Raw genomic sequence first — 57,671 nt, 5'->3', positions numbered from 1 at the left:
GAGTAGTAGCGCTAATTTCTTCATGACATTCCATTTATAATTATCAAGCTTCCATACCACGATGCCCACGCCATCATGATACAATCATCGAGCAAAAACCGAGCACGGTCATTTTACACAATTTCACATAAAAGTAATCAATCGACTACATAAAGTCGAGACGGAGTTAACAGTGAATCCTTCACTCAACTATCGCAACACACACTTTATCACCAGTGCCCCAGATATCAGGCACTTGCCGCCAGATACTGGTATAGAGGTCGCGTTTGCCGGTCGCTCTAATGCTGGTAAATCTAGCTCAATTAATCGACTTTGTGATCATAAAAGCTTGGTTAAGGTGAGTAAAACGCCGGGTCGCACACAATTGATCAACTTGTTTAAAGTAGATGAGGGATGTCACATCGTCGACTTGCCGGGCTATGGTTTCGCGCAAGTGCCGTTAGAAATGAAGAAAAAATGGCAGCAATCTCTAGGTGAATATCTACAAAAACGCGAACAACTAAAAGGGTTGGTTGTGTTGATGGATATTCGTCACCCACTGAAAGACCTCGACCAGCAAATGATCTTCTGGGCCGTTGATTCAAACCTGCCAGTGCTCGCACTACTCACCAAGTGTGACAAGCTGAAAAGCGGTGCGCGCAAAGCAGAACTCACTAAAGTCAGAGCAGCGGCCGTCGATTTTGGTGGCGACGTAGAAGTCGAGCTTTACTCATCACTAAAAGGGATTGGTGTCGACAAACTACGTAAAAAGCTCGATAGCTGGTATTTCCCAGTATTTGACACTGGCGTCGACGACGCGATCGAAGCCGAAGATGCTGTTATCTCTGAAGATATTTCAGCAGAAAAAAGCACAGGTGAGTCAGCGCCTGAGTAACCAACTTGTTTGTCTATGAAAAAATAAAACCCCACCATGAGGTGGGGTAACGGGAGAGAAATAGGAGGTTTTTTCTTATTTATTATATTTTGAGTGTCATCCAACATCTGACTATCCGCAAGTTGCCCCTGCAAACAAACCTGCCCACTTCGCCCTTAAAACCATACACCATCTCTTAGTTTGCGAATAAACGTATGATTTCTTTACGCCATTGTCCTGATCTTGAAACTTATTTTTAATCGATAAATATCAATGAAGCCAAAGGACTTTTCGCTGATATCCGTTTTGGAAGTAAATTACAGTTTGAATGAATAAAAAAAGACCGACCTGAGTGATCAGATCGGTCATACATAACGTGAGGGTCATCAGGGAAAGGAAAATGCCGATCACCCCAATCACATCAAGAACAAGAAGCGGATATCATTATAGCTTCACAATGCTCAAATTAAAGTAATTACTCTAATATAAAGAAAAAAATCCCATAAACCGTAATGAAAATTACAGTAAACAACTGTTAAATATGAATTTTACTGAGAGATGATTAGATTAAAGAAATGAGGTCTTACACAATAAAAAATGCCCCGGTCGACATACATCAACCGGGGCTGCTGAATCAGCCAAATCCAATAACGTGAAACAAAAGGTCTGAAAGATAGAACATCTTACCTCTGTACCCTACGCCGTTAACTGTATATCAATTGGTCGTTTAAGAAAACCCTTTACGTAGTTTTTTTTCATCAAATTATAAAAAATAGTGCCAGTTGTGTTCATTTTGTTTCATTACATCAATAAAAAAGCCTGCTTTTGCAGGCTTTTTTCGCTATAGAATTTAAGTTGTTATGTGATCTGGCCGAACACAAACGCATTGAATTAGTGGGCTTGATCCCAGTTTTCGCCGCTACCAGAGTCAGCAACCAAAGGAACATCAAGTAAAGCTGCTGATTCCATTAACTTACAAACCTGTTGCTCTACATCAGACAGGTGTTCGGTATCTACTTCCAACACCAATTCATCGTGTACTTGCATGATCAAAGCGACACGCCCTTCCGGTTGTTGTCCAATCCAGCTATCAACCAAAATCATTGCGCGTTTGATAATATCAGCCGCGGTGCCTTGCATTGGCGCATTGATCGCTGCGCGTTCAGCGCCCTTACGACGCATACCATTGCTAGAGTTAATTTCAGGCAAATGCAGACGACGGCCAAAGATGGTTTCAACATAACCTTGCTCTGCGGCTTGTAAACGCGTGGCTTCCATATATTGGAGAACACCAGGATAACGCTCAAAATAACGATCCATATACTGTTGCGCTTCACCACGTGGGATACCTAGCTGCTTGGCAAGCCCAAACGCACTCATGCCATAAATCAAACCAAAGTTAATCGCTTTCGCGCGGCGGCGCATTTCTGAAGTAACTTCGCTTATCTCTACGCCCATCACTTCCGCCGCAGTGGCGCTGTGAATATCTTTGCCATGACGGAAAGCATCAAGCAGCGCTTCATCACCAGACAAGTGCGCCATGATACGAAGCTCAATTTGAGAGTAATCGACAGCCAGGATAGTTTTACCTGCTGGGGCAATAAACGCTTGGCGAATACGACGACCTTCATCATTTCGAATAGGAATGTTCTGCAAGTTTGGATCGGTTGACGATAAACGGCCCGTTGCTGTTACTGCTTGGTGATAAGAGGTATGCACACGTTTAGTGGCCGGATTCACCATTTTAGGCAATTTATCGGTATACGTGGATTTCAGTTTCGCCAACCCACGGTATTCCAAAATGCGTTTTGGTAATGGGTAGTCCAACGCCAATTCTTGCAGTACTTCTTCATTAGTTGATGGAGTGCCAGACGGTGTTTTCTTGATAACAGGCAAGCCCATTTTTTCAAACAGAATGACTTGAAGCTGTTTTGGAGAGCTCAAGTTGAATTCTTCACCCGCCAGTTCAAAGGTTTCTTTCTCAAGTACGTCCAGACGCAACGCAATTTCTTGAGACTGCTTGCCCAGCATGTCGCTATCAATCAACACGCCATGACGTTCAATGCGAGACAGGACTGGCACCAATGGCATTTCGTATTGTTCGAAAATGGTTTTCAGTTTGTCATCTTGTTGCAGGTGAGCCATCAACACATTGTGCAGTCGCAACGTCACATCGGCATCTTCTGCCGCGTATGGTGCCGCTTGCTCCATGTCGATTTGGTTGAAGGTCAGTTGTTTTTTGCCTTTGCCTGCAATCTCTTCAAAGCTAATGCAGGTGTGTTGCAGGTAACGCTGCGCGAGGCTGTCCATATCATGACGGCCTGCCACGCTATTGAACACGTAAGACTCAAGCATGGTGTCGTAAGCAATGCCTTTCATGGCGATGTCATAGCGCGCCAGCACGCTCGCATCATATTTCAGATTCTGGCCAACTTTCAGTGCGCCAGCATCTTCAAGCCATGCTTTCATTTCAGCCAGCACCCAGTCTCTATCTAGTTGCTGAGGGGCATCTAAGTAATCATGTGCAACGGGCAGATAAGCCGCTTCACCTTCTGCGACAGCGAAAGAAAGACCGATTAAGTTCGCTTCCATGTAATTTAAGCTGTCGGTTTCGGTATCAAAAGCCACAACGTTTGCGTTGCGAAGCTTGTCCATCCAAACTCGGAACGCTTCTTCTGTCAGAATGGTCTCGTACTGACTGCGATCAATACTGGCCGCAGAGAAGCTTGCTTCTTTCTTTTCTGAACTCGCTGAAGCACCTGGTGTTACAGCGCGTTCGGCAACCGCGTCCATACCAGCATTGCCGCTTTGTGCTTCGGCAAGCCAACGTTTGAAGTTCAGCTCAGTGAACAATTCGACTAATTTGGCGTTATCCGGTTCACGGTTGATCAGTGCTTCCGGTGTGAAAGGCAGTTCGCAATCCAGCTTGATGGTGGCAAGTTGATATGAGAGGAGCGCTTCCTCTTTGTTGTCTTCCAGCTTCTTCGCCATGGTCTTCGAACCACGAAAGCCGAGCGCTGCAATTTTATCAAGGTTAGCGTACAGCTCTTCCAATCCACCGATACCGGCAATCAACGCCGTCGCGGTTTTATCACCTACGCCTGGAACACCGGGAATGTTATCGACTTTATCGCCCATCAGTGCCAGATAATCGATGATGTATTCAGGGCCAAATCCATATTTATCATGCACACCTTGAGGCGTCATGATGACATTCGTCATGGTGTTGATCAGAGTGACATGCTCATCCACCAACTGCGCCATGTCTTTATCACCCGTGCTGATCAAGATCGGCATACCGGCTTTTGAACCTTGGGTTGCCAAGGTGCCGATCACGTCATCGGCTTCAACGCCTTCGATCACCATCATAGGGAAACCCATGGCTTCGATGATCGCATGCAGTGGCGCTATTTGCCCACGCAGATCATCAGGCATTGGAGGACGATGAGCTTTGTATTCCGCATACATGTCATCACGAAAGGTTTTGCCTTTCGCATCGAAGATCACCGTGACATTCGACGTTGGGTATTGTTTTACCAAACTGCGTAGCATGTTAACGACGCCATAAATCGCCCCTGTCGGCTCACCTTTAGGGCTCGTCAGATTGGGGGATGCGTGGTACGCACGGTAAAGATAAGAGGAGCCGTCGACCAGAATCAACGGACTGTCAGAAGTCGTCGCCATAACGTTATAAGCTAACCAGAAAATGATTGATGAGCTAGGATGCCACGACTCGCCAATTCTGTTAACCCGCGATTTCGATCTATATACCCAAACCACCACAGAACGTCGACTGTCTCTGCTTATTGATTGGCAATGATTAGCAGGTGATAGCGCTCAACCATCACACAATCCGCAGTAATGGAAACCACCCTGTGTATAAATGATGTCATCCCAGCAGGCACCCGATTTCACTGTGGATAAGTTTGTTGGTATTTATTTTTGCCCATTCAGATCATGCGTAAATAACGTGCAAAATGAAAAATTATATCTTTTGTTTTTATGCACTTAAGGTTAAGTCATTGATCCTGATCAGGATCATTTCTCGATCATCGACTGTGGAAAAAGAAATTGTACACAGATCCCTTCGTCTAAATTTATTTCACAAGCTAACCCTAAATTCTGTGAGCAACAGGGATTCAAATGATCATCATTTTGCTCATAGACTAGGCTTTGTTTGATGATTAATTCAGCAGAAGCTCGCCAAGCCGTGGCGACGCTATTCTTGACGATGAGGACGCATTAGTGAAAAAAGTGGCAGTCATCTTAGCCGGCTGTGGCGTGTACGACGGTTCTGAAATCCAAGAAGTCGTGTTATCCCTACTAGCCATAGAACAAGCAGGTGCCAGTTGGCATTGTTTTGCGCCTGACGAAGAGCAACACCATGTGATCAACCATCATGCTGGTGCGCCAACTAGCGAATCACGTAATACACTCCAAGAAGCTGCACGCATTTGTCGTGGCGAGATTTCCCCAATTACCGAGTTAGATCCCAATGACTTTGACGCCTTGTTGCTGCCTGGCGGCTTTGGAGTGGCTAAAAATCTCAGTGATTTTGCTGTGAATGGCACCGCCATGACGGTTCAGGAAGATGTTTTACATATCTGCAAAGCATTTGCGAATGCAGAGAAGCCAGCGGGTTACATCTGTATTTCCCCAATCTTGATCCCGAAAGTCTATGGCCCCGGAGCCAAAGGGACGATTGGTTCAGATCCAGACACAGCAGCAGCCTTTGATGCCATGGGCGGTGAACATATCCAGTGCCCTGTTGACGACTTCGTTCTGGATCAAAGCCGACGATTACTTTCCACACCAGCTTATATGCTTGCCACCTCAGTCAGCGAAGCCGCTTCGGGCATTAACAAACTGGTTGCGAAACTGGTGGATATCGCCTGATTCAGCAAACTAGGTGAAGTAGGGAGTCATTCATGAGCATTAGAAAAGAAAACGGCGACACCTAGGAGGGTGTCGCCTGCATGAGGAAAACTGCAAGATAACTATCAGCAGTTTCATGCAAATACATATACTGGAAGCAATGTGAGCAATGTCGTGTGTTCTTTGGCGAAGAATGCCTTCGTCATCGAACGAAATAAATAGTAATCATTCTCATTAGCATTTGCTAGTCATTATTATGTATTTTTAGCATTTCATTCACTAGGTGTGATTTTCTTCACAAAATGGAGGCGATATTGATCAAGTGCGTCTTTCTTCTCTAAATGCTCTATCTGGTAGTGGTTGTTCAGTAACAAACACAACATGCCAGCAAAACAGTTCCGCGACTTCACTCTTAAGCTGGTGTAGCCATGCTGGGCCACCCAACGCTCTTGAGCATGAAGCAACGTTTGCGCAATGCCTCGACGTCGGCCTTGTTGTGTCACCCCGCCCAACCAACTGTAGAAACAATCATCATCTAGCTGATAGCCAATTTTCACGCCACATAAATCTCCTTCATGTTCCGCGATTAACACCAGATAAGGCTTATCACCAAGACGCTTTTTGAGCGATCCTAATGTTTCTGAACGAGCAAACTCCCCAATATTACCAAGCACTTCGATGGCTTCTGCCAAGGTACCTTCTCGAATAATCATGAAATATCCCTTAATGACGCTGTACTTACTTTCTTATTTCACGAGTATATACGAGTCACTCAATATCAGCCGACAACAAGGTTCAGGTACAAAAAAGCCGATCTTGCGATCGGCCTTTTTAACCCTCATCTGTGTCGTATTAACAGTCGCTAAACCAGCTTGGTTTCCGCGGCTTCGTTAACACGTGTCATTCGACCTACTAGGTAGTTCAACAACACACCGTACATAGGTACAAACAAACCAAGGCTGATCACCAGTTTGAAGATGTAATCCACCACGGCGATTTCCGTCCAGTTCTCTGCCATGAAGGCGTCAGGGCTGTTGTAAAACGCAATGGCAAAGAAGGCCAACGTATCAATGGCGTTACCAAAAATGGTCGAGCAGCTTGGCGCAACCCACCACTTTTTCGTCTGACGAAGTCGGTTAAACACGTGAATGTCGAGAATTTGCCCCAGCATGTAAGCCATAAAGCTTGCCACGGCAATACGTGCAACAAACAGGTTAAACACGGTCAGATCGGCGAGACCTTGGTACTGCCCTTGATAGAACAATACAGACAACACATAAGAAATCAGTAGCGATGGCACCATCACACTGAAAATAATCTTACGTGCCATGCCTGCTCCGAAAATACGGACAGTCAGATCAGTCGCCAGAAAAATAAACGGGAAGGTAAATGCGCCCCACGTGGTGTGGAAACCAAAAATGGTGAACGGCAGTTGTACCAAGTAGTTGCTTGACGCAATGATAACAAGGTGGAAAACCACCAAGTAAGAGAGGGCGTTGCGCTGTTGCGCGGGCGTAAAAGTGCTCATTGTGAACCTTTTTGTCATTGGGGGCGAGGGAACCCAAACGTACTATTTATGCCAAGCCTTCGGCTCGACACGTGATTTTATCGACTTCATGTTGCACATAGCACCATAAAGAAGGTGGCGAATTATACAGCAAATTATGCGCTTGCCAACCGCCTTTGCGAAGGGAACTGAGTACTTCGGTTTTCTCAGGAAACAGGCAGTTGTTGACTGAGCCACCGTTGCAAAAAAGCGAGCTCGTCATCCCCATCTTGACCAAGACGTTCTAGCCAAATGCTGGCGCTGTAATGCTCGGCTTTGAGCAAAAACGTCACCCCTTCAAAGTCCACAAGCCACGTATGCAAATCCGCGTCTGTCTGTTTGTCTTCAGGTGTAGCGCCGATGAGCTCACAGAATGTGTTTAAGTAAGACGCCGCATTGTCGAAATCCAACGCATTCGCGGCAATCACCAAACGCCCTTCATGGGCATCAAAGAGGGTTAACACAAAATCGGGGTTATCCATAACTCACATCATCCGGATTGAGGGTGATGTGATCTTCAATCACATCCAAAAATGCATTGCCGTATTTTTCAAGTTTGCGCTGGCCCACGCCATTCACGGCTAGCAGTTCACCTTGCGATGTCGGGATCATTTCGGCCATTTCAATCAAGGTCGCGTCGTTAAACACCACATATGGTGGAATATCTTCTTGATCCGCGATGGCCTTACGTAGCTTACGCAGCTTGGCAAACAGCTTCTTATCGTAGTTTCGCTTACCCAGTTTATCGGCTTTGCTTCGAGGCGACAGGCCCAAACGAGGCACAGCCAACTCCAGTGCCGTTTCACCACGCAACACAGGGCGTGCTTCTTCGGTCAGTTGTAACACTGAGCTTCGTGCAATGTTTTGCATTAAATAGCCACGGTGGATCAGCTGGCGAAAAATACTCACCCAATACTCGTGGCTGTGGTCTTTACCCAAGCCATAGGTACTGATTTTATCGTGACCGTGCTCTTTCACGCGCTGATTTTGCATACCACGCAGCACTTCAACCGTGTAACCCACACCAAAGCTTTGATTAACGCGATACACGCAAGACAGCGCTTTTTGTGCCTGCTCAGTGCCATCAAATAAGGTGGGAGGATCTAAGCAAATATCACAGTTTCCGCAAGGTTTCTCCCGGTATTCGCCAAAGTAGTTCAGCAACACCAAGCGACGACAGGTGAGCGCTTCAGCAAATGCGCCCATGGCGTTAAGCTTATGGCTTTCAACCTGTTTTTGCGGTCCTTCCGGTTTCTCTTCCAAGCAACGATGCAACCAGCCGATGTCTGACGGGTCATAGAACATCACAGCTTCAGCAGGCAAGCCGTCGCGCCCAGCGCGTCCGGTTTCCTGATAATAAGATTCAATATTGCGGGGAATATCGTGATGCACCACGAAACGCACATTGGGCTTATTAATACCCATTCCAAACGCGACGGTCGCCACCACGATTTGTACGTCGTCTCGCTGAAAAGCTTCTTGCACCCAAGCACGCTGTTCGTTGCTCATGCCCGCATGATAAGCGGCTGCGCGCAGGTTTTGGTCGCACAACTTTTCTGCCACTTGCTCGACTTTCTTACGGCTGCTGCAATAAATGATGCCACTTTGCCCGCTTTGTCCGGCGAGAAACTGAGTCACTTGCGCCAACGGTTTGTGCTTTTCGATCAAGGTATAGCGAATATTGGGGCGATCGAAACTACCAAGAAAGGTATGGGGTGCATCTAAAGCAAGACGAGAACAAATATCCTGACGAGTGGTGTCATCCGCCGTGGCGGTCAAAGCCATCACAGGCACATCAGGAAAATGCTGTTTCAAGCAGCCAAGTTGAGCGTACTCAGGACGGAAATCGTGTCCCCACTGAGAGATACAGTGCGCTTCATCGACAGCGATTAGGCCAATCTTGGTGGTCTGTAAACGCTCAATGAAATCACGCATCAGTACGCGTTCCGGCGACACGTACAACAATGACAAGTTTCCTTCACGCAGCGATTGCCACGTTGCCGCCTGAGCTTCTGGGAGCATTGATGAGTTAATACACGCAGCTTGCACGCCGTTGGCGAGCAGTTGATCGACCTGATCTTTCATCAGTGAGATCAGTGGAGAGATAACGATCGTCACACCTTCCCGCACCAAAGCAGGAATTTGGTAACACAGGCTCTTACCGCCGCCTGTTGGCATGATGACAAGGCAATCTTGACCCGCGATCGCGGCATCAATGATTTCTTTTTGACCGTCTCGGTAGCTGTGATAGCCAAACACCGACTGCAAAACAGATTCATCTTGTGCAAGTTCCGGCGTTTGCGCGGCCGAGTCAGTTACGGTCATGATACCTCTCAACTATGAATTGGCGCTCATTCTAAACGCCCAACGCTCATGTTGAAAGCCATGCTGTCGTCGCACACGATTTTCTCAACAATATGTCACCTTAAAGGTGTGCATAGTCATGCATCCTCCATATACTGATTGTTGCAGCCAAACCGTTTAGATTTGATGGAAATATGGCACTTACACACCATGCCAACCATGAATACCCCTTATTTTTCGCTGCCCGCACCGCCTTTTGGCGGTTTTTGCTCTTTGTCCTAAATCGAATGTTGAGATCTCGCAGTGAATGATGCGCAACAAACACGCAGAGGCGTACTGCTCGCCCTTGGCGCCTACACCATGTGGGGTATCGCCCCTATCTACTTTAAAGCGTTAACTGACGTCCCGGCATTGGAAGTCGTGATGCACCGTGTGCTGTGGTCGTTTTTCTTTCTCGCCATCATAGTGAAAATGAGTGGCAGCTTTGCCCGCGTCAAGCTGCTACTCAAAGATACCAAGCGTTTAGCACTTTTAACCATCACGGCCTTAGTTATTGCCGCCAACTGGCTCATTTTCATATGGGCCGTGGGCAACAACCTCATGTTAGACGCAAGCCTTGGCTACTTCATCAACCCGTTAATCAACGTGGTGCTCGGCATGGTATTTTTGGGTGAGCGCTTTCGCCGCTTACAATGGATTGCCGTCGTCTTAGCCTTTTCAGGGGTCGCCATTCAGGTCATTACCTTTGGTTCACTACCATGGGTAGCTCTGGTATTAGCCAGCAGCTTTGGTTGTTACGGTCTGTTGCGTAAAAAAATTAATGTGGATGCAGCCACCGGATTGTTCATTGAAACCGCGGTGTTATTGCCAGCATCAGCCATTTATTTGTTCTTTATTGCCGACAGCGCGACCTCAAACATGCTCGACAACAGTTGGAGCATGAACCTGCTACTGATTGCCGCAGGTATCGTCACAACCTTACCGTTGTTGTGCTTTAACGGCGCTGCCACCAAATTGCGCTTATCAACGCTGGGCTTTTTCCAATACATCGGCCCAACCATTATGTTTTTTTTGGCCGTGGGTCTTTATGCCGAGCCTTTCACTGCCGACAAAGCCACGACATTTATCTTCATCTGGACGGCACTCGTCATTTTTACCTTCGACGCCATCAGGCACCAGAAGAAACAACGGGCCCAGTCCTAATCTCACTGTAATTGAAAGGAACGGTACCGTAAGGTGCCGTTTTTTTATGCGCTTGCGATCTTCCTATCCTGCTGCCTTTACTGGCGATTTTCACCCATTGCCTCGTTAATCCGACACCCTTATCGTCCATTGCCGAACTATACTCAGAGACTGACCATCTTGGCGTTAAAAGGAATTCGAATGAAACGACCCTCTTCCCGACTTTTCTCCACATTGGCACCTGTATTCGTGCTTAGTTTGATGATGACTGGTACCACGAACGCCACCACAGAAGGTCAAATTACCGATGCGGTGGCCCCTGAACTTGCCACCGGTAGCGTAATGCGCAAAAGCGTAAAAGGCACTGAGTGGATGGTCGCATCAGCCAACCCTCATGCCAGTAAAGCCGCTGAAGCCATTCTAAAATCAGGCGGCAATGCCATCGATGCGATGGTTACCGTGCAAACCGTTCTGGGTTTAGTTGAACCACAAAGCTCTGGAATTGGTGGCGGCGCATTTTTAGTATATTGGGACAACAAGGCACAAGCGCTCACTACCTTCGATGGTCGCGAAACCGCGCCAATGGACGCCACACCTAAACTATTTCTCAACGAAAACGGTGAGCCACTTAAATTTTATGATGCCGTTGTGGGAGGCCGCTCCGTAGGCACACCTGGCACACTGCGTTTGATGCACGACACCCACGCCAAATATGGGAACTTATCGTGGCGAGCAGTACTGACGCCTGCCATCGAATTGGCCCAATCCGGTTTTGAAGTATCCCCTCGTTTAGCGGCACTGATTGAAGGAGATGCCGACAGGTTGCGTCGCTATCCCGCCACGCATCAATACTTCTTTGACAACAACGGTCACCCACTAAACATTGGCGATCGCTTAGTGAACCTAGAGTACGCCAGCACTTTAAAAATGGTGGCCGAAGATATCGACAATTTCTATCAAGGTCCTATCGCGGATGACATCGTCGCCACCGTGCAACGCGCCGCCGGCAACCCTGGTGTATTGAGTAAAGATGATCTCGCAAACTACCGCATCATTGAGCGTGAGCCCGTTTGCGCCCCTTACCACCAATATCGAGTGTGCGGCATGGGTCCGCCCACCTCTGGCGGTATAACCGTTGGTCAAATCCTTGGCATCGTCAGTCACTTTCCTATGAAAACCCTGGGTAAAGACAACCCAGAGAGTTGGCGTTTGCTCGGTGATGCTTCACGTTTGGCCTTCGCCGATCGCGGGCGTTACATTGCCGATGCAGACTTTGTCCCCGTACCGACAGAAGGCTTATTGGCTCCTGCATACCTAAAAGCACGTGCGGCACTCATTCCCGAAGAGGGTGCCATGACAGATATCGCCCCCGGCGTACCCCAATTTAGCCATGCCAAGCACACACCACCGCGGGCTGATGACCAGTCCATCGAATTACCGTCCACCAGCCATTTCTCCATCGTGGATAAAGCGGGCAACATTGTGTCGATCACCACCACGATTGAGAACGGCTTCGGCTCGCGTCTGATGACGCGAGGCTTCCTACTCAATAATGAGCTGACCGATTTCTCCTTTGCAACTCACAAAGATGGCATACCCATTGCGAACCGCGTAGAGCCGGGTAAACGCCCACGCTCATCCATGGCTCCCACCATCGTGATGCGAGACGGTAAGCCTTATATGGCAGTTGGCTCTCCAGGCGGAAGCCGCATTATCGGCTATGTTGCCAAAACATTGGTCGCGCACCTTGATTGGGGCCTAGATATCCAATCCGCCATCGATTTACCCCACCTCGTCAACCGATTTGGCACTTATGATCTTGAAGCAGGGACTGACGCGGAAAGTTTCAAACCAGCACTTGAACAGATGGGATATAAAGTGAATATTCGTGACTTAACTTCAGGTATACACGGTATTGTAATCGATAGTGGCACCTTGGAAGGCGGAGCCGACCCAAGGCGCGAAGGATTGGTCACGGCCAAGTAGCCGAAATTAATGCCCCTCAGGAGGAGCACCATGTTACGTAAATTAAATGTGATGGCACTTTCCGCCGTATTGATCGCTGCGGCCATGCCGGCACATGCACTGAGTTTGGACAGTTTGGTGGGTGATGCAAAAAAAGAAGCCAGCAATCTGATGACTGGCGTCAGCAAAGAAGCGGCAGATAACCCACTCACGTCTCTGCTTTCAAGCGATCTCAACGTCAACGACGATCAAGCCGCGGGTGGCGCTGGCGCATTACTGGCAATGGCGTATCAAGAACTTGGTACAGATCAAGCAAGCGAGCTCACGAAGATGGTTCCAGGTTTGGACTCTCTAACTGGCGCCATTCCTGGCGATCTAGGCAGCATGCTAAATAACATGGAGTCGGTGAACAAAGTGTTCGACGCGCTAGGGTTAGACCCTACCATGGTGACCCAATATGCGCCGGTGATCTTGAAGTACCTTGGTGAGCAAGGAGCCAGTGATTCGTTGTTAGGTTCGCTATCAAGCCTTTGGGGTCAAGCGGCTTAATTGCTCCGTGCTCCGCCGCTAAAGAAAGCACTCAAAAAAAATCAGCAACGCTCAAGCATCAAAAAGGGAGGCATTCAGCCTCCCTTTTTCTTTATGTCTCTTGATGAAGCTTGGTTTAGCTTTGCCAGTCAATTACCGCTTTCAAAAGGCTCAAGCCTTACATAACTTCAAGCTTGGCATATTGTGTCACCAACCACTTGATACCCTCACCGTTAAACGCCACCTGCACACGGCTTTGGTTACCACTGCCTTCAAAATTAATGATGGTGCCTTCACCAAACTTAGGATGCTGCACACGCTGGCCTAAATTAAAGCCCGTTTGGTTGAAGTTCTGCTGAGATTGGGTTTGTGAGAATCGACCACTCGCAGCCGCAGGGCGTGTCACCTTGGCACGCATGCGCACTTCTTCCATGCACTCTTCTGGCAATTCACGAATGAATCGAGACGCTTTGTGGAACATGTCTTTGCCATACACACGACGCATTTCTGCGTGGGTAATGTAGAGTTTTTGCATGGCGCGCGTCATACCCACATAGCAAAGACGACGCTCTTCTTCGAGTCGACCCGCCTCTTCAGAAGACATCTGGCTTGGGAACATGCCCTCTTCAACACCCACCATAAACACCATTGGGAATTCCAACCCTTTGGCACTGTGAAGCGTCATTAACTGGACGGCATCTTCGAACTCATCAGCTTGCCCTTCACCCGCCTCCAGTGCTGCATGAGACAAGAACGCCGACAGTGGCGACATGTCTTCTTGCACTTCTTCAGGCACTTCGTATTGTCGCGTTGCCGTCACCAGCTCTTCCAAGTTATCGATACGTGCTTGGGCTTTCTCGCCTTTCTCAGCTTCGTACATAGCGCGTAATCCCGAGTTCTGGATCACGTAGTCCGTTTGCTGGAACAGTGCCATTTCACGGGTGTCGTCTTCCAACGCATTCACCAACTCGACAAAACGACGCAATGAATTCGCCGCGCGCCCCGCCAAGACTTGCTCTTCCAATAGCTGAACGCTCGCCTCCCACATCGTGGCACCGCGATCACGCGCCGCCAAACGAATGGTCTCCAAGGTACGATCTCCGAGGCCACGGGTGGGTGTGTTTACCACGCGTTCAAAAGCAGCGTCGTCAAAACGGTTCGCCATCAAACGTAGGTACGCCAACGCATCTTTGATTTCTTGGCGTTCGAAGAATCGCATGCCACCGTATATGCGATACGGCAGACCCGCTTGAATCAAGGCTTCTTCCAATACACGTGATTGGGCGTTATTACGGTATAGCATGGCGCAATCATTCAATGCGCCGCCATCGTCATGCCACGATTTGATTTTACCGACGACAAAACGCGCTTCATCTAACTCGTTAAACGCACTGTATACAGAGATCAATTCACCTTCTTGACCATCGGTCCATAGGCTCTTACCCATGCGCTCGGCGTTATTAGTAATGAGGTGGTTAGACGCTTTCAGAATGTTGCCCGTTGAACGGTAGTTCTGCTCCAAACGAATCGTTTGTGCGCCTACAAAATCGTCGAGGAATCGTTGAATGTTCTCAATTTTCGCGCCGCGCCAGCCGTAAATTGACTGGTCATCATCACCCACAATCATCACATTGGCTTGTGTCCCCGCCATCATGCGAAGCCACGCGTATTGGATGTTGTTGGTATCTTGGAATTCGTCCACCAGAATATGCTGGAAACGCGCCTGATAATGCTCTCGGATATGGGTTTTATCACGCAGCAACTCATGGCAACGCAATAGGAGTTCAGCAAAATCCACCAACCCCGCTCGGTCACAAGCTTCTTGGTAGGCGCTGTACACACGCAACCACGTCTTTTCGACAGGATCAAATTGCGCATCAATATGGTGTGGGCGTAGCCCTTCGTCTTTTTTGGCGTTGATGTACCACGACGCCTGACGCGCAGGCCAATGTTTCTCATCCAGATTTTGCGCTTTGATCAAACGACGCAGCAAACGCTGCTGATCATCTGAATCCAGAATCTGGAAATCTTGCGGCAAATTCGCATCAAGATGATGGGCACGCAAAATGCGGTGGCACAAACCGTGGAATGTACCGCACCACAAACCGGAGGATGTGCCCTGCATCAATTGATCAATACGACCACGCATTTCCGCAGCGGCTTTGTTGGTAAAAGTCACGGCCAACACAGAAAACGGAGAGGCATGCTCGACTTTCATTAACCATGCAATGCGATGAACCAGCACCCGGGTTTTACCACTCCCCGCGCCCGCTAGCACCAGATAGTTGCCGAGCTGGGCGGCTACGGCTTCGCGTTGTTTGTCGTTAAGACCGTCGATCAGGTGGGATACGTCCATCGTTCATTCACTGGTTATTTATACACTGGTTGGAGATTATATACCCAAGTGACTTTCAGGTGCGAACCTAAGACCAAAATTCTGAGGAAAAACGCATTAGCTTTACGTTTTGAGCAATCTTCTGGGCTGAGCCATTGTGATTAGCGCTGTCATCCTCACTATTCACACGGCTCACAAATAATATTTAAGCATTACAAATCATAAGGTTAAATAATCGCGCACCGACCAGATTATTAATTTTTTGTAAAAAATAACCTCAGTAGCGAAAGTTTTCATATGTTCCACCTATCTTTTTAAGTGAGCACGTTATGAAGACGGCTCTATCTTTAATCAATTGATAATCCTAAGGACCTCCGTCCTTACAATGAGGAATTGACATGAAAAAGACGAATTTTGCTGTCGCTGCTGCTGTCACTAGTCTGCTTGCTGTGGGTGCTACCACATTAACCACCACTGTTGCTCAAGCGGCAGAAAAAGAGAAATGCTACGGCGTGGCGAAAGCCGGTAAAAATGACTGTGCTACCAACACGAGCTCATGTGCTGGTACTTCAACGAAAGACGCACAATCTGATGCATTCATCGTCGTACCAGAAGGTCTATGTGACCGTCTATCGGGTAGCTCTAAAACCTCTTCTTAATCGACGAAAGCAAAGGGATTAGGCATGGATAAGTTTTCACCATGGATTGGTGTGGGGCTTAGGCATCCACATCATGAACACTTCACTAATCAGACTCCGGATATAGGATGGTTAGAAGTACACAGTGAAAACTTTTTCCAGCCTGATTCTGCTGCTGTCGAGACATTGCTCGCCCTGCGTCGTCAATATGCGATTAGCTGTCATGGGGTGGGCTTGTCATTAGGGTCTACCGACCCCATTAACCGCGAACATTTACGTCGTCTAAAACGACTCATAGATACCATTGATCCACTCTTCGTGTCCGATCACTTAAGTTGGAGTTCGGTTAACGGCGAGTACTTTAATGATTTGCTTCCCCTTCCTTATACCGACGAAGCCCTTGAGGTGTTTTGCGCCAATGTCGATGCCACACAAGATTATCTTGGTCGGCAAATGCTGGTTGAAAATCCTTCGAGCTATTTGAGCTTCAGCCATTCCACGATTCCCGAATGGGAGTTTTTAGCCGAAGTCTCACATCGCACAGGCTGCGGCTTGCTGCTCGATCTCAACAATATACACGTCAGTGCCTTTAACCATGGCTTTGACGCTCAACAATATTTAGCAGCCATTGACCCCGACAAAGTCAAAGAGATTCATCTTGCTGGTTACACAGTGAATCCGTTGCCTGAAGGGGAGATCTGGATTGATACTCACAGCCAACCTGTTTCTGAGCCTGTGTGGGCACTCTACCGTGCATGGATAGCCGCTAACGGACCGCGACATACCTTGATTGAATGGGACACGGATATTCCCGCCCCCGAGGTTCTCCTCGCGGAGGCAAAAAAAGCCCATGATATTCTCACTACGCTCTCCCCCAGCACTCTCAGTGGGGTGGCATCATGACCTCCCCCGATTTGGCTTCCCTGCAACGCCAGTTTGGTGATGCATTGCATTACCAGCCTCACGAGTTACCCGTTGAGCACGGCGTGACATCGCCCGATGCTTTGCTTCAGGTCTATCGCAATAACTTTGTGATGACACTGAGTGAATGCCTTACCGTGGTTTACCCCGTGGTCAAAGCACTCGTCGGGGATGTCTGTTTCGATGCGATTGCACGACAACATGTGCTGCACACGCAAATGAAAGATGCCTGCGTGGATCGTTACGGCGAGGGTTTCAATCACACGATTACCGCCATACCAAACATCATTGAAGCGGTTCCCTATTTGGCGGACATCGCGACACTGGAGTGGCATATTCAAACCGTTAATCAGGCGGTTGTGCCACCCGCGCCATTTCCCGTTGATGCGCTCGCGTTGGTTCCACCAGAGGAGTTTGGTGATATTCACCTGCACGTCTCGCCTGCTGCCAAAATCATTCAAAGTGACTTTGCCATCAGCCAGATTTGGGATGCAGTGACTCGCCAAGACGAGGAACAACTTCAATCTATTGACTTTAATTCTGCAGAATCTGTACTCATACATTTCAGGCATGACACGCTGACCGTGACTGTGCTGGACGCCATTGAGGCAGGTTTGATTGACGCCTGCGCACATTCGCCATTTCGAGATATTGCCCCAGAGCAGTTGCAACATATTGCCAGCGCCATGCAGCGCGGTGTCTTTACTGACTTCAACCTTACTCGCACGCCATAAGAAAAAGGATATTGCGTATGCTTTCTTTGATCACCAAACTGGATAATATTTTTGAATCTGCGCTTAAGCCTCTAGCGCCAGCGTTGTTGCTGATCAGCCGTTTATGGGTTGCGTGGGTCTTTTTCCGAGCGGGACAAACCAAAATAGCGAGCTGGGATAGCACCCTCTATTTGTTTGAATATGAATATCAGGTGCCCGTTTTACCTTGGGAAATGGCCGCATATCTAGGAACTGCCGCAGAGCTTATCTTGCCGGTATTCTTGGTGTTAGGCTTACTTACACGCCCTGCTGCGCTTGCCTTATTTGTGTTTAATATTGTGGCGGTGGTGTCTTACCCTGCGCTTTGGGATAAAGGCTTCTTTGACCACCAGATGTGGGGCGTCATGATGTTGGTCACCATGATTTGGGGACCAGGTTTGCTGGCTGTCGACAATAAACTCAAACAGCGCGGGTGAGGGTCAGAAGTTGACTCAGGTGGGAGATTTCCACATCCGGTAATAACGAAGCATGCCGCTGCACCGTCAGCGGCTGTTGCGTATCATTAAACCAACACGCTTTAAAACCTGCCAATTTCGCGCCTCGCACATCCGACTTTAAGTGATCGCCGACATGCAGAATACGTGATGGTTTTTGCCCAAGAAGAGATTTAGCTTTCATAAAAAGTGCAGGGGCAGGCTTGGCAGGTCCATCAGGCCCTGCTTGAAGTATTCCTTGAAAGTAAGGAGTGAGCCCCAATCTATCGCAGTCGACATTGCCGTTAGTGATCGCCACCAAGGGATAACGCGCAGACAACGCAGATAGGGCTTCGACCGCTTCATCAGGAACCACAAAATTACTGCGCTCCATCAAAAAGAAATCAACAGCGCTATTGGCGAGTTGCGCTCCGGCGCTGTCACTCAGGCCGCAGCGACTGGCAGCAAGGCGGATTTGAGCACGTCGAATTTCAGTCACAAACCCTTTCAAACACGCATCATTGTCGATCACTTGCTGTCGCATTTCTTGCCACTGTGACCAACTAAATGCCGCCATTGGCGCACAATGCTCTTCTAACCAATCCAGTAACTTTTGCTCGGCACGGATAATGACGACGCGATTGTCGTAAAGGGTATCGTCCAAATCAAAGGTCAACGCACTCACCGCTTCCCATCTACGATAAAACTTCATGTTCATTCCTTTTCATCGTCAGTGAGCGAGATCAGCCCGCTGCGCTAGTCACTCTTGCGCTTTCGTGCCCGTGGATGGGCCGCATCATACACTTTGGCAAGATGCTGAAAATCGAGGTGGGTATACACTTGTGTTGTCGACAAGTCAGCATGACCCAACAACTCTTGCACAGCGCGCAAGTCGCCGGATGACTCCAGCATATGGGTCGCGAAGCTATGCCTGAGTTTGTGCGGATTAATATGACTATTCACTGCCTGCTTTTGCCCCCACTCAGCCATACGTTTTTGTACGCTACGCGGGGAGATACGGTTTCCCAACTTGGAAATAAATAACGCCTCTTCAGGCCCTTTGAGCAGCAGGTTGCGCACTTTTATCCAATTGATCAGCCATTCTTTGGCCATGCCAGTAAACGGCACAACGCGCTCTTTGTCACCTTTACCAATCACACGTAAGTCGCCCTTTCGTACGGCGACATCACGAAGATTAAGGCCAATGAGCTCAGACAAACGCAACCCAGCGCCATACATCAACTCCATCATGGCGCGATCTCGCACCGCTAATGGGTCGTCGGCGTCTACAGAAAGCAGTTGGTTGATTTCATCGACATCGAGATTTTTCGGTAACGTACGGCCTTGCTTTGGCGCAGCCACGCCTTTAGCTGGATTCGCACCCAAAACGCCATCGGCCACCAGAAAATCAAAGAAACTACGAAGGGCGGATAAGCGCAGCGCAATACTGCCCGGTTTTAGGCGCTCACGTTTGGCTTGAGAAGCGATTTGACGCACCCAGCCGGCATCCACGTCCTGCCATTGGGTCACGCCAGATGTTTGCAAGAACGTGGCGCAGGCAGTGAGTTGTTGACGATAATTTGATTCGGTATAGCGGCTTAAGCCTCGCTCACGGATCATGTAGTCAAAAAATCGCGCCAACGGTTTTTCCATCGACGAGAGAAGACTCATTCGTCATCCTGCCATTTGTTCAGCAATATGCCGATGTGCTCGGCAATTTGCTCAACAAACAAGGTGTCCATGCTTGGCTGAAAATGCCCGCCGTCTTTACTCGCAAACGACAAAAAGCCGATTTCTTTGCCCGCAAACACTGGAACCAATGCGTACGACCCGAGTTCAGGCGCTTGGCTCACAAATTGCTGACCTTCGGCTTTTCGCAAACGACCAAGATAAACGCGTTGACCACAAAAGTGCGCTGACTTCACTGCGTCGACACTTTTCTTGTCCAGCGCATGATGCCCAACATCGTAAAACCGCAGGCTTACCTGCAATTGCAGAGATGTCGCCAACACTCGCAACGCTTGATGAATCGCTTGCTCATCATTGGCGGCAAACAATGCTTTGTGAGTTTGCGAAAACGCCCTAAACAGGTTTTCATTTCCTGCGGCAATACTCATTAACTGCGTGATGTCTTCTTCTAATTCCGCCACGCGATCACGTAATCGACCGAGCTGAATTTCAACCAAAGAGACCGTGCCACGCTCGGCGTGAGAAATACGAAGCTGCGCCAACAACTCAGGCTGGCGTAGAAAGAAATCTGAATGGTCTTTCAAATAGCTGGCCACGGCATCTTCAGTTAATGCTTTTGCCAGTGGCCCTTCGAGCTTGGAAAGCTCCGTCATACTGTTATTTGTCCATCATAAACATGTGAGGTTGGGCCTGTCATATACAAAGGATGACCCGGTCCACGCCAGCGAATGTGAAGATTGCCGCCCGGCAATTGCACGAGTACAGACTCATCAAGCAAGCCTTGCATGATACCCACGGCAACAGCGGCGCAAGCCCCACTGCCACACGCTTGTGTTTCGCCAGCGCCACGTTCGTAAACACGCAGGCGGATCTCGCTGCGCGATACAACCTGCATAAAGCCTGCATTCACACGCTCTGGAAAACGCTCATGCGATTCCACTAACGGGCCCAAGGCCTCTACAGGTGCAGTATCAATATCATCAACCACGGTCACGCAATGTGGATTTCCCATGCTGACTGCACCAACAAACAAGGTGGTATCTTCTACACGTAAAATATAGGTTTTTTCTTCCGCATTTGCGCGAAATGGAATTTTAGCGGGTTCCCAGATAGGCTCACCCATATTGACCGTGACACCATCATCACTCTCAATATTAAGCACCATTTTTCCCGATTTGGTGCTGACATGGATTTGATGTTTGTTGGTTAGCCCTTTCATACGAACAAAGCGAGCAAAGCAGCGCGCACCATTGCCACACTGCTCAACTTCACTGCTGTCGGCATTAAAAATCCGGTAGTGAAAATCACTTTCTGGATCATAGGGGGGCTCGACCACCAAAAGCTGATCAAAACCCACCCCCGTGTTTCTGTCCGCCAAACGACGAATCATATCCGGGGAGAAATACGCATTCTGCGTCACGCAATCAACCACCATAAAGTCGTTGCCGAGACCATGCATTTTCGAAAATTGTATTTGCATCCGGTTCCTTTATTCAGGCAAAACCTGTTCTAACTGCCACAGTGACTCTAGAGGCTCTCTCTGACGAACCAGATGGGCCGTTTCACCGTCAACGATCACTTCTGCTGCGCGACGACGCGTGTTGTAATTTGATGACATCACGAAGCCGTATGCACCTGACGAACGTACCGCCAGTAAATCCCCTGCTTCAAGAACCAGCGCGCGATCCTTACCTAGGTAATCACCCGTCTCACACACAGGGCCAACAAGATCGTATGTCTTGGCTTCCCCTTCACGAGGACGAAGCGGCACGATGTCTTGCCAAGCTTGATACAAAGCAGGACGAATCAAGTCGTTCATTGCGGCATCAATGATGGCGAAATTCTTTTCAGCGTTATGCTTTAGAAATTCCACTTTGGTCAGCAATACGCCAGCGTTGGCTGCAATCGCTCGACCCGGTTCAAACACCAATTCAATGTCTTGGTGATTATCAAGACGGTCTAGCAGTGCTTTTGCATATTCTGACGGTTGAGGCGGTTTTTCATCGTGATACGTCACGCCCAAACCACCACCCACATCAAGGTGTTTAATTTGAATACCATCTGCACGCAAAGCATCAATCAGCGCCAATAGGCGATCTGTTGATTCAATAAACGGTGCCAATTCCGTTAACTGTGAGCCGATATGACAGTCGATACCATGAATGGCTAAGTGTGGCAGGCTATGCGCGTACTGGTAAACCTCACGAGCACGATCAAACGCGATACCAAACTTGTTCTCTTTTAAGCCCGTGGAAATATATGGGTGCGTTTTCGCGTCCACATCGGGATTGATGCGCAAACTCACTGGAGCGACTTTGCCTAACTCACCCGCGACTTGGTTAAGTCGATCAAGCTCGGATTCCGATTCCACGTTGAAGCACTTAATACCTAACGACAGGGCACGCGCCATTTCATCCGCCGTTTTAGCCACACCGGAGAACACCACTTTCGCTGGGTCACCTCCTGCCGCCAACACGCGCTCAAGTTCACCTTGTGACACGATGTCAAAACCAGAGCCTAGACGAGCGAGTACATTGAGCACGCCCAAGTTGCTGTTTGCCTTAACGGCATAACAAATCAAATGCGGATGATCGCCCACTGCGTTATTGAATGCATGCCAGTGGCGCTCTAATGTCGCACGCGAATAAACATATAGCGGCGTGCCATAAGTTTCAGCCAATTGCGCCAATGGCAGCTCTTCAGCCCAAAGCTGTCCGTCATCCTGATAATTGAAGTAATCCAACGTTGTCCTTCCCTGTCCGATATATTATGGCTGATCAACGCCCTGAGCTTGCGTATCCTGTGTGTTTTCCGAGTCTACTGGCGCACCATTTTGCGCTGGCGCGTCTTCGGGAAAATAAAGAGGTCCTTGCTGACCACATGCCGACAGCAGGGTAAATGCTGCTAACACAGCAAATTTCAGGGTTGTTCGCATCATTTATGCCAGTGATCCAAAAGTTAATGACCTCTATAATCGCATCAACACACTGAAAAGCAATAGGACGGAATACAATGAACGCAAGCGAATACCACGATCTTGTCGACGCAGAATGGATGGCCATAGAAGAAGGCATCGATGAATGTGGTGCGGATATCGATTACGAGACATCTGGGAATGTCTTGACGCTGGATTTCGAAGACCGCAGTCAAATCATCATTAATCGTCAGGAGCCGATGTCAGAAATTTGGTTGGCATCAAAATCAGGTGGTTTTCACTTTGGCTACAAAGACGGTAAATGGCTATGTAGTAAAACAGACATGGAATTTAGCGACATGGTGAAGCAAGAGTGCAGCAAGCACGCTGGAGAAGCGGTGAATTGGTGATTAGGGTTGGTTGATGATGTCGCTGACCGCCTCTGGCGAACAGCGACACAATGCACTATCTCAATGCACTATCTTGACGCGATCTGCGCGGGCTCACTGCGCATTTCTGCACCGCGTTGCCACTGGCGATCACTCTTGTATGGGATCACCTGCGCACGACCATCCGCTTGATGAATAATGTCGTAGAACTGTGGGAGGTTGAAATTAACGGCTTGCCCGCTAAAACTCACTTTCTCTTGTGACGAAGTGTAGAAACGGTTCACCCCTTGCACCATTTCTTCTTTATCACCACTGCACTGTCGGTACATTTCTACCCGGTTGTTTTCATCCAACACGTAGATATTGAACCCTTCTTTGCAGTCTTCAAAGAAGAACTGGATAAGACCTTCACTCGCATAAGCATCCACCACTTCTGGCGGATGAACTTCACCTTCTTTATCCAACACCACCAATGGCGAACCATTGATCTTATTGGTAGATATCGAGCGATAAAAGTCCACTGAGTTTTCGAGTTTCTGAACCGACACACCGCGACGTTCAAAGAACAAACCAAAGGTTTGATCAGCCACACGTATCGCCTTAAAGCGACGGCGTTTTTCCTGATCAACAGGTTTTAAACGCATGTCGATACACTCGGCCACCAGTTGATACACCAAATTACGGATAAGCCCACGCATTTTTCCTGCGTAGCAGAACACATCCACCGACTCAGGGGGAATGGCGTCTTGGTGCATCTTACCCAATAAGGTTTTCAACACGTCCAACATCGCATTGTCGCCCTTGAAGTTCAGGGTACGAACTTCGTTCCAGCTATTGCGATACACCAAATCCACACTGCCCACCAAGCATTGCTGCTCAGCACCGTAGCTAAAGATGTCGGTGTTTTTGAAATCGAATCGGACTGACGGTTGCTTCAATTCGGAAGTGGGGTCTTGCTCAAGGTTGATAAACAACGCCAGTTTACGAATTTCACATGGGCTGGATAAGGCTTGCAGAGACGGTTGCGGTCGACGCACCGTAAAGGTATTTCGCATGTCGCTGACAAGCTGATAGAGCTTATCAATGTCAACGTTGCTGGTACGCGCGACAGAATGCAAACAGGTTGATTCGGTCAACATACCATTGAAATAAGCCCAAGCAACCAGCTTAGATAGATAGCGGTTATGCTCTAAGGGGGCACGACCAATAATATCTACCGGCTTGAGTGATTGCTTATACAAATACCAACCCGGCGGGTTGTTACGACCATCAGGCACCTGAATCAAGGTTAGATCGGATTCATGCAAATCTGGCGAAAGCTGAGGGTTAAGCAAAGTGACCTTACCCGGCAACACTTCAAAGGCCGCATAAAGCTTACGAGCCAAAATGCTGATATCTTCAGGGCTAATAGCCGAGGTGATGTCATTGCGGCGTGCAAAGCGGATCAGGTTACGATAACTCAGCATCAAAGCTTCTAGTAGCTCATTGTGAGCAACCTTCACTTCTTCTACTTTCCAGTTGCGACGGTTATCTAACCGAGCAATATCGTCCTGCGTCCATCCCCACTCTCGCGTCAGCACGCACAATACTTCGCGACGCCAAGGCACAGAGCCAGGTCCTGGCTCACGAGTCAGTTTTTCGTGGGTTTTAAGATAGAAGCAGCGACGCACTAAATCCAGACGGCGGTGATCGTCAATGCGCTCAAGATAGCGAGTCACTTTCTCTAACATGAGGTAGTACGCATCTGACTGGTACACGTCCAGCATGCCGGAGAAGAAACGGCGTTTGCCGTCAACGCTTAGAAGCTGAGTGCCCGGATATTCCCAAGAATAAGCTTCCAGCAAAATCGCTTTGAGTACCGATTTATAAGGTGAATCGATACTTTTATACAGTTGCCAAAGGCTAGAGCCAAAATACTCTTCGGCAGGGATCGATGGCAAACCGCCAAAGTCGACCCAATCATCACGGCGAAGTGAACCATTGGCGATCAGCTCACCCACGTACTCTTCATAGCAGTTTTCCATCTCCGGCGGCACCAAGTACCAAAGAAGCTGTTGGCCTGCCAAGTGCACGGCTGAGCGATAAAATTCGTCTAGCAAAAGGTAGTGTTGACTTGAACCACAGTTATCTGAGGTCATTTCCTGTGCAAGGTTTTGACGGAAACGCTGCTCACACATCACGAAGAAGTTCACTTCAACGCCTTGTGCCATGGCCCAATCGGAAATCAACGAGCACTTCGCATCCAACATACTGCGCTCTTCTTCACTCACCCACTGTTGCACACACACCCAAATATCAAGATCGCTGCTCAGGCTTTGTCCCATAGACGCAGTACTGCCCATAGAGAACATGCCCTTAATGGGGAAATCTTGAGAGAGCGGTTTTTCGGGTGCCGACGTATTAGATGCCAACGCGCAATCATTCACGAAATCGCATTGTGTGTCGGAAAGGGTGAAGCTAGAAATGCCATGAACGACACTGCGCTCAAGGTAGCCAGGAACGGCAGGATGATTAAAGTGCAGCAAGGCAGGCAATACGTTAAATACGTTAACGGCCTGAGAGTGCATTGCGCTTCGTGCGCGCTCCAATCTCACTCGATTGAAGGCGTCAAGACGCTCTATTTGCTGATCAACATAGTTTTGCAAGATTAACATCCAAAGTTGCCGACATCCTAGTCAACGAAACAGGTCTCACCGAATTACTACTACCGCGAGGCCCATGGATAAAAACGTGATCAATCTAACAGTTTTTACTCGGAGCGTAAAGCAACCAACGACGCGATTTTTCCGCATCACTTCGCTCACTCTGTGAACAAAACTGTGAGATACATTACGATCTATCTCAAATTTGATTCGAAATAAGGTGAACCAAGTAGTATTTCACACCCTATATCGACCGTTATTATTTGATCCATATCACACAGGATAGTCTACGCCGCCACGCTTCGCACGTTTTGCCCCGCGGTTATTGCCCTCCAATAAGATTTGTCCCCGTTATCGACATCATCAAGCCTCACTTAATACTCTTTTTCCTGCGCGCTTTATTGGCACTCTTTTGTCGACGTCTGAATATTTGGTCTTTATTTCAGCCAATAAGTCTCCCTTACGTCGCATCATATGCACCGACAGACCTCTGAAAACCTTTATCTTGAGGTGGTTTGGAAATAAGAAGCGGTGATACGATGAGAGAATGAAAATCACATGGACCCCACTATGAATTCAACGCCAATCCGCATCGCAACACGCAAAAGCCCACTTGCGCTGTGGCAAGCAGAGTATGTAAAAGCTGCCCTTGAAGCTACGCACCCGGGTTTGATTGTCGAACTGGTACCTATGGTGACCAAGGGCGACATTATTCTCGACACACCGCTGGCAAAAGTCGGTGGTAAAGGCCTGTTCGTGAAAGAGCTAGAACAAGCCATGATCGAAGGGCGTGCAGATATTGCCGTTCACTCGATGAAAGACGTACCCGTCGAATTCCCAGAAGGGTTGGGATTGGTGACAATTTGTGAGCGTGATGACCCGCGTGACGCCTTCGTTTCCAACCGCTACGAAAGCCTAAGTGATTTACCACAAGGCGCGATTGTCGGCACATCTAGCCTACGTCGTCAGTGTCAAGTTCGTGAAATGCGCCCTGATCTGGTGGTGAACGATTTGCGCGGCAACGTCGGAACACGCTTAGGTAAACTCGACAATGGTGAGTACGACGCCATCATTCTTGCTGCTGCAGGTTTGAAACGTCTCGGTCTGCACGATCGTATTCGTAACGAAATCGAACCTGAAGAAATCCTCCCTGCCGTTGGACAAGGCGCAGTGGGTATCGAATGTCGACTCGATGATGAGCGTGTACGCACATTGCTTGAGCCGCTATCAGATGCCAACACCACTTATCGCGTGCTCTGTGAGCGTGCAATGAACAATCGCCTACAAGGCGGCTGTCAGGTGCCTATCGGTAGCTACTCTGAAATCCAAGGCGATCAAATCTATTTACGCGCATTGGTCGGCGAACCCGATGGTAGCGAAATCATTCGCGGTGAAGTGACTGGACCACTAGAAAAAGCCGAAGAGTTAGGCACAGGTCTTGCCGAGCAATTACTGGCAGAAGGCGCCCGCCCTATTCTTGAAAAACTGTATCAGGACGAAATATGACCGTCGTGGTCGTCCGTCCAGCACCTGCGTGCTATGAGCTGGTCGACAGCCTCAATCACGCTGGAATAAAGGCGCTGCCCGCGCCTTTGTTGTCTTTTTCTGCTGGCGCCGACCTCCCAACGCTCTCAGATACACTTAACGCACTGCCCAGCGGCAGTGTCGTGGTGGCCGTGAGTCCTCGCGCTGTTGAATATGCACAAGCTCATTTAACCGAGCAGCATACCCCTTGGCGCAAGGATCTTCATTTCGTGGCGGTGGGTGAAAAAACCGCCAACACTTGGCATGCTCTCAGCCAAGTTGATGCCATTCAGCCCCCAACCGAAGACAGTGAAGGTATGCTGTCGTTACCTGTTTTTTCAAAAGTTGATGCCCTCAATGTCTTGATCCTTCGAGGGAACGGCGGTCGAACCTTGCTAGGAGACAACCTCGCTGAAAATGGGGTCAAGGTACGCTATTTTGAAGCCTATCAACGACACTGGAACGCAGACGCCCTATCATCGTTAGCCACACAATGGCGCAAAGAGCTCGTCGATACCTTGGTGGTAACCAGTGGAGAACAACTTTCACTTTTATGCCAGACAATCTCAGAGTGTGACCAGCAATGGTTAAAAGAATGCCATATACTGGTGCCAAGCAAACGGATTTACAATCAAGCAATTGGCTTTGGTTTTTCTGCAATCAACTGCGTAAACAGCGCATCTAATCAGTCGCTGCTACGCGCTTTATACGAGATGAACAACTCGGGACATTCGGATGACAGATAAGAATAAACCTTCGGGCACGGAGAAAGACACAACAGCGCCAGCATCCTCCAAAGACACGGCGAAGAATGCGTCTGACAATGCCACCAACTCTCGTTCTACCGCCGACACCAAGGTGTCTAAACCGACTGAGGAAGCATCGTCTTCACCAGCCTCAACGCCTGCAAAAGACTCGCAACCCTCCGCCCCTGTGAAGAAAAACAAAAGTGGTCGCGGATTGGCTGTTGTCGCTATCGTGTTGGTTATCGCACTCGGTGGCGGCCTTTATTACCACGGTCACCAGCAATCAACACAACTGAACGCTGGTATGGCAGCACTTAGCACACAAGTGTCTGAGCTGAAAACAGCACTCGCTAACAGCGAAACGCAAACACAGAATGCAGTGCAAAAAGCCACGCAAGATACTCGCGTGCTGATCGACCAACAAGACAAAACCATTCTTAGCCTTCAATCTGCACTGGCTGACGTGAAAGGCCGCCGCCCTAATGACTGGTTGCTTGCTGAAGCTGACTACTTGGTCAATCAAGCGGGTCGCCAATTATGGCTAGAGCATGATGTGCTCACTGCCACGACTCTGATGGAAACCGCCGATCAACGTATTGCGGCATTGAATGACCCCTCTCTGACGCCATTGCGCCAGGCGATGGCGAAAGACATTCAACAACTCAAAGCCATTAAACGAATTGACCGTGATGGTATTGTTCTGCGACTCAATAGCTTGCAACAAGAGGTGGACAAACTGCCGTTAGCCAATGCCATTTTACCTGAGGGCGAAGTTGTTGCGCCTGAACAAGTATCCGGCAATGTTGATGATTGGCAGCAAAACCTAAAAGCATCCATGAGTGACTTCGTCAGCCAATTCATTACTTATCGCAAGCGCGAAGGTGATGTAGTGCCATTGCTCACGCCAGCTCAAACCTTCTATTTGCAAGAGAACCTTAAAGCGAAACTGGATCAGGCCATCACTGCGGTTTATCGCGAAAATGGACGCTTGTACGCAGAGTCCATTAAGACTGCGGAAGAGTGGGCTGCCCGTTTTTACAATCAAGATGCCAAGATCACCGAAAGCTTTATCAGCACACTCGACACGCTCAGCAAACAGACCATCGAAGTGAGCTACCCTGAAGCCCTTGAGAGTCAGCAGCTAGTGAGTGATTTGTTGGCAGACCGATTGCGCCGAGACCTCGCACCATTGCCTGCAGAGGGGACTAGCCAATGATCAAAATCCTCCTATTAGTCATCGCACTTATTGCAGGGTTGGTTGTTGGCCCGGACTTGGCGGGCAACCAAGGCTATGTGCTGATCTCTGCGGCAAATCAAACCATTGAAATGAGCCTGACAACACTGGTGATTGTGGTGATTGCCGCGTTTGGTGCCTTGTTTCTACTCGAGCTAGTTATTCGCAAGCTACTCTCGTTGTCTAGCTCTACACGTGGCTGGTTTTCAGGCCGCAAGAGTAAAAAAGCACGCAGTTTCACGAACCAAGGTTTGGTTAAGCTGCTAGAAGGTGATTGGAAGCAAGCCGAGAAGCTGGTAGTAAAAGGCGCTAGTTTTAGTGATGCGCCACTGCTGAACTACTTAGCCGCGGCAGAAGCAGCGCAAGGCCGTGGTGATGTGGATAGTCGCGACCGCTACTTGCAACAAGCTGCCGATTTTGGTGCTGACAGCCTGGCAACGGCGCTAACGCGCGCCAAACTACAATATCGCCAAGGCCAATACGAAGAAGCACTAGCGAGCCTTCAAGGCCTAGTTGATGCAAACCCTCGCAATGCCATCTTGCTTAACTTGCTGAAAGATACCTACCTGCAGCTTCAAGACTGGCAAGCTCTGTTGCGTTTACTACCGTCACTCAAGCGTGTAAAAGCCATCACTGAGGACGAGACAGCCAAACTTGAGATCAAAGCTGAATGTGGCTTGATGGCGCATATCGCCACTCAAAAAGGCAGCGACGGTCTTCTTGCTCATTGGAACAGCCTATCTCGCGCAGCGCGTCAGCAAACCCCTCTGATCGCATGTTTAGTTAAACAACTGATCGCAAGACAGGCAGATTCGGAGGCTTACATTATTTTGCGTGAGAACCTGAAGAAGAAGCCGGATGAAACCTTGATCGGTCTGGTGTCTGAGTTGTCACTGCCCGACTATCACCCCGTAATCTTGAAATTGCAGGATTTGCTGCGCTACAACGAGAACAACCCGGTCACGCACAGTGCTTTGGGTCAGTTATTTTTCCGAGAAGGTAAATGGGCAGAAGCACGCCAGCACTTTGAAAGAGCGCTTGATGTTCGCCCTGATGTCACCGACTACGCATGGTTAGTCGATACCCTTGAAAAGCTTAATGAATCAGGTGAAGCCAACCATGTTTCACGTGAAGCGTTAAAACTCGCGCTACCTCACAAAGACTGAAACATTTCCCGCACAAAAAAACGCCCATCTGGGCGTTTTTTTATTCACATAATTCTCGAAAGGCATTAAAAACAACCCAATATGTTTCAATACGTTAATAATCATTAAGGGCTATTTACAACGCATTGTTAAGACAAAGTAGCTGTTATCAAATAGGAAGGTAAAAAATTGATGTCCAAACTTTTTGATAGTGAGCACGCCCAATCATGGATATGTTACCTTGGATCATAGTGTCAGGCTTGATGGTTTCGGTTGTTACCGGTCTGCTGACAGTTCTGCTAGTCAAAGGCATGGAGTAATCCTCGCCAATGACAGACGCCTCCTTCTGGAGGCGTTTTTGTTTTTAGAGTTAGGGTGTTAAAAGAGGACAAACGTCGCGCAAAAAACGCGAGACAACCATTTACGGTTTGAGATATATCGGCTTACACAGCACTTTCTTGGTATTCGCTACACGAGCACACTTACGACACGCATACTCAGGCGCTTTCACAAGCTTCGCCAACTCCAGTACGTCTTTTTCGATTTCTTTACTTTTCCAATCACATAACGTCTTTGCCACAGTCACTTTTCCTGCTTAGCGCATCGCCGCTTTCACGTATACGTCAAAACGATTCTTCTTCGTTTCAATCTGAGTCGAAGGCGTTTCACCCGCAATAAACTCTGCATAATCAGGGCGTTTCACCACCACGCGTTTGGTGGCCAACTGATAAGCAGGAGAAAACAAACCATCAGCGTCATGATCGGCACCCACAAGCGATTGAAATACACGCATTTCTTTTTTGACGAGCGCGGACTTCTTCTTGTGCGGATACATAGGGTCAAGGTAGACCACATCAGGACGTTCACGGGTCGAATCTTCAACCAGTTGGGCGAGCGCATCATGGCTGGACGCATGTACCATGGAAAGGCGCTCAGTAACCCAATGGCCAATTTCAGGATCCAGCTTGGCACGTTCTAAGCCATCTTCAAGAAGCGCGGCAACCACAGGGTGGCGTTCTACCATCTGAACCTTACAGCCAAGTGACGCCAATACGAATGCATCACGCCCTAACCCAGCAGTGGCATCGAGTACCGTCGGCGTTGCCCCTTTGTTAAGACCAACCGCTTTCGCAATGGACTGCCCTTTACCGCCACCAAATTTCCGGCGATGACCGACTGCGCCGCCAATCAGATCGACAAATACGGCGCCCAGTTTAGGCTCATCTAATTTGCGAAGCTCTAACCGTGATTCGGTTAAAACCAGTGCAAATATCGCATCGCTCTCATGGGTAAGCCCCCAACGTTCAGCGATAATATCTAGGGTGTCTTGGCGCGTTGGCGCTTCGCAGGTTAAAGCAATCTGCACCTGAGTTCTCCGGCAAACTATTCTCGGCGAGTATAACCGTAAGCTGCGCCCAATTGGAGTAAAGAAAACAGCAAACGCTCTGCCGTTTATTTCATCGCCAGGATTGACGGCTGTGCCGATTCGCTTTTGATCAACGCTTCCATCGGTTTAGGTCTGCTGAAGTGATACCCCTGTGCGTAATCAACGCCAAGGGTTTTTAAGCGGGTTAGTATGGCTTCATTCTCAACAAATTCAGCGACAGTCTTCTTGCCCATCTGTGTCGCCAACTCATGAATTGCACGCACCATGGCATAGTCTGTTTCGTCTTCGGCAATATCACGCACGAACTGACCATCAATCTTGATGATATCCACCGGCAGGCGCTTGAGGTAACCAAATGAAGACAGGCCTGAGCCAAAGTCATCCAATGCGATGGTACACCCCAACCGCTTGAGCTTAGTGAATAGCTCTATCGCATCGGTCAAATTACCAATCGCCGCCGTTTCGGTGATTTCTAAGCAGATCGAAGTACTAGGAAGCTTGCTGGTAGTCACAGCATCAATCAGAAATGCAATGAAGCCCGCATCACTCATTGAGCGTCCTGACAGGTTTATCGAAATCATCGCGATATCATCAATGCACTCAGGATTGGATTCAAACCAGCCCAAGGTTTTTTCGATGACTCGCTTGTCGATCAGATGTGCCATGTTGTAGCGCTCTGCTGCGGGTATAAACAGGCCAGGAGCAACATGGTTGCCCTCTCTGTCTCGCATTCTTACCAAGACTTCAAAGTAGAGCTTTTCTTTCAACCTCGAAGAGACACTCTCAATCGTCTGCGCGTGCACTTCGAGCCTATCTTCAGCAAGGGCTGCGTGGATTTGATTCACAAACGCCATTTCACGTTCGTGACGACGCAGCTCTTTGTCATCAGGGCGATAAAGATGAACACGGCTTCGACCATCGTGTTTCGCGGCAAAGCACGCTGTATCCGCTTGAGCATGCACTTGCTGCTGCGTACCTGCCGTTTTATCCAACATTCGAATGCCGACTGAGCAACCTAATGCCAAACGTGTGTTGTTCCAGTAGAAATCCATTTCACTCAGCGCATCAAGGATTTGCTTTCCTTGCTCTAACGCTTGTGCTTCGTCACATTGGTAACAAATAATGGCAAACTCGTCACCACCTAAACGTGCCAACGTCGCGCCGACAGGGAGCATCTCTCGTAACGCTTGCGCCGTTTGCTTTAACGCCTCATCACCAGCTTCATGGCCCACTGTGTCATTAATCACACGGAACTGATCGAGGTCGATGTAGAACATGGCATGCACGAAATACTCGTCCGTTGCCGAACGCAAGGCATCACCCAAACAGAGTTCGAAATAGTTGCGATTGAAGAGGCCGGTGAGAAAGTCATGTTGTGCCTGATAGCGCAGTTGCTCTTCCATGCGGCGGTTTTCGGTGATGTCTTCTCCCACCAGCAGAAGCTGTGATTGCACTTGTGTTGAACGAACACTTTCTCGTATCCAGCGCTCTTGGCCATCACTGGTTCGATAGCGAATTTCACGACGCCAAATACCAAAACGCTGACGGTCTTTGCTACCCAACAGGCTGCGGGGTGGCAAGCTATTATCAGCGTAAAAGTCCGTTACTTTGTGCCCCAGCATGTGGCGTTTGGAGAAGCCTAACCACTCTGTCGCGCATTGGTTCACAGACTGAATGCGTGATTGATGATCGATGGTCAGCAGCATCACAGGTTGTTGCTCATACAACATCCGATATTCCACTTCACTGCGCTGCAGCTTTTGCTCTGCCAATTTGCGCTGACTAACATCTCTTGCCTCAAACAAGATCTGAGCATCCGCATCGCCATGATCAGGCAAGGCTTTCAATGCGACATCGAGAATGACTTCGTTTTGCTGGGCGGATAGCAAGCAGGCTTCAAAGCGACTGGTTTGCCCTTCAATCAATGATTCGATATGCAGTTTTAATCTGTCACCACTGAGCCAATCATTCCAACGCCAAAGCGGCATAGACTCCCGCACTTCCCATTGAGGGAAAACACGTTGGAATGCGCCATTGGCAGACACCACACGCCCTTGGTAATCAAGCAATGCAATGTATTGATGGCTTTGGTCAAACACCCCTTTGAACAAAGCGCGGCTTTGCGCTAATCGACGTTCGCCTCGTTTTTGCTGACGCATATGCTTGGTCAGCACCATAATAATTACGCCAGCTATCAGCATGATGGCCATGCTGCTGAGAATGGCATCGCGATTGGCGAAGAGAAATGATGGCGGCTGATTAACCGCCACCACTTGAGAAAACAGCGTCAAATCAATCTGCTTTTTCTTCGCGGTGTTGTATTCGAACATGAGCTGATTCGCATCAGTTACAATCGGCGGCATATTGGGCGACAGTAATGCCTCTATCAGCAGCTGTGCTTGTACTTTTCCATGATGTTCGCCATCAACCATCATGCCGCCAATAATGCCATAGGGCAGCATAAAACTGTTCGCACCATAAACTGGCACCTTAGCTCTCTCGGTCACTTGGGTTAGCAAATCACCGTGCGTCATAAACGCGCCATCGATGTCCTTAAAGTAAGAGACAAACATCACCACATCGCCAGGTTCAAACTCGGCAATACGCTTGGTCAAATCTTCAAAGTTCAATTGATGTAGACGATTTACCTCAAGCCCAAAGTTATCGGCATGCACCAATTGTTTTTCGATCGCCTGCCAATACGCTCGGCTAGAAAAGGCATCATCAACGGCAAACCACACTCGCTGGGTATCGGGATGGAGTGTTTTAATGAGTGCAAGGTTGTCTTGCACGTTAATTAGCTCTTCAACACCGGACAAGCGTTGAATATTTTGAAAAGGTTCATACGAGGGAACATTGAGCCCAGAGAAAATGACAGGAATATCCCCCAACTCTGCCGCCAATGCATTTACGAGCCAAAGTGCCGCATTGTCAGTGGTGAGTATGGCGTCGTATTGATGGTCTTTTAGGCGCGCTTGGTAGAGTTTTTTCAGCTCCGACATAAACTCGGATGATTGGATTCGCTTGGTATCGAGGTAGGTGTGCTCGACAACAATGTTCTGCCCATCGATGTCTTGCCCTTCTATGCCCTGCTCTATGCCACGGACAAGAGATTCCGTCCAAAAAAAATCAGGATGATAGGAATGCACAGCAAGAACCTGATAGGCTGCTAACGCTGTACCACTTTTCACCAAGAGAAAAGCGAGCAAAAACCATTTAAATATCTGGCGCATAGGAATTATGGATAAATTCTTTCTGACTGTATCATTGATATGACACCCTATTGGCAAGCCTGTCATTTGGTCAAGTTTCATGCACGGAAACTGCGGGTAACATGGAGTTTAGTGAATAGATATGAATGAAATTGCAAAACTAGATGATTTAGATCGCCAAATCCTGCATACATTGATGGGCGATGCGAAAGTCCCTTACGCTGAAATGGGCAAACGCTTTTCAGTCAGCCCTGCGACTGTGCACGTGCGCGTGGAAAAGATGAAGGCCGCAGGCATCATCACGGGCACAGAGGTGCTCGTGAACACTAAAGCCTTGGGTTACGACGTGTGCTGTTTCATTGGTATTAATCTCTATGCGGCGCGTGATTACCACTCTGCAATAGAAAAGCTGCAGCAACTTGATGAAGTGGTAGAAGCCTATTACACCACAGGCGCCTACAACATTTTTGTTAAGTTGATGTGTCGCTCAATTGAAGAGCTGCAATATGTACTGATTGATAAGCTGCAGGCGATCGATGAGGTGCAATCGACGGAAACACTGATTTCGCTACAAAACCCCATCAAGCGAAATGTCGCGCCTTAAGCGATACGCGATACGCGATACGCGATACGCGATACGCGATACGCGATACGCGATAAATGGTGAACCCCTGAATGAAAAATGCCAGCATAAGCTGGCATTTTCTCTTTTGGCGGTGCGGAGAATTACTCGGCACTTTCCTGATTTGGCAGATCTGGAATATCCATTTGCTGATCTTCCGCCAACCAACGCGCCACATCTTTGGCAAAGTAGGTCAAGATACCGTCTGCACCAGCACGCTTAAAGCACAGTAGCGATTCCATCACGGTTTCACGCTCGTTGAGCCAACCATTAAGAGCCGCGGCTTTATGCATCGCGTACTCACCCGATACTTGATAAGCAAACGTTGGTACTTTTAGCTCTGATTTCACTCGGCGCACGACGTCCAAATACGGCATGCCCGGTTTCACCATGACCATGTCCGCACCTTCGTTAATGTCCATCGCCACTTCGTGAATCGCTTCGTCGCTATTGGCAGGATCCATCTGATAGGTTTTCTTGTTACCCCCTTTCAGATTCGCCGCTGAACCGACTGCATCGCGAAAAGGTCCGTAATAGGCAGACGCATATTTCGCAGAGTAGGCCATGATTTGCGTGTGAATATAGCCTGCTTCTTCTAGCGCATCACGGATAGCACCAATGCGACCGTCCATCATGTCTGATGGCGCAACAACATCCGCTCCGGCTTCTGCATGAGACAAAGCCTGTTGGATCAACACTTGGGTGGTTTCATCGTTCAGGACATAGCCTTCATCATCCGTAAGACCATCCTGACCAGACAAGGTGTATGGGTCGAGTGCTACATCGGTGATCACGCCAATTTGCGGCACATGCTCTTTCAGCAGACGTACCGCACGCTGAACCAAGCCTTCTGGGTTATGCGCTTCATCCGCACTGGCGGATTTAAATTCTTTTGGTACGACAGGAAATAGCGCAATGGCAGAAACACCAAGCTTTGCAAGGTATTCTGCTTCATACAACATCAGATCAATAGACAGGCGTTCAATACCTGGCATTGATTCAATCGGTTCACGGCGGTTCTTACCCATCAATACAAACATTGGGTAAATCAAATCACTCGCTGACAGTTGATTTTCTGCCACTAAGCGACGGCTAAAGTCATGTTTGCGCAGACGGCGCAGTCGACGGGCCGGGAATGCGCCCTGAATGGATACAGTCACGATATCCTCCTTAATCCAAGTGCTTTGATCGAATAATAACGTTTAGAGTTTAAATAAGCGACGGGTGTTATCAACACTTTGTGAGATCACATGCTCTGTGTCTTGCTCACGCAATACAGCAATGGTTGACGCAATATGCGGTAAGTAGCACGGCTCATTGCGACTTGATTTAGGTTTAGGTTTCAAATCACGGGGTAATAGATAAGGCGCATCCGTTTCAATCATCAACCTATCATCGGGTATTAGCGGCACTATCTCTCGCAACGCTTCTCCACGCCTTTCATCACACACCCAACCCGTGATACCAATGTAAAGCCCGACATCCAAGCACTCTCGAAGCTCGTCTTCTGACCCAGTAAAACAGTGCAATACCGCACCCGGCAATTTTGGTAACCATGGCGTCAATATCGCCATAAAGCGCTCGTGAGCATCGCGACAATGCAAAAACACCGGCATGTTCAGTTCCGCTGCAAGGCGAAGATGGGCTTCAAACACCGCTTCTTGCTGAGGGCGTGGAGAGAAGTCACGATTAAAATCCAGACCGCACTCCCCAATTGCCACCACTTGGGGTTGGCTCGCGAGTTCACAGATTGTAGGCAGTGATAAATCATCTACCGATTTGGCATCATGCGGATGAACGCCAGCCGTTGAATAGGCAAAGTCTGGATATTGAGCAGCCAGCAGAGCTGCCTGAGGGCTGGTTTCCAGATCGGTGCCTGTCAGCAGCATTGCGCTGACGCCAGCAAGCTGCGCTCGCGTAACGACATCATCTCGGTCTTTATCAAATCGGCTGCTGGCGAGGTTTACACCAATATCAATCACAGTCTTTCCTTCAATCCGTTAATCGCATAAAAAAAAGCCAGTGTATCACTGGCTTAATTCTCATTCACACGGGCAGGTATTATCCCTGACTTTGCTCTTCATTTTCGTCGCGGCCTTCCTCGTCAGGTCGTTTATAGAAACGAGAGAAGAAAAGCCCGACTTCAAACAACAGACACATAGGAATCGCCAACAGTGTTTGCGAAATGATGTCAGGTGGCGTCAGGAACATGCCTACGACAAACGCCGCCACAATAATGTAGGGACGCTTTTGGCGTAAATCATCAGGGTCTACTGCCCCGGTCCACACCAACAGAATAATCGCCACGGGTATTTCAAATGCAATACCAAAGGCCATGAATAGCGCCAATATAAAATCGAGGTAGCTCGCGATGTCTGTCGCTATCTCAACATCTATCGGTGCGATAGATGTAAAGAAGCCGAAGACCAATGGAAATACAACGAAATAGGCGAACGCGACGCCGCAATAAAACAGCAACGAGCTAGATGCTAACAACGGCATCACAAGGCGTTTTTCATGTTTGTACAAACCCGGTGCCACAAAGGCCCAGATTTGGTACAAGATCATTGGCACAGCAATGAACACCGACACGACAAGGGTCAGCTTGATTGGCGTAAAGAAGGGCGAGGCCACATCTGTCGCAATCATACTGGTGCCTTCAGGCAGGCGATCAACCAAAGGCGCGGAAACGAAGGTATAAATATCGTTCGCGAAATACACCAATCCAAGAAACACCACCAGCACGGCCAATAAGGCGCGTAGCAGTCGGTCTCTTAGTTCAACTAGGTGACTAATAAGCGGTTGAGTATCTTCAACAGTTGACATAGTTTCTCGACAAAAACTGGAGCCCTAAAACAAACCGTTATTCGGTTTTATCTTTGGTCGGGCTAGAAGCGCTAGCAACATCAGTGTTTTCACTCTTACTGGCGTAAGGGCGCTGAACATCTTCGGCTGCTTTTTTTAGCTCATCAACAGACTGCTGCAAGTCAGGCGACAGGTTTTGCATTCCCATCTGCTCGGCTTTTTTCAAGTTATCCTGTAGCTCTTGGATTTTCAGCTCTTGTTCGAGCTCATCTCTCACTGAGCCAGCCATACGTCGTGCCGCACCAACCCAGCGAGACACATTGCGAATAGCCACAGGTAAACGTTCAGGGCCGAGAACCACCAGACCTACAACTGCGATCAGGATCAGCTCCCAAAAACCGATATCAAACACGGATTATGCCTGCTCTTTGTCTTTCGCTTCGCTTTTCTGTGCCGTGCTGTCTTTCTCTTCCAGTTTCTCTTGGACGAAATCAGCGTCTTTCTTTTCGTCATCAGTCATGGCTTTTTTGAAGCCTTTAACTGCTGAACCCAAATCACCACCAATGTTACGCAGTTTCTTGGTTCCAAAAAGAAGGATCACGATGACGGCAACGATAAGCAATTGCCAAATACTAATACCACCCATCTAGTACTACCTCAGTGTTATATGGTGAATAAGCGATGTAACGCGAGTTTACTCGCACAATGTTACAACTCATATGATATGTTCAAGCTACCTCAATTTTTCGCTTTCAGCGAGAATAACTTGAATTGATATTCATTTATTAAATGCTCGCCATGCAAGTAACCAACTACATGCTGCGGCAGAGCCCGCCAATAATGGCAAATCCTCTACCTGATTACTGTAAAGTATGGCAGAAGTCACCAGCAGCGTTGCACCAACGCCCAATAAAAATCTCGCACGGTTATGCTGTTTGCGAGATTGCATAAACTCTTGATACATGGTGTCCAGACGCTGGTTCACCTGACGCCCTTGGCGCAAACTGTCGTACACCAACTCAGGTAATTCAGGCAGTTTTTCAGCCCAAAATGGCGCTTTTTCTTTGATGGCATTAATGACCGCTTGTGGACCAAGTTGACGTGACATCCACTGCTCAAGAAACGGCTTCGCGGTGTCCCAAAGATCAAGCTGCGGATAAAGTTGTCGACCCAGCCCTTCTACGTACAACAAGGTCTTTTGCAACAGAACCAGCTGAGGCTGCACTTCCATATTGAAACGACGTGCCGTGTTGAAAAGATTCAGCAGAACGTGACCAAATGAAATCTCGCAAAGGGGCTTTTCAAAAATAGGTTCACACACCGTGCGGATGGCAAATTCAAACTCATCAACGTTAGTGTCATGCGGCACCCAGCCGGAATCCACATGAAGTTCGGCGACTTTGCGATAATCACGATTAAAGAACGCGAGGAAGTTTTCCGCCAAGTAGCGCTTATCTTCTCGATTCAAGGTGCCAACAATGCCGCAATCCAAGCCTATCCATTGGGGGTCTTCGGGGTGTTCATAAGAAACGAATACATTGCCTGGATGCATGTCTGCGTGGAAAAAGCTGTCGCGGAAGACTTGGGTAAAGAAGACTTGAACACCACGCTCTGCCAGCAGTTTTAGATCTGTGCCGTTCGCTTTGAGTCCTTCAAGATCGGAAACCTGAATACCGTATATGCGCTCAGACACCATCAAATTAGTTCGGCAATAATCGCTGAATGTTTCTGGTACATACAAAATATGATCGTTTTCGAAGTTGCGGCGCAATTGAATCGCATTCGCCGCCTCACGCATGAGATCAAGTTCATCCAGCAAGGTCTTTTCGTACTCGCGTACCACTTCTACGGGCTTCAAACGACGCGCTTCCGGCAAGAAACGGGCAACGATTCTCGCCATGCGATACATAAGTTTGATATCTGCTTGGATAACCGGAAGGATATCAGGGCGAATCACTTTCAAAACGACCTCGCGGCCATTTTCTTTCAATATCGCGGTGTGTACTTGTGCAATGGATGCAGAGGCTAGCGGCGTTTCATCAAAGTCATCAAACCACGTTTCTAGTGGACCACCAAGTGCCGCTTCCATTTGGGCTTTCGCCAGTTTGCCGTCAAACGGCGCAACCTGATCTTGCAACAACGCCAGCTGATCAGCGATTGCGGGAGGGAACAAATCACGTCGAGTCGACATCATTTGACCAAACTTGATCCAAACAGGTCCTAGCGCTTGCAGCGCTAAACGTAAACGCTCACCGACCGCCATGTCCTTATGCTCGTTTTTCATCCAAAACAGCATTTTGCGCATCAAGTGAGGGCCACGAGTAATGGGCTGCTTAGGTAGCAGCTCATCAAGACCATAGCGCAATTGAACTTGGGTGATTTTATACAGGCGGCGAATTTCGCTTGGCGTCATGCGTTTTCCACCTTAGTGACCACGGCAAGTTTTTTCTCAAAGGCATCAAAACGTGCTTGAAGCCTTGATGCTTGGCTTTGCACGTCATCAACCTGATCAGCAAAATACGCCACTTCAAGTGCCCCAGGGGCTAAACGCCATTCTTCCACCACCAACTCTGCAGCATAACGTTGGTTACGCTCACCGACGGATTTGAGCAATGCGAATCCCTGTTTGGCGCCACGCACCACGGTGTGTGCCACCACATCACCCGTGTAGTGTGACAACCACTCGGCAATGTCTGGATTTAAGCCATTCAGCAAATTAGAAAACTGCTGAGCGACGTCGATATCCCCTTCAAGGTGCAGTTTGTCTTGCTTAATAAGCTGGGTCAGATTGGCTTTGTCTTTCAGTTGCGGCGCAACTGAAATCGGGAGTGCCAAATCACAATCAGCATGCCCTTCATAATTGGCCAGCACATCAAGTTGCTGACTAAAGACAAACACCAACTGCTTGTTAATATCGGTGAGGCTGACACGCAGCACTTTTCCTTTTAGTCGCGACAAGCGTCGCTGACTTTCTGCATCCTGACGGATCAAAGTATTAAGACTGGTTTCAACCACCGCAGTGACTAATGGGTCGAGAGGCATAGCGGCACCTTAGAATTTATAACCACGGTGCAGGGCAACAATGCCACCGGTCAAGTTGAAGTATTTGGTCTGCTCAAAACCCGCATCTTCCATCATGCTCTTCAGCGTTTCCTGATCAGGGTGCATGCGAATAGATTCTGCCAAGTAACGGTAGCTTTCTCCGTCGTTCGCAATCAATTCACCCATTTTTGGCAATAGGTGGAACGAGTAGGCGTCGTAAACTTTTGATAATGGCTCAACGATAGGTTTAGAAAACTCCAACACCAGCAGTCGACCACCGGGCTTAAGGACGCGATACATGGATCGCAGCGCTTTGTCTTTGTCCGTTACATTGCGCAGACCGAAACCAATGGTGATGCAATCGAAGTGATCATCCGGAAATGGCAACTCTTCTGCATTGGCCTGAACATAGTTAACGTTACCCACCACGCCCATATCGCGCAGTTTGTCGCGACCAACATTAAGCATAGAGTTGTTAATGTCAGCCAAAATCACTTGGCCTTTTTCACCCACGATGCGAGAGAATTTTGCGGTCAAATCCCCTGTGCCACCCGCCAAATCCAGTACACGATGACCAGGACGCACGCCGCTGCAATCAATCGTAAAGCGTTTCCAAATTCGGTGAATACCCATGGACATCACATCGTTCATGATGTCGTATTTCGCGGCCACATTGTGGAAAACGTTCGCAACCATACCCACTTTTTCATCTTTGGAGATCGTTTTAAAACCAAAGTGGGTGGTGTTTTGCTCTGCGTCCTGCGTCACGCCCTGTGTCAAATCTGTCATTATTAACCCCTGAGTAACACCGGGCTCGGAATATGAAGTGCCCGCTATTTTTGCGCTTAGTGTACTTTACATACTCAAACAACCACAAGACGCGTAGATCAGTGTGATGGCGACATCTTATGGTTATTTTAGTCAGCTCACACCCTGCTGTGCATGCTTGGTGTGCCAACTGTCTGTCCCGTTATTCACTGGACGTGGGCAAGGCAACATGATCGCTATGCGTTTCCGAATCGTCCGAGGTGTCTCTTTTCAACATCGCAGGGCTGATATCGCGCTTTACTTCCACCCCAAGGGATTTAAACCCTTCCACTTGGCGTAAAATATTTCCGCGCCCCGTCGAGAGCTTGTTCAATGCACTGTGGTAACTGTCGCCGGCTTTATCAAGTGCTGCGCCCAGTTGCTCCACGTCGGTGACAAACAATCGAATTTTGTCGTAAAGCTTACCCGCTCTGTCTGCAATTAAGCGTGCATTTTGGTTCTGATGCTCATAACGCCATAGGTTATTAATGGTTCTCAGTGCCACCAACAAGGTTGTCGGACTCACAAGCATAATGTTGTGATCAAGCGCTTCTCGGATCAAAGAGGGCTCTGCTTCAAGTGCAATTTGGAAAGCGGGCTCAATGGGAATGAACATTAAGACGTAGTCGAGACTCTGAATGCCATGCAACTGATGATAATCCTTTCGCCCTAGCCCACGGATGTGCGCGCGAATTGCCGCAACGTGCTCTCTCAGCGCACTGTCCCTATCAGCCATGGATTCAGCATGGAAATATCGTTCATAAGCGATGAGAGCCATCTTAGCATCCACGACCACATCTTTTTCTTGTGGTAAGCGAACGATGACATCAGGTTGATAGCGCTTGCCTTGCTCGTTTTCCAAACTCACTTGGGTTTGATATTCATACCCTTCACGCAAACCGGACTCTTCCAACACACGCGCAAGTACCACTTCACCCCAGTTGCCTTGCTGCTTATTGTCGCCTTTTAATGCCTGTGTCAGGTTGACCGCTTCGCGGGTCATGTCTTCGTTGAGCTTTTGCAGGCTTTTAATTTCGTGAATCAACGTGTGCCTTTCTTTAGCTTGCTCTCCGAAACTATCGGTCACCTGCTTATGAAAACCTTCCAGCTGGCTTTTTAGCGGCCCCAGCAAGGAGTCTAAACTTTGACGATTTTGCTCATCAACCGTGCGCGCTTTGTGATCGAAAACCTTATTCGCCAAGCTTTCAAACTGCACACGAAGGCGCTCTTCCGCACCTTCTAGCAAGCGAATTTTGGCATCCGCCGACTCTAACTGTTCTTCGGTACGGGTTTGCTGCTCATTCAATGCGAGTTCAAGTGCCGCTTTTCTTTCCCGCAGGGCATCCACTGTCTCCGCTAACTGCGTTTTTTCTTCGCGAAGGGCGTCCATCTGGCGCAATTTTTCTGCCGCGGCGGACAAACGTCCATATTGCAAACGAAGCTCTGCGCTGAGTCGGTCACGCTCTAAATCTAAGCCGTCTAACTCCTCTTGAAGTGTGCGGTTCTCGGTCTGCAAATGTTCCACCGCCGCCAAATGCAGTTTTTCGTCCGCATCTCGCTGTTGCTGATGGAGCTCTCGCAAACTACGTTGAGCCATGCGCTGATAAGTGACGCATGCTATCAACGTCACTCCTGCGCTGATACCTGCCACCAGCCATATCATGCCATCTGAAAATAGGCTTTCGATCTGCATGCCCTTAACCTTTTGAATTGTGATTATTGCCTGTCTTGAAGGCTAATAAGACACTGGATAAATGTCCAGCCTTTCTGTTTAGAGGGAAGTGCTCTAGACTGCTGTTTTCCTTCTTATCAAGTAAGCATTTCTCATGAATGATCGCCTTGCGATTGGCTACGGATTGGCTGCGGTGTTGCTTTGGTCAACCGTCGCGACGGCCTTTAAAATCACACTCACCTATATGGACCCGATCCAAATGCTGGCTGCTGCCAGTGTAGTATCGGCGCTTTCCCTTGCCGCGGTTGCTGCTTGGCAAGGCACATTGAACCAATTAGCCTCAACCTTCTCTCGTCGTCCCTTGTATTATTTGATGCTTGGGCTTATCAACCCGTTTATCTATTATCTGGTGCTCTTCAAAGCCTACGATCTGTTGCCCGCATCTCTCGCGCAGCCTCTCAACTACAGTTGGGCGATCACCCTCACGCTCATGGCTGCCGTTTTTCTGGGTCAGAAAATTCGTCAACAAGATTGGATTGCTGCAGCTCTGGGTTATGCCGGTGTGGTCGTCATTGCCACTAAAGGCAATATTTTAGATTTGAACTTTGATAGCCCACTAGGAGTGGGGTTGGCGCTGCTTTCAACGCTATTGTGGGCAGGGTATTGGATTTTGAACGCGAAAAACCAAGCCGACCCCGTGATTGGGCTCTTGCTTGGTTTTATATTGTCCTTACCGTTTTCAATCGGCCTAAGCTTATACTCCAGCGATTGGAGTGGTATTCCATGGCAAGGCTGGTTGGCGGTAAGTTATGTGGGCCTATTTGAAATGGGGATCACATTCGTGCTTTGGCTCAAAGCCATGAAACTGGCCACCAATACCGCCAAGATCAGTAACCTTATCTTTATTTCGCCATTTATCTCATTGATATTACTTGCCAATATTATAGGCGAGCAAATCCACCCAACGACCTTAATCGGCTTGGTAATGATTATTGCCGGATTAGCTATCCAGCAACGAAAAACAAAGGCGTGATAAAAACAGTTAGGCGTTGCGCTGCGTTAGATATTGGCGCAGCTCTTCCACTGAAATGCCATCATCAGCAATTTCTTGTGCAAGCTCTTGAACGCGTTCACCACGGCGCTCTTCAATAATTTTATTGAACTGATGCACCAATTCACGCAATCCACTGATGGGTACTTGGCGAGCTGCACGTTGAATTCGATCTTCGCTCATACCGCTTAATTCAGTGAGAAGTTTACCAAACATCATTTTTTCAGGAGATTCGTCAAGCATCTCCAAGTGACGAGCTAATTCAAGCGTCGACATCGACATATATATACAGCCTATGGTTTTATTTTTAGGGAAAGAAATGAGGTGTTCGCACACTAAATATACTCCCTTTGCACAATAAGCAACAAAAAAATGCCCGCAGAAAATTTCTAACGGGCAAATAATTATCCATTTGTACTGTGTCAATCAGGCTCAATGCCCCTGAAAACCACCAATGTACAGATTAGGTTGTCGAGACCTTGCGCTTTTCGCGTCTTATTATTTTTATGGATTTATTAACACTCGGCGGTATGCCAGCGCTTGCCAGCAGAAGACCAAAGTAGGGCCAGTCCTGGTGCAATTAACAACATATGGAACACAAGGAGATGCGGTTCAGAAAGACCCGCGCGTTGCGTCAAGCTCACCAAAATACCCGCACCACTCATTTGGAATAACCCCAACAGTGCAGCCGCCGTTCCCGCTCTCTGACCAAAAGGCTCAAGCGCTTTACCCGCTGAAGAACCCAACACCCAAGCAAAACCAAACGAAGACATAAATACAGGCACCATGAACGCCCATGCTGTTTGTGTGGAGCTCAATGCTCCCATCAAGATGCCTGCAAATACCAATATCACCATGCCAGCGTTGAGCGTTTTACGACTGCCGACGGTATCCATGACTTTTGGCGTTGTCATGGATGCAAAAATATTGAGCGCGGCATTGATAGCAAACCATCCGGTGAATTGCTCCATAGACAAACCCAATCCGTTAATCAATCGCACAGGCGCCGAGGTCACATAAGCCAAAATAACAGCCATCGCCAACATACAAAGCACGGCGTGGAAGATAAACACAGGCTCTTTCAGTACTTGCCAATAACGAGATGGGCTCAACAATGCACCGCTTGAGTCAGTGTCAGCCGGACGTGTTTCGCGAAACAGGGTAAACACCAACACCAAAGCAACGATGGCATAGCCCATCATGAAGCTGAAGTTTGAGCGCCAGCCAAACTGTGCCGTTAGCCAACTGCCCAGCAAAGGTGCTAGCGCGGGAATAAAACAAATAGCGCCATTTAGGTAGCTGATCATCTGCCCACTTCGCTTTCCACCGAAGCTATCGCGTACCGCTGCAAACGCACACACCGAGGTTGCACATGCACCCAGACCTTGCAGCAATCGAGCGATTAACAACGCATCCAGTGATGATGCAATCCAAGCCATTGCGGAGCTTGCGGCGTAGATAGTGATCCCGACCAAGGCGACAGGTCGACGTCCAAAGCGATCAGCCAATGGGCCTGCCAACAACTGCCCCATGCCTAAACTCACCATAAACCAAGAGATAGTGTCTTGAATACGCGTAGGAACAACGTCAAATTCTGTGGCCATGATTGGCATGGCAGGCAAATAGATATCAATAGCCAGTGGGCTAAACAGTACAAGCAGTACCATCAAAGCGACCAAGCGACTATCAGGTTTTGAAGAAGAGATGGACATAAAGGACTCCTGATAAATTACCGCGCAGTGTAGTCTTGTTTTGATATGAATAAAAATGGCATATTGTCAGGTCAAACATTCCCCCATGGAATATCACAAATGAACTTAAATCGACTCCTCAGATATGATTTCAATTTACTGATTTGTCTCTATGTTTTGCTCGAAGAGTGCAATGTCACTCGGGCGGCTCAACGCCTTAACCTCAGCCAATCTGCTGTCAGCAAGAACCTGTCAAAGCTGAGGGAGCAGTTTGACGACCCGCTATTCAATCGCACGTCACGAGGGTTGCACCCCACAGCAAAAGCGCAGTCATTAAAGCCAGGCCTAAAGACACTGTTAAGTCATATTGAAGGGTTAACCGTGTCCGATGACTTCCACCCTGCCACCAGCGATCGTCGCTTTCATTTCGCCTTGGTTGAAAGTGCCTATCCGCTGCTGCTGCCTCGATTTTTGGGAGAAATACTGGATGCAGCGCCTTCCATCACACTGGATACAGAAGCATGGGGCGCAGGCACCTTTGATGCGATGGCTCGAGGAGAGGTGGACTTTGGCATTACTGGCAAAGATTTGAACCCTGCCGATGCCATGCTCACCCTAATGCCACCCAAAGGCATTGTTTATGAAGAACTTTATCAAGACCATCAAAAAGTGATTGTACGTAGAGATCACCCATTGCTCTCTCGGCCTTGGGACTTGGACCGTTACCTTAAGCAGCGCCACATACAGGTTCGTTGCGATGGCAGCGACCGATGGTTACTCGACTATAAACTGGCGGAGCGCGGGCTTGAACGAGATATCGCAATGTATGTCCCAGACTTCAACAGCGCTGCGAGTTTATGTACACACACAGATCTGATTTTTACTGCCCCCTCTCACTTTGCTCATGCTGCTGCGAAGCAGTTAGATCTCGTCGTAACAACCTTACCAGAGCCTCTTCCTCCGATGGCATATACGCTATTTTGGCATCAAAGTCAGGAATCCGATCCTGGCCATCGTTGGCTTAGACAGCTAATAATATCGCGCTGTAGACATATGACAGAAATTGCAGCGACCGAGGAAAACAAGTAGGTTAGAGGATTGAGGTGACCACATTCACCCCATGCTTTTTTGAACAATACGATCAATGAGAACAGATAAGAATAGGACGAAAAATGCACGCCAATTACGCTGAACGTGTCGACGCATTACGACGCTGGCTGGAAGAACAAGCACTGGATGCGCTGGTTATTCCACATGAAGACGAATTTCTTGGAGAATATATTCCTGCCCACAATGAGCGTCTTCACTGGGCCACTGGTTTCACCGGCTCGGCAGGTGCTGCCGTCATCACTCGCGATAATGCGGCCATGTTTGTTGATGGACGCTACACCGTACAGGTGCGCAAACAAGTTCCGGGTGACATTTTTGAATACCGTCATTTGATTGAAGAGCCTGCATTGCAATGGCTGCTCGCTAACCTGCCACAAGGCAGCAAGGTCGCTATCGACGCGCGTCTTCACAGTGCAAACTGGTTAGCCAACGCGAAGCAAGCCGTCGAAGGAAAGATCAACCTCATCACCATCGATAGCAATCCCATTGATACGTTGTGGCATGAACGCCCAGCACCTTTGCTCACTCAGGCTCGCTTGATGGGCAATGAAATCGTCGGTCAAAGCAGTGCTGATAAACGAGCAAAAATCGGTCAAGCACTCACACAAGCCGGCGCCGATGCTGCATTGCTTAGCCAGCTAGATAGCATTTGCTGGTTGTTAAATATTCGCGGGGGCGATGTGTCTCGTCTTCCTGTACTGCTCTCTACCGCCATCGTTGAAGCCAACGGCAATGTCACGTTGTTTATCGACCCGAACCGCCTACCTGAAGCGTTCTCGGCCCACGTCGGCGCAGGCGTGAGCATTCAATCGCCTGACGCATTGGCGTCATCTCTGGCTGGCTTTGGCGGAAAAACCGTCTTGGTCGACCCGCAAACCAGTAATGCTTGGGCGAGTGAAGTTCTTGCTAACAACGGCGCGTGTATCGTGCATGCCACGGACCCATGCATGCTCCCGAAAGCAGCGAAGAACCCAGTCGAGATTGCGGGTATGAAAGCCAGCCATGTTCGAGATGGTGTGGCAGTGAGTCGTTTCCTCGCTTGGTTGGATGCGCAGGTTAATGCCAACAACCTCCCTAACGAAGCCGAACTCTCTTACAAGCTCTATCAGTTCCGTGAACTCGATGAGACACTGGCAGATCTAAGCTTCGACACTATCTCTGCTGCAGGCGGAAACGCAGCGATGTGCCACTACAACCACCTCAACCAACCTAAGCCGGGCGAACTTGAGATCAACAATGTTTATCTGGTGGATTCAGGCGGTCAGTATCCTGATGGCACCACAGACATCACGCGAACTATAGCTATTGGTGAATGTGCCGACGACGTGAAGCAAGCCTTCACGCTAGTACTGAAAGGTCACATTGCACTCACCACGGCACGCTTCCCGAAAGGAACAGCTGGCAGCCAATTGGATGCACTGGCTCGCCAATATCTATGGGCGCATGGGTTTGACTACGACCACGGAACCGGACACGGTGTCGGTCATTTCCTGAGTGTTCACGAAGGCCCTCAGCGCATCGCTAAAGCGCCAAATACCGTCGCGTTATTGCCAGGCATGGTGTTATCGAATGAGCCAGGCTACTACCGTGCTAATGCATTTGGTATCCGCATCGAAAACCTTGAACTAGTGGTGGAGGTACCAACGCAAGGCGACATGACCATGCTAGGTTTCGAGTCACTGACTCGTGCTCCGATTGATCGTCGTTTGGTGGATATCACTCTACTGACAGACAGCGAGATCGCATGGTGGAACGATTACCACCAGAAGGTATGGACAGACATCAGCCCAAGCTTGGAAGGCTACGACTTAGCATGGCTAGAACAGGCCACGGCACCGTTGTCTCGATAAGTTCAGCAAAAGAAAAAGGCTCCTCGGAGCCTTTTTTAATTATCGATTCTTGCTAGCCCGAATACCCAACTTGCCAATCTTTCCACACCACATCAAAACCCGCCTGTTTAACCGCACTGGCTACCTCTTGGGCGCTGCGCTCATCGGATACCGCAAACTGCTCAAGTTCGGGTTCATCGTCTGCATATCCTCCCGGTTGCGTTTTCGATGCCGCTGACATCGAGGTAATACCAAGCGGTAGCACTTTGTCACGAAACGCAGGAGACTCTCTTGTCGATAAAGACAGCTCTACTTCAGGGTTAAACAAACGATATGCGCAAATCAACTGTACTAACTGTCTGTCTGTCATCACAGATTTTGGTTGAACAGCACCTTCGCACGGTCGTAAGCGTGGAAAGGAAATGGAATACCGGCTACGCCAATACGTTTGCTCCAAATAATCGAGATGACTGGCGGCAAAAAAACAATCTGTACGCCACTCATCAAGCCCAATCAAAGCGCCAATACCGATTTTATCTACGCCAGCTCGAGCTAAACGATCGGGAGTGTCCAAACGATACGCAAAGTCTGTTTTGTTTCCACGAAGGTGGTGCTCTGCGTACGTCGAGCGATTATAGGTTTCTTGGTACACCATGACGGCATCCAGCCCTAGCCCTTTCAATTCCGCATATTCCATTTCAGCCAAGGGCTGCACTTCCATCGCCAGATAACTAAAGTGCTGCTTGATAGCTGGAATAGCTTCTCGAAAGTACGCCATCCCCACCTTGGTTTGATGCTCGCCCGTAACCAGCAGAATGCTATCAAAACGCATCTGTTTTATTGCGTCACATTCGCGCTGGATTTCATCCAATGACAAAGTACGACGCTTAATACGGTTTTCCATTGAAAAACCACAATAGGTACACGCATTCGCACATAGATTGGAGAGGTACAAGGGCACATAGAAATTAACGGTATACCCGAAGCGACGTCGCGTCATCGCGGCAGCTTGTTGCGCCATTTGCTCAAGAAAAGGCTCAGCCGCCGGTGATATCAACGCCTTAAAGTCTTCAAGGTCGCGTTTGGGCTTCGCTAACGCTCGGCTGACATCACCCGCCGTTTTGCTATAGATGGAAAGTCGAATGTCATCCCAGTTTAAGGTTTTCCAATGTTCAGAAAAGCTCATCGTCCCTCCTGAACATTATGCCAGTTCATCGAGAAAAGCGGTCAAAGGGCTAGACGCAACAGCGTGTTGTACCTTGCCAGCTAAGCCCGCTTCATACGCCATTCGTCCGCTTTCTACCGCAAGCTTGAATGCACGCGCCATGGCAACCGGATTAGCTGCAGCGGCAATTGCTGTATTCACCAATACTGCATCAGCCCCTTTTTCCATGGCAAAGGCAGCATGAGACGGCGCGCCTATCCCAGCATCAACTACCACGGGTACTCGTGCTTGGTCGATAATGATATCGAGAAAATCACCCGAGACTAATCCCTTGTTACTTCCAATTGGCGCCCCTAAAGGCATGACAGCGGCACAGCCCACTTCCTCTAATCGCTTGCACAACACGGGATCAGCATGACAATACGGAAGAACAACAAAGCCTTCTTGCACCAACTGCTCCGCAGCTTTTAACGTTTCGATGGGATCTGGCATCAAGTATTTTGGATCAGGATGGATTTCCAACTTGAGCCAATGAGTACCGAGAGCTTCTCGCGCTAAACGTGCTGCAAAAACGGCCTCTTTCGCTGTTTTCGCTCCCGAGGTGTTAGGTAACAAATGGATACCAGACGCAATAAGAGGCGCAAGAATGTCATCATCACGGTTGGTGATATCAACGCGCTTCAGTGCCATGGTGACGAGCTCAGAACCGCTTTCTGAAATACTCTTCGCCATAACAGAGGTTCCGGAAAACTTCCCAGTCCCAGTAAATAGGCGAGATGAAAAGACTTTATCAGCAATGGTTAACATCATTATCCTCCAGCAATCGCCTGAAATATGGAAATCTGAATGCCTTCAGTTAAAGGCGTGTGTTGCCATTGGTGGCGAGGGACAATGTCACCCTCAATCGCCACCGCCACTGATTGCTCAGGTAACGCCAGTTCAGCTATCAGTGCCTTAAGTTGAATTGCGTCTTTTATGACGTAGGCATTGTCATTGAGCCAAATTTTCATCAAAGACCTCCTGCTGTTGAGCCTGACAAACCAAGCATTCCGTTTCACGAGGAATTGTCATTGCACGTAGTGACAAAGATTTTCCATCAAATTGGTAGAAGCGCGTCAGCGGCTTTTCTGATTGGGTAAGATATTTCAAGGTTTCAAGCGCTTGAAGGTTACCCATTATTCCTACCACCGGCCCAACAACCCCCGCACTTTGGCAATTTCGCACAGGAGTATCACTCGTTTCTGGAAACAAACAGTGGTAGCAAGGTGTCGCATTATCAGCAAAATCGAACACCATCAGCTGCCCACTCCAGCCAATGGCTGCGCCAGCAATTAGCGGCGTGTTCGATGCTACACAGGCTTGGTTCACGGCTTGGCGTGTTTCCATATTGTCACTGCAATCGAGCACAATATCTGCCAAAGAAATTTCCAATGTCAGTACCTTGCCTGACAAACGGCGTTCAACGGCTCGGGGTGAAACCAGAGGGTTAAGCGCCATCAATTGTGTTGCGAGCGCCTTTGCTTTCCCTTCACCAATATCCGTGTCGCGATAGGCTATCTGACGAGGAAGGTTTGAGCGTTCCACTTTATCGTCGTCAGCCAGCACAAGTTGACCTATACCTGCCCCAGCAAGATAAAGGCTTGCAGCTGTACCTAACCCACCACAGCCAACAACCAACACCTTGGCATTCGTCAGCTGTTTTTGCGCCTGCTCCCCCCAATCAGGAAGCATGATTTGACGGCTATATCGATCAAACGCTTGATCAGACAAAGGTAGTGCGTTCATTTCGCGCATCCTCTGTCAGAACTTCCGCAAATGCCTGTAAGGTCGCCGCTAAGTCATTCGATTGGGTAACCGCTCGAACTACGGCAATAGCGTCAACACCGGAGCGCCAAACATCGGCAGCTACCGAGAGGTCAATCCCACCAATGGCGACCGTAGGAAATCGACCACTGACCGTTTGTAGATGTGTTTTCAACTGATTCACACCTTGAGGCGGTGTTGGCATTTGCTTGGTCGGTGTTGGAAAGATATGCCCAATCGCGAGATAACTCGGGGTCAGTGACATCGCGATATCTAGTTCATCTGCCGTGCGCGTCGACACACCAAGCCTTATCCCTGCTTTGGCGATTGCATTAAGATCCGCAGAAAGAAGATCATCTTGGCCAAGGTGAATACCATAGGCACCAGCAGCAAGCGCTTTTTCCCAATGATCATTGATAAATACCTGCGCATTACACAACCTGCCGCACTTAACTGCCTCTTCAATCATGGTGCTTAGATTTGGGTGATTTGCATCTTTCACACGAAGTTGGACGGTACGCACACCAAACGCTAATAGTCGTTTGAGCAACGCAATATCATCAACAACAGGATAAAGAGGGCCTATGCCCTCATTCATCCTTGCGAAAGATAAATTCTTCAACAAGGTAGGAGTAGTCATCGCTCCTCCTACGCTTTTTGATGGTAAAGTTCGCTACCCTTGGCTAAGAACTCCGCAGATTTTTGCTTCATTCCTTCTAGCGGATCGTCCAGCATTTTTACTTCAATTGCGTCACCAAGCTCTTGATTCTTGGCGTACTCCCTCACTTCTTGGCTGATCTTCATCGAGCAAAATTTCGGGCCACACATTGAACAGAAATGCGCGACTTTCCCTGACTCTTGGGGAAGCGTTTCATCGTGATAAGCACGAGCGGTATCAGGGTCGAGTGCGAGATTAAACTGATCTTCCCAGCGGAACTCGAAGCGAGCTTTAGACAGCGCATTGTCTCTCACTTGAGCGCCAGGGTGACCTTTCGCCAAGTCAGCAGCATGTGCGCACAGCTTATAGGTAATAAGCCCCACTTTAACGTCATCTTTGTTGGGCAAACCAAGGTGCTCTTTCGGGGTCACATAACAAAGCATTGCACAGCCAAACCAACCGATCATGGCTGCGCCAATACCTGAAGTGATGTGATCGTAGCCCGGTGCGATGTCTGTGGTAAGAGGCCCAAGGGTGTAGAAAGGCGCTTCATGGCAATGCTCAAGCTGCTCGTCCATGTTTTCTTTGATCATGTGCATCGGCACATGTCCCGGCCCTTCAATCATGACCTGAACATCGTATTCCCAGGCTACCTTAGTCAGCTCACCCAAGGTGCGAAGTTCAGAGAATTGCGCTTCGTCATTTGCATCTGCGATCGATCCAGGTCGTAACCCGTCACCAAGCGATAGGGCAACATCATATTGCGCACAAATTTCACAGATTTCTCGGAAATGTGTGTAAAGGAAGCTTTCGGTATGGTGAGCAAGGCACCACTTCGCAATGATAGAGCCACCGCGAGAAACAATGCCAGTCACTCGTTTTGCGGTCATAGGAACATAGCGTAGCAGCACACCAGCGTGGATAGTGAAGTAATCAACGCCTTGCTCAGCTTGCTCAATAAGCGTGTCTCTCATCACTTCCCATGTCAGATCCTCAGCTACACCATTGACCTTCTCTAACGCTTGATACATTGGCACGGTGCCAATAGGCACTGGGCTGTTACGTAAAATCCACTCGCGAGTTTCGTGAATATTTCGCCCTGTAGAAAGATCCATCACAGTATCGCCACCCCAACGCGTCGACCACACCAACTTCTCCGTTTCTTCTTCGATAGAAGAGCTCACCGACGAGTTACCGATATTTGCATTCACCTTCACCAAAAAGTTTCGGCCAATGATCATCGGCTCTGATTCTGGGTGGTTGATGTTTGAAGGAATAATGGCGCGACCTTCCGCGACTTCTTTACGAACAAATTCTGGCGTGATTTCTTTGGGTAAGTTTGCTCCGAAGTTTTGACCTGGGTGTTGACGGTTAAGCTGCTCATCGGAATAAGTTGGGTTACCCATGTTCTCGCGTATCGCTATATATTCCATCTCAGGCGTGATGATCCCTTGGCGCGCATAGTGTAGCTGTGTCACGCAATGCCCATTCTTGGCACGACGTACGCTCGGTAATTGACCAAAACGCAGTTCATCTAAGGTGTCATCATCTAGACGAATTTGGGCAAACTCTGAAGTAACTTTATCGAGCAGCTCCGTGTCTGAACGCTCTTCAATCCAGCGCTCACGAAGTTTCGGTAAACCAGAATATATATCGATGTCATAACTCGGGTCGGTATAAACACCCGAAGTATCATAGACTCGAACAGCTTCGTTATCTTCAAACTGAGGGTTTTGCTTGTCTCCACCTATAAGGCTTGGCGCCAAAGAGATTTCGCGCATACCAACACGAATATCAGGGCGAGAGCCTTCTACATGGATTTTCTGAGAATTAGGGAAAGGTTGTACCGACAGGTTGTCGATAAAGGTTTTTGCATCATTTCTAGATTGTTTACGACTCGACATAGCATTACTCCAAATATTGTGGGAATAAATGCTTGCCGGATTGGCTCTGCAAGAGTTTGATTGCTCAAAAATACACCTATCTGAAAAATAGATATACCTACGGCATTAATGTTTGCTTCTCTTGTTTCCTTCGCAGGTATTAGCCTGATCAGGTTCAACGGATCCCGCTTTCGCGGTCTCAGCCAAATGGCACTCCGACAAGTATTAGCCAGCAGTATAGGTAATCGAATCAACCATCTCAACCTCAGAGTCTGTGACTAACTGCGCATTAATAGCTGAAAACCTGCCCAAGCAGCAAAAATACAAACCACTACATTCAACACAATGTTAAGCCCCATTTTGAACCACTCCCCCTGCTGAAGAAGTAAAACGTTGTCCATGGAGAATGTTGAAAAAGTTGTTAAGGCGCCAAGAAAGCCAAGGCCAACAAGGTGTCGCCAAGGACCCGGGCCAAACGTTTCTTGTTCCAATGCAGCAACGAGCACGCCCATTATCAAGGAACCAATAATGTTCACAACCAGCGTCCCGTATGGAAATCCGCGTCCTAGTAAAATCGCGCAAAGCTCAGAAATGAGATAACGAGAACATGCGCCAGTCGCACCACCAATGGCAATATAGAAAAGCAAAACTGCTTGATTCATGGCATCAACCACTTTTATTGATTAAAAAGTGGAAACAGGATACGCCCAATAGAAGCCAAGTGCGATGGCTGGATCAGGATATAAAAAGGATCACTCAGAAAAAGCGACATAAACGAAAAAGACTCCAACATTTCTGCCGGGACGCGCAGTCTAGAGCATGAAAGTGGAAGGGGTGGAGAGATTTGACCGGGCTGGCGTTCCAGCTCCCAACATCACTTTTCAAAAGTGACAGATACGAAAAAGCCCCGACATTGCTGTCGAGGCTTTAAATGTGGCAGGGGTGGAGAGATTCGACCGGGCTGGCGTTCCAGCTCCCAACATCACTTTTCAAAAGTGACAGATACGAAAAAGCCCCGACATTGCTGTCGAGGCTTTAAATATGGCAGGGGTGGAGAGATTCGACCGGGCTGGCGTTCCAGCTCCCAACATCACTTTTCAAAAGTGACAGATACGAAAAAAACCCCGACATTGCTGTCGAGGCTTTAAATATGGCAGGGGTGGAGAGATTCGACCGGGCTGGCGCTCCAGCTCCCAACATCACTTTGAAAAAGTGACAGATACGAAAAAGCCCCGACATTGCTGTCGAGGCTCTAAATGTGGCAGGGGTGGAGAGATTCGACCGGGCTGGCGTTCCAGCTCCCAACATCACTTTGGAAAAGTGACAGATACGAAAAAGCCCCGACATTGCTGTCGAGGCTTTAAATGTGGCAGGGGTGGAGAGATTCGAACTCCCAACACGCGGATTTGGAATCCGCTGCTCTGCCAATTGGAGCTACACCCCTATATGAACGCCATTTTAACGAGAATAAGATAAATAGCTAGGGATTAATGCCAACACGAGCGCTAAGTGCTCAGTAATTATGCTAAATCATGTTTTTCGGCTTGATTCTGTTTGTATTTATTAAAAACCAACAGACCAATCAATGCAGGTCCAGCAACAGCCATAGCAACGGCGGTGCATAACAATGTCATTTGAAGTAACGCTGATAAATCATTCATTGCAATGACTCTCCAAACCAATAAATGTGAGATGCATAATACCGAGATGGTATAAAAAATAATTCTTAATAGTAAGAACACGTATCGATCAAGTTAACATTTACATCATTTAATACGTAATAAATCAACATTGATCATCAAATGTATAAATAATCATACATTAAGTATTAGCCTTACCAATCTTATAAATCAAATTGTTAATAGGCAATTCGTTAAAAAATACAATGAGAGTTGTTCAAAATTGCCTAAGTGAATCGACAGCACTTCCCAAGCAAAGTCTAGAACCCAATTTTTCGTTTACACCAGGCTAGAAAGATAAGCGCAGGAACATGCACTACTCACTAAAACGAGATAAATAAGACACAAAGAATGGGGGAATTTAAACAACAAAAGCACGAAAAACAGGTCAACACATGACGAACAGGGAAGATCTCGAATCTCAATTAACACTTCAGGGGAATCAATTAGAAGGCGAGTAAGCGTCTTTGCTATATGCTACAAACGATAAAAAGCCCCGCTATTGCTAGCGAGGCTTCTTAATAAATGGCGGAGCGGCCGGGGGCGCGCTCGTCCGGGACTCAAGCCGAAGGCTCGTGAGAGTCCATCCACAAAACTCACAGACGATAAAAAGCCCCGCTATTACTAGCGAGGCTTCTT

At 48.5% G+C, this 57,671-nt stretch carries 55 protein-coding genes, 1 tRNA gene and 1 riboswitch (1 of these 57 running past the window's edge); of the genes, 18 read left to right on the top strand and 38 right to left on the bottom strand.

Features of this window, described 5'->3' with window-relative positions; all coding sequences use genetic code 11:
* Positions 1 to 24 carry the beginning of a c-type cytochrome gene (locus tag LRP50_RS21330; RefSeq protein WP_274166453.1) on the bottom strand. The gene continues 594 nt to the left of window position 1, outside the view, so 24 of the gene's 618 nt are visible here — the first part of the coding sequence; the start codon lies at positions 22 to 24; its stop codon lies off the left edge, out of view.
* A gap of 148 nt (positions 25 to 172) precedes the next feature.
* Between LRP50_RS21330 and yihA the strand changes: the two genes are divergently transcribed.
* A complete protein-coding gene (gene yihA / locus LRP50_RS21325) occupies positions 173 to 874 on the top strand; it encodes a ribosome biogenesis GTP-binding protein YihA/YsxC (protein ID WP_274166452.1) in 702 nt (233 codons plus the stop codon).
* A 613-nt stretch (positions 875 to 1,487) separates the two neighbouring features.
* Here yihA and spfP read toward each other — a convergent pair.
* On the bottom strand, positions 1,488 to 1,535 hold the full coding sequence (gene spfP, locus LRP50_RS25795; RefSeq protein WP_438616993.1) for a small protein SpfP: 48 nt from the start codon (positions 1,533 to 1,535) through the stop codon (positions 1,488 to 1,490).
* Between the two features lie 209 nt (positions 1,536 to 1,744).
* On the bottom strand, positions 1,745 to 4,537 hold the full coding sequence (polA, locus tag LRP50_RS21320; RefSeq protein ID WP_274166451.1) for a DNA polymerase I: 2,793 nt from the start codon (positions 4,535 to 4,537) through the stop codon (positions 1,745 to 1,747).
* 561 nt (positions 4,538 to 5,098) lie between these two features.
* Here polA and elbB point away from each other — a divergent pair.
* Complete coding sequence (elbB, locus tag LRP50_RS21315) at positions 5,099 to 5,749, top strand: isoprenoid biosynthesis glyoxalase ElbB (protein WP_274166450.1); 651 nt, start codon at positions 5,099 to 5,101, stop codon at positions 5,747 to 5,749.
* Positions 5,750 to 6,000: 251 nt separating this feature from the next.
* Here elbB and LRP50_RS21310 read toward each other — a convergent pair whose 3' ends face one another.
* The 4 genes from LRP50_RS21310 to recQ all read right to left on the bottom strand — a co-directional run bounded on the left by LRP50_RS21310 (position 6,001) and on the right by recQ (position 9,599).
* Positions 6,001 to 6,441: a GNAT family N-acetyltransferase gene (locus LRP50_RS21310; RefSeq protein ID WP_274166449.1), complete on the bottom strand. Its 441-nt coding sequence runs from the start codon at positions 6,439 to 6,441 to the stop codon at positions 6,001 to 6,003.
* Positions 6,442 to 6,590: 149 nt separating this feature from the next.
* A complete protein-coding gene (locus LRP50_RS21305; RefSeq protein WP_274166448.1) occupies positions 6,591 to 7,256 on the bottom strand; it encodes a 7-cyano-7-deazaguanine/7-aminomethyl-7-deazaguanine transporter in 666 nt (221 codons plus the stop codon).
* A 185-nt stretch (positions 7,257 to 7,441) separates the two neighbouring features.
* Positions 7,442 to 7,756, bottom strand: coding sequence for a DUF3630 family protein (locus tag LRP50_RS21300; protein WP_274166447.1), 315 nt, complete (start codon positions 7,754 to 7,756; stop codon positions 7,442 to 7,444).
* Positions 7,749 to 9,599: an ATP-dependent DNA helicase RecQ gene (gene recQ, locus LRP50_RS21295; RefSeq protein WP_274166446.1), complete on the bottom strand. Its 1,851-nt coding sequence runs from the start codon at positions 9,597 to 9,599 to the stop codon at positions 7,749 to 7,751. The genes LRP50_RS21300 and recQ overlap by 8 nt, the downstream gene beginning before the upstream one ends.
* Positions 9,600 to 9,881: 282 nt before the next feature.
* Here recQ and rarD point away from each other — a divergent pair, with 282 nt between their 5' ends.
* The 3 genes from rarD to LRP50_RS21280 all read left to right on the top strand — a co-directional run bounded on the left by rarD (position 9,882) and on the right by LRP50_RS21280 (position 13,274).
* Complete coding sequence (gene rarD, locus LRP50_RS21290) at positions 9,882 to 10,781, top strand: EamA family transporter RarD (RefSeq protein WP_274166445.1); 900 nt, start codon at positions 9,882 to 9,884, stop codon at positions 10,779 to 10,781.
* Between the two features lie 180 nt (positions 10,782 to 10,961).
* Positions 10,962 to 12,746: a gamma-glutamyltransferase gene (gene ggt / locus LRP50_RS21285; protein WP_274166444.1), complete on the top strand. Its 1,785-nt coding sequence runs from the start codon at positions 10,962 to 10,964 to the stop codon at positions 12,744 to 12,746.
* Positions 12,747 to 12,776: 30 nt separating this feature from the next.
* The gene (locus LRP50_RS21280) at positions 12,777 to 13,274 is read left to right on the top strand and encodes a DUF2780 domain-containing protein (protein WP_274166443.1); all 498 of its coding nucleotides are present in this window, start codon (positions 12,777 to 12,779) and stop codon (positions 13,272 to 13,274) included.
* Between the two features lie 157 nt (positions 13,275 to 13,431).
* Here the strand turns inward: LRP50_RS21280 and uvrD are convergent, their stop codons facing one another.
* Complete coding sequence (uvrD, locus tag LRP50_RS21275) at positions 13,432 to 15,609, bottom strand: DNA helicase II (protein ID WP_274166442.1); 2,178 nt, start codon at positions 15,607 to 15,609, stop codon at positions 13,432 to 13,434.
* A gap of 377 nt (positions 15,610 to 15,986) precedes the next feature.
* Here uvrD and LRP50_RS21270 point away from each other — a divergent pair, with 377 nt between their 5' ends.
* From LRP50_RS21270 to LRP50_RS21255, 4 genes are read left to right on the top strand one after another with little or no spacing between them, the layout of a single operon-like run.
* Positions 15,987 to 16,247 carry a BufA1 family periplasmic bufferin-type metallophore gene (locus LRP50_RS21270; RefSeq protein ID WP_274166441.1) on the top strand — a complete coding sequence of 87 codons (261 nt, stop codon included), beginning with the start codon at positions 15,987 to 15,989 and terminating at the stop codon, positions 16,245 to 16,247.
* A gap of 24 nt (positions 16,248 to 16,271) precedes the next feature.
* A complete protein-coding gene (gene bufB / locus LRP50_RS21265) occupies positions 16,272 to 17,129 on the top strand; it encodes an MNIO family bufferin maturase (protein ID WP_274166440.1) in 858 nt (285 codons plus the stop codon).
* The gene (locus tag LRP50_RS21260) at positions 17,126 to 17,881 is read left to right on the top strand and encodes an HvfC/BufC N-terminal domain-containing protein (protein ID WP_274166439.1); all 756 of its coding nucleotides are present in this window, start codon (positions 17,126 to 17,128) and stop codon (positions 17,879 to 17,881) included. The genes bufB and LRP50_RS21260 overlap by 4 nt, the downstream gene beginning before the upstream one ends.
* 17 nt (positions 17,882 to 17,898) lie before the next feature.
* The gene (locus LRP50_RS21255) at positions 17,899 to 18,336 is read left to right on the top strand and encodes a DoxX family protein (RefSeq protein ID WP_274166438.1); all 438 of its coding nucleotides are present in this window, start codon (positions 17,899 to 17,901) and stop codon (positions 18,334 to 18,336) included.
* On the opposite strand, the gene LRP50_RS21250 is transcribed toward LRP50_RS21255, so the two are convergent.
* From LRP50_RS21250 to lptM, 6 genes are read right to left on the bottom strand one after another with little or no spacing between them, the layout of a single operon-like run.
* A complete protein-coding gene (locus tag LRP50_RS21250) occupies positions 18,320 to 19,045 on the bottom strand; it encodes an HAD-IA family hydrolase (protein ID WP_274166437.1) in 726 nt (241 codons plus the stop codon). The two genes, LRP50_RS21255 and LRP50_RS21250, sit on opposite strands and share 17 nt — an antisense overlap.
* 44 nt (positions 19,046 to 19,089) lie before the next feature.
* Positions 19,090 to 20,004, bottom strand: a complete 915-nt coding sequence (gene xerC / locus LRP50_RS21245) for a tyrosine recombinase XerC (RefSeq protein WP_274166436.1) — start codon at positions 20,002 to 20,004, stop codon at positions 19,090 to 19,092.
* The gene (locus LRP50_RS21240) at positions 20,001 to 20,675 is read right to left on the bottom strand and encodes a DUF484 family protein (protein WP_274166435.1); all 675 of its coding nucleotides are present in this window, start codon (positions 20,673 to 20,675) and stop codon (positions 20,001 to 20,003) included. Before LRP50_RS21240 ends, xerC begins: the two co-directional genes overlap by 4 nt.
* Positions 20,672 to 21,502 carry a diaminopimelate epimerase gene (gene dapF, locus LRP50_RS21235; RefSeq protein ID WP_274166434.1) on the bottom strand — a complete coding sequence of 277 codons (831 nt, stop codon included), beginning with the start codon at positions 21,500 to 21,502 and terminating at the stop codon, positions 20,672 to 20,674. Before dapF ends, LRP50_RS21240 begins: the two co-directional genes overlap by 4 nt.
* 9 nt (positions 21,503 to 21,511) lie before the next feature.
* Positions 21,512 to 22,765 carry a diaminopimelate decarboxylase gene (lysA, locus tag LRP50_RS21230; RefSeq protein WP_274166433.1) on the bottom strand — a complete coding sequence of 418 codons (1,254 nt, stop codon included), beginning with the start codon at positions 22,763 to 22,765 and terminating at the stop codon, positions 21,512 to 21,514.
* 24 nt (positions 22,766 to 22,789) lie between these two features.
* Positions 22,790 to 22,960, bottom strand: a complete 171-nt coding sequence (lptM, locus tag LRP50_RS21225; RefSeq protein ID WP_274166432.1) for an LPS translocon maturation chaperone LptM — start codon at positions 22,958 to 22,960, stop codon at positions 22,790 to 22,792.
* 74 nt (positions 22,961 to 23,034) lie between these two features.
* On the opposite strand from lptM, the gene cyaY reads away from it, so the two are divergent.
* Complete coding sequence (cyaY, locus tag LRP50_RS21220; protein ID WP_274166431.1) at positions 23,035 to 23,346, top strand: iron donor protein CyaY; 312 nt, start codon at positions 23,035 to 23,037, stop codon at positions 23,344 to 23,346.
* A gap of 68 nt (positions 23,347 to 23,414) precedes the next feature.
* Here cyaY and LRP50_RS21215 read toward each other — a convergent pair whose 3' ends face one another.
* Entirely contained in the window at positions 23,415 to 25,970 is a 2,556-nt protein-coding gene (locus LRP50_RS21215) for a class I adenylate cyclase (protein ID WP_476397367.1), read from the bottom strand.
* Positions 25,971 to 26,537: 567 nt separating this feature from the next.
* On the opposite strand from LRP50_RS21215, the gene hemC reads away from it, so the two are divergent.
* The 4 genes from hemC to LRP50_RS21195 are packed head-to-tail and all read left to right on the top strand — an operon-like array spanning position 26,538 to position 30,637.
* A complete protein-coding gene (gene hemC, locus LRP50_RS21210) occupies positions 26,538 to 27,473 on the top strand; it encodes a hydroxymethylbilane synthase (RefSeq protein ID WP_274166429.1) in 936 nt (311 codons plus the stop codon).
* Complete coding sequence (locus LRP50_RS21205; RefSeq protein WP_274166428.1) at positions 27,470 to 28,237, top strand: uroporphyrinogen-III synthase; 768 nt, start codon at positions 27,470 to 27,472, stop codon at positions 28,235 to 28,237. The genes hemC and LRP50_RS21205 overlap by 4 nt, the downstream gene beginning before the upstream one ends.
* Positions 28,227 to 29,453, top strand: coding sequence for a uroporphyrinogen-III C-methyltransferase (locus LRP50_RS21200; protein ID WP_274166427.1), 1,227 nt, complete (start codon positions 28,227 to 28,229; stop codon positions 29,451 to 29,453). The genes LRP50_RS21205 and LRP50_RS21200 overlap by 11 nt, the downstream gene beginning before the upstream one ends.
* Complete coding sequence (locus LRP50_RS21195) at positions 29,450 to 30,637, top strand: heme biosynthesis HemY N-terminal domain-containing protein (protein WP_274166426.1); 1,188 nt, start codon at positions 29,450 to 29,452, stop codon at positions 30,635 to 30,637. The genes LRP50_RS21200 and LRP50_RS21195 overlap by 4 nt, the downstream gene beginning before the upstream one ends.
* Before the next feature lie 400 nt (positions 30,638 to 31,037).
* Here LRP50_RS21195 and LRP50_RS21190 read toward each other — a convergent pair whose 3' ends face one another.
* The 3 genes from LRP50_RS21190 to LRP50_RS21180 form a co-directional block, all read right to left on the bottom strand.
* Positions 31,038 to 31,196: a hypothetical protein gene (locus tag LRP50_RS21190; RefSeq protein WP_274166425.1), complete on the bottom strand. Its 159-nt coding sequence runs from the start codon at positions 31,194 to 31,196 to the stop codon at positions 31,038 to 31,040.
* 15 nt (positions 31,197 to 31,211) lie between these two features.
* Positions 31,212 to 31,982, bottom strand: coding sequence for a class I SAM-dependent methyltransferase (locus LRP50_RS21185; RefSeq protein ID WP_274166424.1), 771 nt, complete (start codon positions 31,980 to 31,982; stop codon positions 31,212 to 31,214).
* Between the two features lie 86 nt (positions 31,983 to 32,068).
* Positions 32,069 to 35,236, bottom strand: coding sequence for an ABC transporter substrate binding protein (locus LRP50_RS21180; protein ID WP_274166423.1), 3,168 nt, complete (start codon positions 35,234 to 35,236; stop codon positions 32,069 to 32,071).
* 121 nt (positions 35,237 to 35,357) lie between these two features.
* On the opposite strand from LRP50_RS21180, the gene asnC reads away from it, so the two are divergent.
* Entirely contained in the window at positions 35,358 to 35,819 is a 462-nt protein-coding gene (gene asnC, locus LRP50_RS21175; RefSeq protein WP_274166422.1) for a transcriptional regulator AsnC, read from the top strand.
* Positions 35,820 to 35,941: 122 nt separating this feature from the next.
* Here the strand turns inward: asnC and hemB are convergent, their stop codons facing one another.
* From hemB to rmuC, 9 genes are all read right to left on the bottom strand, one after another.
* Entirely contained in the window at positions 35,942 to 36,997 is a 1,056-nt protein-coding gene (gene hemB / locus LRP50_RS21170) for a porphobilinogen synthase (protein WP_274166421.1), read from the bottom strand.
* Between the two features lie 42 nt (positions 36,998 to 37,039).
* The gene (gene tatD, locus LRP50_RS21165) at positions 37,040 to 37,819 is read right to left on the bottom strand and encodes a 3'-5' ssDNA/RNA exonuclease TatD (protein WP_274166420.1); all 780 of its coding nucleotides are present in this window, start codon (positions 37,817 to 37,819) and stop codon (positions 37,040 to 37,042) included.
* A gap of 79 nt (positions 37,820 to 37,898) precedes the next feature.
* Positions 37,899 to 38,663: a Sec-independent protein translocase subunit TatC gene (tatC, locus tag LRP50_RS21160; RefSeq protein WP_274166419.1), complete on the bottom strand. Its 765-nt coding sequence runs from the start codon at positions 38,661 to 38,663 to the stop codon at positions 37,899 to 37,901.
* A gap of 37 nt (positions 38,664 to 38,700) precedes the next feature.
* Positions 38,701 to 39,054 carry a Sec-independent protein translocase protein TatB gene (gene tatB / locus LRP50_RS21155; RefSeq protein ID WP_028024245.1) on the bottom strand — a complete coding sequence of 118 codons (354 nt, stop codon included), beginning with the start codon at positions 39,052 to 39,054 and terminating at the stop codon, positions 38,701 to 38,703.
* Positions 39,055 to 39,057: 3 nt separating this feature from the next.
* Positions 39,058 to 39,288 carry a Sec-independent protein translocase subunit TatA gene (gene tatA, locus LRP50_RS21150; protein WP_016959503.1) on the bottom strand — a complete coding sequence of 77 codons (231 nt, stop codon included), beginning with the start codon at positions 39,286 to 39,288 and terminating at the stop codon, positions 39,058 to 39,060.
* A 132-nt stretch (positions 39,289 to 39,420) separates the two neighbouring features.
* Entirely contained in the window at positions 39,421 to 41,055 is a 1,635-nt protein-coding gene (gene ubiB, locus LRP50_RS21145; RefSeq protein WP_274166418.1) for a ubiquinone biosynthesis regulatory protein kinase UbiB, read from the bottom strand.
* Complete coding sequence (locus LRP50_RS21140) at positions 41,052 to 41,684, bottom strand: ubiquinone biosynthesis accessory factor UbiJ (RefSeq protein ID WP_274166417.1); 633 nt, start codon at positions 41,682 to 41,684, stop codon at positions 41,052 to 41,054. Before LRP50_RS21140 ends, ubiB begins: the two co-directional genes overlap by 4 nt.
* Positions 41,685 to 41,693: 9 nt before the next feature.
* Positions 41,694 to 42,473, bottom strand: coding sequence for a bifunctional demethylmenaquinone methyltransferase/2-methoxy-6-polyprenyl-1,4-benzoquinol methylase UbiE (ubiE, locus tag LRP50_RS21135; protein ID WP_274166416.1), 780 nt, complete (start codon positions 42,471 to 42,473; stop codon positions 41,694 to 41,696).
* 181 nt (positions 42,474 to 42,654) lie between these two features.
* Positions 42,655 to 44,184 carry a DNA recombination protein RmuC gene (gene rmuC, locus LRP50_RS21130; protein WP_274166415.1) on the bottom strand — a complete coding sequence of 510 codons (1,530 nt, stop codon included), beginning with the start codon at positions 44,182 to 44,184 and terminating at the stop codon, positions 42,655 to 42,657.
* 133 nt (positions 44,185 to 44,317) lie between these two features.
* Between rmuC and LRP50_RS21125 the strand changes: the two genes are divergently transcribed.
* Complete coding sequence (locus LRP50_RS21125) at positions 44,318 to 45,196, top strand: DMT family transporter (protein ID WP_274166414.1); 879 nt, start codon at positions 44,318 to 44,320, stop codon at positions 45,194 to 45,196.
* Positions 45,197 to 45,205: 9 nt separating this feature from the next.
* Here LRP50_RS21125 and tsrA read toward each other — a convergent pair whose 3' ends face one another.
* Positions 45,206 to 45,496: an H-NS-like global regulator TsrA gene (tsrA, locus tag LRP50_RS21120; RefSeq protein WP_274166464.1), complete on the bottom strand. Its 291-nt coding sequence runs from the start codon at positions 45,494 to 45,496 to the stop codon at positions 45,206 to 45,208.
* Positions 45,497 to 45,729: 233 nt separating this feature from the next.
* Positions 45,730 to 46,926 carry a multidrug effflux MFS transporter gene (locus tag LRP50_RS21115; RefSeq protein WP_274166413.1) on the bottom strand — a complete coding sequence of 399 codons (1,197 nt, stop codon included), beginning with the start codon at positions 46,924 to 46,926 and terminating at the stop codon, positions 45,730 to 45,732.
* Positions 46,927 to 47,025: 99 nt separating this feature from the next.
* Here LRP50_RS21115 and LRP50_RS21110 point away from each other — a divergent pair, with 99 nt between their 5' ends.
* The gene (locus LRP50_RS21110; RefSeq protein WP_274166412.1) at positions 47,026 to 47,994 is read left to right on the top strand and encodes a LysR family transcriptional regulator; all 969 of its coding nucleotides are present in this window, start codon (positions 47,026 to 47,028) and stop codon (positions 47,992 to 47,994) included.
* Positions 47,995 to 48,077: 83 nt separating this feature from the next.
* A complete protein-coding gene (locus tag LRP50_RS21105; RefSeq protein ID WP_274166411.1) occupies positions 48,078 to 49,865 on the top strand; it encodes an aminopeptidase P family protein in 1,788 nt (595 codons plus the stop codon).
* Between the two features lie 52 nt (positions 49,866 to 49,917).
* On the opposite strand, the gene thiH is transcribed toward LRP50_RS21105, so the two are convergent.
* The 9 genes from thiH to LRP50_RS21060 form a co-directional block, all read right to left on the bottom strand.
* On the bottom strand, positions 49,918 to 51,030 hold the full coding sequence (gene thiH / locus LRP50_RS21100) for a 2-iminoacetate synthase ThiH (RefSeq protein WP_274166410.1): 1,113 nt from the start codon (positions 51,028 to 51,030) through the stop codon (positions 49,918 to 49,920).
* A 15-nt stretch (positions 51,031 to 51,045) separates the two neighbouring features.
* Positions 51,046 to 51,816 (bottom strand): thiazole synthase, encoded by a 771-nt coding sequence (locus LRP50_RS21095; RefSeq protein ID WP_274166463.1) that lies wholly within the window; start codon positions 51,814 to 51,816, stop codon positions 51,046 to 51,048.
* A 2-nt stretch (positions 51,817 to 51,818) separates the two neighbouring features.
* Positions 51,819 to 52,019, bottom strand: a complete 201-nt coding sequence (gene thiS, locus LRP50_RS21090; protein WP_274166409.1) for a sulfur carrier protein ThiS — start codon at positions 52,017 to 52,019, stop codon at positions 51,819 to 51,821.
* Positions 52,000 to 52,794 carry a HesA/MoeB/ThiF family protein gene (locus LRP50_RS21085; protein WP_274166408.1) on the bottom strand — a complete coding sequence of 265 codons (795 nt, stop codon included), beginning with the start codon at positions 52,792 to 52,794 and terminating at the stop codon, positions 52,000 to 52,002. The genes thiS and LRP50_RS21085 overlap by 20 nt, the downstream gene beginning before the upstream one ends.
* Positions 52,772 to 53,452 (bottom strand): thiamine phosphate synthase, encoded by a 681-nt coding sequence (gene thiE, locus LRP50_RS21080; RefSeq protein WP_274166407.1) that lies wholly within the window; start codon positions 53,450 to 53,452, stop codon positions 52,772 to 52,774. The genes LRP50_RS21085 and thiE overlap by 23 nt, the downstream gene beginning before the upstream one ends.
* A gap of 8 nt (positions 53,453 to 53,460) precedes the next feature.
* A complete protein-coding gene (thiC, locus tag LRP50_RS21075; RefSeq protein ID WP_274166406.1) occupies positions 53,461 to 55,374 on the bottom strand; it encodes a phosphomethylpyrimidine synthase ThiC in 1,914 nt (637 codons plus the stop codon).
* A gap of 108 nt (positions 55,375 to 55,482) precedes the next feature.
* Positions 55,483 to 55,581: riboswitch (TPP riboswitch) on the bottom strand.
* Between the two features lie 50 nt (positions 55,582 to 55,631).
* Positions 55,632 to 56,015 carry a fluoride efflux transporter CrcB gene (gene crcB, locus LRP50_RS21070; protein ID WP_274166405.1) on the bottom strand — a complete coding sequence of 128 codons (384 nt, stop codon included), beginning with the start codon at positions 56,013 to 56,015 and terminating at the stop codon, positions 55,632 to 55,634.
* A 705-nt stretch (positions 56,016 to 56,720) separates the two neighbouring features.
* Positions 56,721 to 56,797 (bottom strand) — tRNA-Trp (locus tag LRP50_RS21065).
* Positions 56,798 to 56,873: 76 nt separating this feature from the next.
* Entirely contained in the window at positions 56,874 to 57,014 is a 141-nt protein-coding gene (locus LRP50_RS21060; protein WP_274166404.1) for a hypothetical protein, read from the bottom strand.
* Between the last annotated feature and the right edge of the window lie 657 nt (positions 57,015 to 57,671).

This window comes from Enterovibrio gelatinilyticus (assembly GCF_028683095.1).
Taxonomy (GTDB): Bacteria; Pseudomonadota; Gammaproteobacteria; order Enterobacterales; family Vibrionaceae; genus Enterovibrio; species Enterovibrio gelatinilyticus.
This window is presented reverse-complemented; position numbering and strand designations above follow the sequence as displayed.

Bases quoted from the DNA above. Each gene is read 5' to 3' on its own strand.
- polA (WP_274166451.1), bottom strand. From the start codon at position 4,537: ATGGCGACGACTTCTGACAGTCCGTTGATTCTGGTCGACGGCTCCTCT.
- LRP50_RS21310 (WP_274166449.1), bottom strand. From the start codon at position 6,441: ATGATTATTCGAGAAGGTACCTTGGCAGAAGCCATCGAAGTGCTTGGT.
- LRP50_RS21305 (WP_274166448.1), bottom strand. From the start codon at position 7,256: ATGAGCACTTTTACGCCCGCGCAACAGCGCAACGCCCTCTCTTACTTG.
- LRP50_RS21300 (WP_274166447.1), bottom strand. From the start codon at position 7,756: ATGGATAACCCCGATTTTGTGTTAACCCTCTTTGATGCCCATGAAGGG.
- recQ (WP_274166446.1), bottom strand. From the start codon at position 9,599: ATGACCGTAACTGACTCGGCCGCGCAAACGCCGGAACTTGCACAAGAT.
- ggt (WP_274166444.1), top strand. From the start codon at position 10,962: ATGAAACGACCCTCTTCCCGACTTTTCTCCACATTGGCACCTGTATTC.
- LRP50_RS21280 (WP_274166443.1), top strand. From the start codon at position 12,777: ATGTTACGTAAATTAAATGTGATGGCACTTTCCGCCGTATTGATCGCT.
- uvrD (WP_274166442.1), bottom strand. From the start codon at position 15,609: ATGGACGTATCCCACCTGATCGACGGTCTTAACGACAAACAACGCGAA.
- LRP50_RS21270 (WP_274166441.1), top strand. From the start codon at position 15,987: ATGAAAAAGACGAATTTTGCTGTCGCTGCTGCTGTCACTAGTCTGCTT.
- bufB (WP_274166440.1), top strand. From the start codon at position 16,272: ATGGATAAGTTTTCACCATGGATTGGTGTGGGGCTTAGGCATCCACAT.
- LRP50_RS21260 (WP_274166439.1), top strand. From the start codon at position 17,126: ATGACCTCCCCCGATTTGGCTTCCCTGCAACGCCAGTTTGGTGATGCA.
- LRP50_RS21255 (WP_274166438.1), top strand. From the start codon at position 17,899: ATGCTTTCTTTGATCACCAAACTGGATAATATTTTTGAATCTGCGCTT.
- LRP50_RS21250 (WP_274166437.1), bottom strand. From the start codon at position 19,045: ATGAAGTTTTATCGTAGATGGGAAGCGGTGAGTGCGTTGACCTTTGAT.
- xerC (WP_274166436.1), bottom strand. From the start codon at position 20,004: ATGAGTCTTCTCTCGTCGATGGAAAAACCGTTGGCGCGATTTTTTGAC.
- LRP50_RS21240 (WP_274166435.1), bottom strand. From the start codon at position 20,675: ATGACGGAGCTTTCCAAGCTCGAAGGGCCACTGGCAAAAGCATTAACT.
- dapF (WP_274166434.1), bottom strand. From the start codon at position 21,502: ATGCAAATACAATTTTCGAAAATGCATGGTCTCGGCAACGACTTTATG.
- lptM (WP_274166432.1), bottom strand. From the start codon at position 22,960: ATGATGCGAACAACCCTGAAATTTGCTGTGTTAGCAGCATTTACCCTG.
- cyaY (WP_274166431.1), top strand. From the start codon at position 23,035: ATGAACGCAAGCGAATACCACGATCTTGTCGACGCAGAATGGATGGCC.
- hemC (WP_274166429.1), top strand. From the start codon at position 26,538: ATGAATTCAACGCCAATCCGCATCGCAACACGCAAAAGCCCACTTGCG.
- LRP50_RS21205 (WP_274166428.1), top strand. From the start codon at position 27,470: ATGACCGTCGTGGTCGTCCGTCCAGCACCTGCGTGCTATGAGCTGGTC.
- LRP50_RS21200 (WP_274166427.1), top strand. From the start codon at position 28,227: ATGACAGATAAGAATAAACCTTCGGGCACGGAGAAAGACACAACAGCG.
- LRP50_RS21195 (WP_274166426.1), top strand. From the start codon at position 29,450: ATGATCAAAATCCTCCTATTAGTCATCGCACTTATTGCAGGGTTGGTT.
- LRP50_RS21180 (WP_274166423.1), bottom strand. From the start codon at position 35,236: ATGCGCCAGATATTTAAATGGTTTTTGCTCGCTTTTCTCTTGGTGAAA.
- asnC (WP_274166422.1), top strand. From the start codon at position 35,358: ATGAATGAAATTGCAAAACTAGATGATTTAGATCGCCAAATCCTGCAT.
- tatC (WP_274166419.1), bottom strand. From the start codon at position 38,663: ATGTCAACTGTTGAAGATACTCAACCGCTTATTAGTCACCTAGTTGAA.
- tatA (WP_016959503.1), bottom strand. From the start codon at position 39,288: ATGGGTGGTATTAGTATTTGGCAATTGCTTATCGTTGCCGTCATCGTG.
- ubiB (WP_274166418.1), bottom strand. From the start codon at position 41,055: ATGACGCCAAGCGAAATTCGCCGCCTGTATAAAATCACCCAAGTTCAA.
- LRP50_RS21140 (WP_274166417.1), bottom strand. From the start codon at position 41,684: ATGCCTCTCGACCCATTAGTCACTGCGGTGGTTGAAACCAGTCTTAAT.
- ubiE (WP_274166416.1), bottom strand. From the start codon at position 42,473: ATGACAGATTTGACACAGGGCGTGACGCAGGACGCAGAGCAAAACACC.
- rmuC (WP_274166415.1), bottom strand. From the start codon at position 44,184: ATGCAGATCGAAAGCCTATTTTCAGATGGCATGATATGGCTGGTGGCA.
- LRP50_RS21125 (WP_274166414.1), top strand. From the start codon at position 44,318: ATGAATGATCGCCTTGCGATTGGCTACGGATTGGCTGCGGTGTTGCTT.
- tsrA (WP_274166464.1), bottom strand. From the start codon at position 45,496: ATGTCGATGTCGACGCTTGAATTAGCTCGTCACTTGGAGATGCTTGAC.
- LRP50_RS21115 (WP_274166413.1), bottom strand. From the start codon at position 46,926: ATGTCCATCTCTTCTTCAAAACCTGATAGTCGCTTGGTCGCTTTGATG.
- LRP50_RS21110 (WP_274166412.1), top strand. From the start codon at position 47,026: ATGAACTTAAATCGACTCCTCAGATATGATTTCAATTTACTGATTTGT.
- LRP50_RS21105 (WP_274166411.1), top strand. From the start codon at position 48,078: ATGCACGCCAATTACGCTGAACGTGTCGACGCATTACGACGCTGGCTG.
- thiH (WP_274166410.1), bottom strand. From the start codon at position 51,030: ATGAGCTTTTCTGAACATTGGAAAACCTTAAACTGGGATGACATTCGA.
- LRP50_RS21095 (WP_274166463.1), bottom strand. From the start codon at position 51,816: ATGTTAACCATTGCTGATAAAGTCTTTTCATCTCGCCTATTTACTGGG.
- thiS (WP_274166409.1), bottom strand. From the start codon at position 52,019: ATGAAAATTTGGCTCAATGACAATGCCTACGTCATAAAAGACGCAATT.
- LRP50_RS21085 (WP_274166408.1), bottom strand. From the start codon at position 52,794: ATGAACGCACTACCTTTGTCTGATCAAGCGTTTGATCGATATAGCCGT.
- thiE (WP_274166407.1), bottom strand. From the start codon at position 53,452: ATGACTACTCCTACCTTGTTGAAGAATTTATCTTTCGCAAGGATGAAT.
- thiC (WP_274166406.1), bottom strand. From the start codon at position 55,374: ATGTCGAGTCGTAAACAATCTAGAAATGATGCAAAAACCTTTATCGAC.
- crcB (WP_274166405.1), bottom strand. From the start codon at position 56,015: ATGAATCAAGCAGTTTTGCTTTTCTATATTGCCATTGGTGGTGCGACT.
- LRP50_RS21060 (WP_274166404.1), bottom strand. From the start codon at position 57,014: ATGAATGATTTATCAGCGTTACTTCAAATGACATTGTTATGCACCGCC.